67 protein-coding genes and 5 tRNA genes (1 of these 72 running past the window's edge) are annotated in these 57,671 nt (G+C 26.0%); 23 read left to right on the forward strand and 49 right to left on the reverse strand.

Annotation, left to right across the window (positions count from 1 at the left end):
- The first annotated feature begins 305 nt into the window (after positions 1-305).
- Positions 306-1,088, forward strand: a complete 783-nt coding sequence (locus AS160_RS03315) for an alpha/beta fold hydrolase (protein ID WP_165144887.1) — start codon at positions 306-308, stop codon at positions 1,086-1,088.
- Between the two features lie 2 nt (positions 1,089-1,090).
- On the opposite strand, the gene AS160_RS03320 is transcribed toward AS160_RS03315, so the two are convergent.
- Together AS160_RS03320 and AS160_RS03325 are read right to left on the reverse strand one after the other, a co-directional pair.
- Complete coding sequence (locus tag AS160_RS03320; RefSeq protein ID WP_165144890.1) at positions 1,091-1,957, reverse strand: hypothetical protein; 867 nt, start codon at positions 1,955-1,957, stop codon at positions 1,091-1,093.
- A gap of 4 nt (positions 1,958-1,961) precedes the next feature.
- On the reverse strand, positions 1,962-3,374 hold the full coding sequence (locus AS160_RS03325; protein ID WP_165144893.1) for an Rne/Rng family ribonuclease: 1,413 nt from the start codon (positions 3,372-3,374) through the stop codon (positions 1,962-1,964).
- Between the two features lie 115 nt (positions 3,375-3,489).
- On the opposite strand from AS160_RS03325, the gene AS160_RS03330 reads away from it, so the two are divergent.
- The 13 genes from AS160_RS03330 to csrA all read left to right on the forward strand — a co-directional run bounded on the left by AS160_RS03330 (position 3,490) and on the right by csrA (position 16,654).
- Complete coding sequence (locus AS160_RS03330) at positions 3,490-4,311, forward strand: hypothetical protein (RefSeq protein WP_165144896.1); 822 nt, start codon at positions 3,490-3,492, stop codon at positions 4,309-4,311.
- Positions 4,312-4,383: 72 nt separating this feature from the next.
- Positions 4,384-5,043 (forward strand): fructose-6-phosphate aldolase, encoded by a 660-nt coding sequence (gene fsa / locus AS160_RS03335; RefSeq protein WP_165144899.1) that lies wholly within the window; start codon positions 4,384-4,386, stop codon positions 5,041-5,043.
- Positions 5,044-5,064: 21 nt separating this feature from the next.
- The gene (locus AS160_RS03340) at positions 5,065-5,997 is read left to right on the forward strand and encodes a hypothetical protein (RefSeq protein ID WP_165144902.1); all 933 of its coding nucleotides are present in this window, start codon (positions 5,065-5,067) and stop codon (positions 5,995-5,997) included.
- A gap of 5 nt (positions 5,998-6,002) precedes the next feature.
- Complete coding sequence (locus AS160_RS03345) at positions 6,003-6,566, forward strand: hypothetical protein (RefSeq protein ID WP_165144905.1); 564 nt, start codon at positions 6,003-6,005, stop codon at positions 6,564-6,566.
- Positions 6,563-7,327 (forward strand): hypothetical protein, encoded by a 765-nt coding sequence (locus AS160_RS03350; RefSeq protein WP_165144908.1) that lies wholly within the window; start codon positions 6,563-6,565, stop codon positions 7,325-7,327. The genes AS160_RS03345 and AS160_RS03350 overlap by 4 nt, the downstream gene beginning before the upstream one ends.
- A gap of 1 nt (position 7,328) precedes the next feature.
- On the forward strand, positions 7,329-8,345 hold the full coding sequence (gene pheS, locus AS160_RS03355; protein WP_165144911.1) for a phenylalanine--tRNA ligase subunit alpha: 1,017 nt from the start codon (positions 7,329-7,331) through the stop codon (positions 8,343-8,345).
- A gap of 13 nt (positions 8,346-8,358) precedes the next feature.
- Entirely contained in the window at positions 8,359-10,719 is a 2,361-nt protein-coding gene (pheT, locus tag AS160_RS03360) for a phenylalanine--tRNA ligase subunit beta (RefSeq protein ID WP_165144914.1), read from the forward strand.
- Between the two features lie 113 nt (positions 10,720-10,832).
- Positions 10,833-11,120 (forward strand): flagellar biosynthesis anti-sigma factor FlgM, encoded by a 288-nt coding sequence (gene flgM / locus AS160_RS03365; protein WP_165144917.1) that lies wholly within the window; start codon positions 10,833-10,835, stop codon positions 11,118-11,120.
- A gap of 1 nt (position 11,121) precedes the next feature.
- A complete protein-coding gene (locus AS160_RS03370; protein WP_165144920.1) occupies positions 11,122-11,604 on the forward strand; it encodes a hypothetical protein in 483 nt (160 codons plus the stop codon).
- A gap of 9 nt (positions 11,605-11,613) precedes the next feature.
- Positions 11,614-14,526: a flagellar hook-associated protein FlgK gene (gene flgK, locus AS160_RS03375; protein ID WP_165144923.1), complete on the forward strand. Its 2,913-nt coding sequence runs from the start codon at positions 11,614-11,616 to the stop codon at positions 14,524-14,526.
- Between the two features lie 5 nt (positions 14,527-14,531).
- Positions 14,532-15,428 carry a flagellar hook-associated protein FlgL gene (flgL, locus tag AS160_RS03380; protein ID WP_165144926.1) on the forward strand — a complete coding sequence of 299 codons (897 nt, stop codon included), beginning with the start codon at positions 14,532-14,534 and terminating at the stop codon, positions 15,426-15,428.
- Between the two features lie 13 nt (positions 15,429-15,441).
- Entirely contained in the window at positions 15,442-16,419 is a 978-nt protein-coding gene (gene fliW / locus AS160_RS11215) for a flagellar assembly protein FliW (protein ID WP_206528058.1), read from the forward strand.
- A 1-nt stretch (position 16,420) separates the two neighbouring features.
- Positions 16,421-16,654 (forward strand): carbon storage regulator CsrA, encoded by a 234-nt coding sequence (gene csrA / locus AS160_RS03395; protein ID WP_165144929.1) that lies wholly within the window; start codon positions 16,421-16,423, stop codon positions 16,652-16,654.
- Positions 16,655-16,669: 15 nt separating this feature from the next.
- Here the strand turns inward: csrA and tsaB are convergent, their stop codons facing one another.
- A complete protein-coding gene (gene tsaB, locus AS160_RS03400) occupies positions 16,670-17,344 on the reverse strand; it encodes a tRNA (adenosine(37)-N6)-threonylcarbamoyltransferase complex dimerization subunit type 1 TsaB (RefSeq protein WP_165144932.1) in 675 nt (224 codons plus the stop codon).
- Positions 17,345-17,371: 27 nt separating this feature from the next.
- On the opposite strand from tsaB, the gene AS160_RS03405 reads away from it, so the two are divergent.
- The gene (locus tag AS160_RS03405) at positions 17,372-17,911 is read left to right on the forward strand and encodes a metal-dependent hydrolase (protein WP_165144934.1); all 540 of its coding nucleotides are present in this window, start codon (positions 17,372-17,374) and stop codon (positions 17,909-17,911) included.
- Here AS160_RS03405 and AS160_RS03410 read toward each other — a convergent pair.
- The 7 genes from AS160_RS03410 to rsmG all read right to left on the reverse strand — a co-directional run bounded on the left by AS160_RS03410 (position 17,893) and on the right by rsmG (position 25,369).
- Positions 17,893-19,260 (reverse strand): hypothetical protein, encoded by a 1,368-nt coding sequence (locus AS160_RS03410; protein ID WP_165144936.1) that lies wholly within the window; start codon positions 19,258-19,260, stop codon positions 17,893-17,895. The genes AS160_RS03405 and AS160_RS03410 overlap by 19 nt on opposite strands.
- 1 nt (position 19,261) lies before the next feature.
- The gene (locus tag AS160_RS03415; RefSeq protein WP_165144938.1) at positions 19,262-20,275 is read right to left on the reverse strand and encodes an AI-2E family transporter; all 1,014 of its coding nucleotides are present in this window, start codon (positions 20,273-20,275) and stop codon (positions 19,262-19,264) included.
- Between the two features lies 1 nt (position 20,276).
- A complete protein-coding gene (locus AS160_RS03420) occupies positions 20,277-21,263 on the reverse strand; it encodes an asparaginase (protein ID WP_165144940.1) in 987 nt (328 codons plus the stop codon).
- 19 nt (positions 21,264-21,282) lie between these two features.
- Positions 21,283-22,551, reverse strand: a complete 1,269-nt coding sequence (locus AS160_RS03425) for a transcription antitermination factor NusB (protein ID WP_165144942.1) — start codon at positions 22,549-22,551, stop codon at positions 21,283-21,285.
- 69 nt (positions 22,552-22,620) lie between these two features.
- On the reverse strand, positions 22,621-23,769 hold the full coding sequence (locus AS160_RS03430; protein ID WP_165144944.1) for a type III PLP-dependent enzyme: 1,149 nt from the start codon (positions 23,767-23,769) through the stop codon (positions 22,621-22,623).
- Between the two features lie 107 nt (positions 23,770-23,876).
- Positions 23,877-24,668 (reverse strand): biotin/lipoate A/B protein ligase family protein, encoded by a 792-nt coding sequence (locus AS160_RS03435; RefSeq protein WP_165144946.1) that lies wholly within the window; start codon positions 24,666-24,668, stop codon positions 23,877-23,879.
- Positions 24,665-25,369, reverse strand: a complete 705-nt coding sequence (gene rsmG, locus AS160_RS03440; protein ID WP_165144948.1) for a 16S rRNA (guanine(527)-N(7))-methyltransferase RsmG — start codon at positions 25,367-25,369, stop codon at positions 24,665-24,667. Before rsmG ends, AS160_RS03435 begins: the two co-directional genes overlap by 4 nt.
- 35 nt (positions 25,370-25,404) lie before the next feature.
- Here rsmG and AS160_RS03445 point away from each other — a divergent pair.
- Positions 25,405-25,493, forward strand: a tRNA-Ser gene (locus AS160_RS03445).
- A 34-nt stretch (positions 25,494-25,527) separates the two neighbouring features.
- Here the strand turns inward: AS160_RS03445 and lepB are convergent.
- Genes lepB through ffh form a run of 8 tightly spaced genes read right to left on the reverse strand, consistent with a single transcriptional unit; the run spans position 25,528 to position 30,611 of the window.
- Positions 25,528-26,460, reverse strand: a complete 933-nt coding sequence (lepB, locus tag AS160_RS11450) for a signal peptidase I (protein ID WP_206528059.1) — start codon at positions 26,458-26,460, stop codon at positions 25,528-25,530.
- A 6-nt stretch (positions 26,461-26,466) separates the two neighbouring features.
- A complete protein-coding gene (gene rplS / locus AS160_RS03455) occupies positions 26,467-26,814 on the reverse strand; it encodes a 50S ribosomal protein L19 (protein WP_165144951.1) in 348 nt (115 codons plus the stop codon).
- A gap of 29 nt (positions 26,815-26,843) precedes the next feature.
- The gene (locus tag AS160_RS03460; RefSeq protein WP_165144954.1) at positions 26,844-27,407 is read right to left on the reverse strand and encodes an RNA methyltransferase; all 564 of its coding nucleotides are present in this window, start codon (positions 27,405-27,407) and stop codon (positions 26,844-26,846) included.
- Complete coding sequence (gene trmD, locus AS160_RS03465) at positions 27,397-28,161, reverse strand: tRNA (guanosine(37)-N1)-methyltransferase TrmD (RefSeq protein WP_206528060.1); 765 nt, start codon at positions 28,159-28,161, stop codon at positions 27,397-27,399. The genes AS160_RS03460 and trmD overlap by 11 nt, the downstream gene beginning before the upstream one ends.
- Positions 28,133-28,669: a ribosome maturation factor RimM gene (gene rimM, locus AS160_RS03470; RefSeq protein ID WP_206528061.1), complete on the reverse strand. Its 537-nt coding sequence runs from the start codon at positions 28,667-28,669 to the stop codon at positions 28,133-28,135. Before rimM ends, trmD begins: the two co-directional genes overlap by 29 nt.
- A 37-nt stretch (positions 28,670-28,706) precedes the next feature.
- On the reverse strand, positions 28,707-28,937 hold the full coding sequence (locus AS160_RS03475) for a KH domain-containing protein (RefSeq protein ID WP_165144960.1): 231 nt from the start codon (positions 28,935-28,937) through the stop codon (positions 28,707-28,709).
- Positions 28,938-28,953: 16 nt separating this feature from the next.
- Positions 28,954-29,229, reverse strand: a complete 276-nt coding sequence (rpsP, locus tag AS160_RS03480; protein WP_165144963.1) for a 30S ribosomal protein S16 — start codon at positions 29,227-29,229, stop codon at positions 28,954-28,956.
- Between the two features lie 53 nt (positions 29,230-29,282).
- Positions 29,283-30,611, reverse strand: coding sequence for a signal recognition particle protein (gene ffh / locus AS160_RS03485; RefSeq protein ID WP_165144966.1), 1,329 nt, complete (start codon positions 30,609-30,611; stop codon positions 29,283-29,285).
- 316 nt (positions 30,612-30,927) lie between these two features.
- Between ffh and AS160_RS11455 the strand changes: the two genes are divergently transcribed.
- Positions 30,928-31,059 (forward strand): hypothetical protein, encoded by a 132-nt coding sequence (locus tag AS160_RS11455; protein ID WP_277601272.1) that lies wholly within the window; start codon positions 30,928-30,930, stop codon positions 31,057-31,059.
- 9 nt (positions 31,060-31,068) lie between these two features.
- Positions 31,069-31,359 (forward strand): hypothetical protein, encoded by a 291-nt coding sequence (locus tag AS160_RS03490; protein ID WP_206528062.1) that lies wholly within the window; start codon positions 31,069-31,071, stop codon positions 31,357-31,359.
- On the opposite strand, the gene AS160_RS03495 is transcribed toward AS160_RS03490, so the two are convergent.
- Positions 31,339-32,487, reverse strand: coding sequence for a hypothetical protein (locus tag AS160_RS03495; protein WP_165144969.1), 1,149 nt, complete (start codon positions 32,485-32,487; stop codon positions 31,339-31,341). The genes AS160_RS03490 and AS160_RS03495 overlap by 21 nt on opposite strands.
- A 190-nt stretch (positions 32,488-32,677) precedes the next feature.
- Here AS160_RS03495 and AS160_RS03500 point away from each other — a divergent pair.
- Positions 32,678-32,767, forward strand: a tRNA-Ser gene (locus tag AS160_RS03500).
- Between the two features lie 30 nt (positions 32,768-32,797).
- A complete protein-coding gene (locus AS160_RS03505; RefSeq protein ID WP_165144972.1) occupies positions 32,798-34,828 on the forward strand; it encodes an alpha-amylase family glycosyl hydrolase in 2,031 nt (676 codons plus the stop codon).
- A gap of 125 nt (positions 34,829-34,953) precedes the next feature.
- On the opposite strand, the gene AS160_RS03510 is transcribed toward AS160_RS03505, so the two are convergent.
- From AS160_RS03510 to flgB, 29 genes are all read right to left on the reverse strand, one after another.
- Positions 34,954-35,029: transfer RNA gene (locus AS160_RS03510), tRNA-Phe, on the reverse strand.
- 10 nt (positions 35,030-35,039) lie between these two features.
- Positions 35,040-35,115, reverse strand: a tRNA-Val gene (locus tag AS160_RS03515).
- Positions 35,116-35,122: 7 nt separating this feature from the next.
- A tRNA-Glu gene (locus AS160_RS03520) sits at positions 35,123-35,198 on the reverse strand.
- Between the two features lie 72 nt (positions 35,199-35,270).
- Positions 35,271-35,876, reverse strand: a complete 606-nt coding sequence (rdgB, locus tag AS160_RS03525; protein WP_165144975.1) for an RdgB/HAM1 family non-canonical purine NTP pyrophosphatase — start codon at positions 35,874-35,876, stop codon at positions 35,271-35,273.
- Positions 35,873-36,526 carry a ribulose-phosphate 3-epimerase gene (gene rpe / locus AS160_RS03530; RefSeq protein ID WP_165144978.1) on the reverse strand — a complete coding sequence of 218 codons (654 nt, stop codon included), beginning with the start codon at positions 36,524-36,526 and terminating at the stop codon, positions 35,873-35,875. The genes rdgB and rpe overlap by 4 nt, the downstream gene beginning before the upstream one ends.
- Positions 36,517-37,410: a ribosome small subunit-dependent GTPase A gene (rsgA, locus tag AS160_RS03535; RefSeq protein WP_165144981.1), complete on the reverse strand. Its 894-nt coding sequence runs from the start codon at positions 37,408-37,410 to the stop codon at positions 36,517-36,519. The genes rpe and rsgA overlap by 10 nt, the downstream gene beginning before the upstream one ends.
- A complete protein-coding gene (locus AS160_RS03540; protein WP_165144984.1) occupies positions 37,407-37,982 on the reverse strand; it encodes a PASTA domain-containing protein in 576 nt (191 codons plus the stop codon). Before AS160_RS03540 ends, rsgA begins: the two co-directional genes overlap by 4 nt.
- The gene (rlmN, locus tag AS160_RS03545; RefSeq protein ID WP_165144987.1) at positions 37,979-39,013 is read right to left on the reverse strand and encodes a 23S rRNA (adenine(2503)-C(2))-methyltransferase RlmN; all 1,035 of its coding nucleotides are present in this window, start codon (positions 39,011-39,013) and stop codon (positions 37,979-37,981) included. Before rlmN ends, AS160_RS03540 begins: the two co-directional genes overlap by 4 nt.
- 12 nt (positions 39,014-39,025) lie before the next feature.
- Positions 39,026-39,832: a radical SAM protein gene (locus tag AS160_RS03550; RefSeq protein WP_165144990.1), complete on the reverse strand. Its 807-nt coding sequence runs from the start codon at positions 39,830-39,832 to the stop codon at positions 39,026-39,028.
- Positions 39,822-40,544 carry a ribonuclease III gene (gene rnc / locus AS160_RS03555; RefSeq protein ID WP_165144993.1) on the reverse strand — a complete coding sequence of 241 codons (723 nt, stop codon included), beginning with the start codon at positions 40,542-40,544 and terminating at the stop codon, positions 39,822-39,824. Before rnc ends, AS160_RS03550 begins: the two co-directional genes overlap by 11 nt.
- Positions 40,537-42,423: a transketolase gene (locus tag AS160_RS03560; protein ID WP_165144996.1), complete on the reverse strand. Its 1,887-nt coding sequence runs from the start codon at positions 42,421-42,423 to the stop codon at positions 40,537-40,539. The genes rnc and AS160_RS03560 overlap by 8 nt, the downstream gene beginning before the upstream one ends.
- Positions 42,424-42,439: 16 nt before the next feature.
- Complete coding sequence (locus AS160_RS03565; RefSeq protein WP_165145069.1) at positions 42,440-42,661, reverse strand: DUF2905 domain-containing protein; 222 nt, start codon at positions 42,659-42,661, stop codon at positions 42,440-42,442.
- Between the two features lies 1 nt (position 42,662).
- Complete coding sequence (gene ricT / locus AS160_RS03570) at positions 42,663-43,496, reverse strand: regulatory iron-sulfur-containing complex subunit RicT (protein WP_165144999.1); 834 nt, start codon at positions 43,494-43,496, stop codon at positions 42,663-42,665.
- Positions 43,497-43,498: 2 nt separating this feature from the next.
- Positions 43,499-44,500: a hypothetical protein gene (locus AS160_RS03575; protein WP_165145002.1), complete on the reverse strand. Its 1,002-nt coding sequence runs from the start codon at positions 44,498-44,500 to the stop codon at positions 43,499-43,501.
- 4 nt (positions 44,501-44,504) lie between these two features.
- Complete coding sequence (locus AS160_RS03580; protein ID WP_165145005.1) at positions 44,505-44,954, reverse strand: YaaR family protein; 450 nt, start codon at positions 44,952-44,954, stop codon at positions 44,505-44,507.
- A gap of 74 nt (positions 44,955-45,028) precedes the next feature.
- Positions 45,029-45,679 (reverse strand): RNA-binding cell elongation regulator Jag/EloR, encoded by a 651-nt coding sequence (gene jag, locus AS160_RS03585; protein ID WP_165145008.1) that lies wholly within the window; start codon positions 45,677-45,679, stop codon positions 45,029-45,031.
- A 21-nt stretch (positions 45,680-45,700) separates the two neighbouring features.
- Positions 45,701-47,044: a membrane protein insertase YidC gene (yidC, locus tag AS160_RS03590; RefSeq protein ID WP_165145011.1), complete on the reverse strand. Its 1,344-nt coding sequence runs from the start codon at positions 47,042-47,044 to the stop codon at positions 45,701-45,703.
- The gene (gene yidD / locus AS160_RS03595; protein WP_165145014.1) at positions 47,041-47,298 is read right to left on the reverse strand and encodes a membrane protein insertion efficiency factor YidD; all 258 of its coding nucleotides are present in this window, start codon (positions 47,296-47,298) and stop codon (positions 47,041-47,043) included. The genes yidC and yidD overlap by 4 nt, the downstream gene beginning before the upstream one ends.
- Positions 47,295-47,645 carry a ribonuclease P protein component gene (gene rnpA, locus AS160_RS03600; RefSeq protein ID WP_165145017.1) on the reverse strand — a complete coding sequence of 117 codons (351 nt, stop codon included), beginning with the start codon at positions 47,643-47,645 and terminating at the stop codon, positions 47,295-47,297. The genes yidD and rnpA overlap by 4 nt, the downstream gene beginning before the upstream one ends.
- Before the next feature lies 1 nt (position 47,646).
- A complete protein-coding gene (gene rpmH, locus AS160_RS03605; protein WP_165145019.1) occupies positions 47,647-47,781 on the reverse strand; it encodes a 50S ribosomal protein L34 in 135 nt (44 codons plus the stop codon).
- A 127-nt stretch (positions 47,782-47,908) separates the two neighbouring features.
- Positions 47,909-49,579 (reverse strand): HD domain-containing phosphohydrolase, encoded by a 1,671-nt coding sequence (locus AS160_RS03610; protein ID WP_165145021.1) that lies wholly within the window; start codon positions 49,577-49,579, stop codon positions 47,909-47,911.
- 1 nt (position 49,580) lies between these two features.
- Positions 49,581-50,285 (reverse strand): LysM domain-containing protein, encoded by a 705-nt coding sequence (locus AS160_RS03615; RefSeq protein ID WP_165145023.1) that lies wholly within the window; start codon positions 50,283-50,285, stop codon positions 49,581-49,583.
- A gap of 34 nt (positions 50,286-50,319) precedes the next feature.
- Entirely contained in the window at positions 50,320-51,054 is a 735-nt protein-coding gene (locus tag AS160_RS03620) for a Nif3-like dinuclear metal center hexameric protein (RefSeq protein WP_165145025.1), read from the reverse strand.
- Positions 51,055-51,120: 66 nt separating this feature from the next.
- Positions 51,121-52,221 (reverse strand): sn-glycerol-3-phosphate ABC transporter ATP-binding protein UgpC, encoded by a 1,101-nt coding sequence (gene ugpC / locus AS160_RS03625; RefSeq protein ID WP_165145027.1) that lies wholly within the window; start codon positions 52,219-52,221, stop codon positions 51,121-51,123.
- A 16-nt stretch (positions 52,222-52,237) separates the two neighbouring features.
- The gene (locus tag AS160_RS03630) at positions 52,238-52,498 is read right to left on the reverse strand and encodes a type II toxin-antitoxin system Phd/YefM family antitoxin (protein ID WP_165145029.1); all 261 of its coding nucleotides are present in this window, start codon (positions 52,496-52,498) and stop codon (positions 52,238-52,240) included.
- Positions 52,499-52,657: 159 nt separating this feature from the next.
- Positions 52,658-52,960, reverse strand: coding sequence for a cupin domain-containing protein (locus AS160_RS11580; RefSeq protein WP_346774417.1), 303 nt, complete (start codon positions 52,958-52,960; stop codon positions 52,658-52,660).
- A 185-nt stretch (positions 52,961-53,145) separates the two neighbouring features.
- A complete protein-coding gene (fliE, locus tag AS160_RS03640) occupies positions 53,146-53,454 on the reverse strand; it encodes a flagellar hook-basal body complex protein FliE (RefSeq protein WP_165145031.1) in 309 nt (102 codons plus the stop codon).
- Between the two features lie 12 nt (positions 53,455-53,466).
- Positions 53,467-53,898 carry a flagellar basal body rod protein FlgC gene (gene flgC / locus AS160_RS03645; protein WP_206528064.1) on the reverse strand — a complete coding sequence of 144 codons (432 nt, stop codon included), beginning with the start codon at positions 53,896-53,898 and terminating at the stop codon, positions 53,467-53,469.
- Complete coding sequence (flgB, locus tag AS160_RS03650) at positions 53,898-54,302, reverse strand: flagellar basal body rod protein FlgB (RefSeq protein ID WP_206528065.1); 405 nt, start codon at positions 54,300-54,302, stop codon at positions 53,898-53,900. Before flgB ends, flgC begins: the two co-directional genes overlap by 1 nt.
- 63 nt (positions 54,303-54,365) lie before the next feature.
- Here flgB and AS160_RS03655 point away from each other — a divergent pair, with 63 nt between their 5' ends.
- Positions 54,366-55,385, forward strand: coding sequence for a polysaccharide pyruvyl transferase family protein (locus tag AS160_RS03655; RefSeq protein ID WP_165145033.1), 1,020 nt, complete (start codon positions 54,366-54,368; stop codon positions 55,383-55,385).
- Here the strand turns inward: AS160_RS03655 and AS160_RS03660 are convergent.
- A complete protein-coding gene (locus AS160_RS03660; protein ID WP_165145036.1) occupies positions 55,369-56,415 on the reverse strand; it encodes a hypothetical protein in 1,047 nt (348 codons plus the stop codon). The genes AS160_RS03655 and AS160_RS03660 overlap by 17 nt on opposite strands.
- Before the next feature lie 161 nt (positions 56,416-56,576).
- Here AS160_RS03660 and AS160_RS03665 point away from each other — a divergent pair, with 161 nt between their 5' ends.
- Positions 56,577-56,993 (forward strand): OsmC family protein, encoded by a 417-nt coding sequence (locus AS160_RS03665; protein ID WP_165145039.1) that lies wholly within the window; start codon positions 56,577-56,579, stop codon positions 56,991-56,993.
- A gap of 1 nt (position 56,994) precedes the next feature.
- A protein-coding gene (locus tag AS160_RS03670; RefSeq protein WP_165145042.1) for an Mrp/NBP35 family ATP-binding protein crosses the window boundary here: on the forward strand, positions 56,995-57,671 show its 5' portion. 145 nt of this gene lie beyond the right edge of the window; the window shows 677 of its 822 coding nt (coding positions 1-677); it begins with the start codon at positions 56,995-56,997; its stop codon lies off the right edge, out of view.

Genomic DNA, 57,671 nt, shown 5'->3' on the forward strand with positions numbered 1-57,671 from the left:
ATAATCAAGTTTATCTTTAGAAACATCGATACCAACAAACAACATAGAAACACAACCTTTCAGAATTAGATTCTAACTCTGGGTATATAAGAAAAGAGCCTCGTTATATGTAAGAGCTATAGCTCATTCTCCGGTAGCAATTCAACTTATATACCAAAGTTAGTCAGACTATTCAAGGCACTTAAGTGCAGGAGGTGACAGAATTACTTTAGTTATATAATAACTCAGAGTTAGAATTATTTTTTTAAAAATAAATATCAGATTTATTAATTATATGAAAACATTATACACGAGGAGGTGATTGAATGTTTTTAGATAATATACCTAAAGATTCAAAAATTATATATGAGTATTCACATCCATTATTTCTAGAAGGTGGGAAGGATGCTGTATTATTAATACATGGTTATACAGGGACACCACATGATATGTATTATTTAGGTAAGAGATTAAATAAAGAAGGTTTCACTGTTTATATTCCAAGATTACCCGGTCATGGAACAAACTCAATTGATTTTTTAAATACGAACTGGAAAGATTGGTTAAGAAGAGTAGTAGATTCATATATTGAATTAAATTCAAAATATGAAAATGTATATGTTTCAGGATTGTCAATGGGAGGAGTTTTAACATTATTAATAGCTGCACAATTTAATCCGAAGAAAATTGCATTAGCAGCACCAGCATTAGAAGCAAGAAATAAATTATTGAAATTAACTCCAATACTAAAATATTTTTCTAAAAGAGTTGAAAGAAAAGAAAAAGATAATTATAATGAAGAAGGGTTAAATAGATTAGCAAGAGAATATTGGGATTATGACTGGCCTTCAGGGGGGGCAAATTTATATAAGTTACAAAGATTAGCGAAAAAAAGGCTTAATATGGTAAAAAGCGATACATTAATAATTGTATCAAAAAGAGATGGAGCAGTTCCATTAAGTGTAGCTAATACCATAAAAAATAATATTAGTTCTAAAAAAATCGAAACTATAGTATTAGAAAAAAGTCCACATGTTGTAGTAAATGATATAGAAAAAGAAAAAGTAGCAGATGAAATAATAAAATTTTTCAAAGGAAATGAGATTTAATCTCATTTCCTTTTATAATATTCTTCAAATAATTGATTTTTAGAAATCATTTTGCCTTTATTATCCAATGCATACGAGTATGCAATGTTGGCTAGTAATAAAGAATCTTTAATGTTTTTTCCATCAAAAAGAGAATTTATAATGGTACTTTTAAAAGCGCATTTTGCTTCAAATAAAAAATCTTTTTTATTTGAAAAAGGATCAATTAACCAACTATCATTAGGTAATTCGAATTTAATTTTCCCATTATTTAAAAATCTTACATTGTATAAATATTTAATGTTATCTCCTAATTCTATGTTATCATTTGTAAATATAAAATCTCCATATATATCTCTATTTATAGGAATGTATATACTTTCTTCAAAATCCAAAAATAGAAATTTTCCTAATAATTTAATGTTTTTTGTTAAGGATGTATCCCAATTGTGTAGTATTAAGTATACACTTTTTACTTGATTATATATTTCAGATAAGTTATTAATTGTAAAATTGTAATCAAGTTTTTCTATTGACCTATAATCTTTAAAAACATTGATATTATTATCTTTAAATGTTTTTAAAACTCTTTTTGTGCCATATGGTTGTCTAGAAAAGAAAAGCATAATTTCTTTTTTTTCGAATTGTTTAGTTATCAAATCTAAAAATTCATCATCACCTAAAAAATCAAAAATGACAGGGGATAAACCAAATTTTTTTAAATGAAAAGCTAATTTTGTACCTATTCCATTTAATTCTAAAGAAATTTGAGGAATATCTAAAATAGATTTTATAAGAACTTCAATTCCTCCGATTATTAAAATATCTTGCTTTTTTTCTATTTCATATATAGGAAGTAATTTTTCTTTTATTTGAAATTGAATTCTCATGACATCACTTCCTATACCTTATATTATATGAATTAGGATCAGGCCAATTAAAATCAATATCAAGTTTTACGTTATATTTATTTTCTATATATTTCTTTTTTTCTTTAGTAAAATAACCCGATAAATTATGATAAACACTAGTATATACTTCTTTTATATCATGATTTTTCTTCAAATCTTCCAAAGATTCTTCTAAATCTTTAAAGGCACGTCTAAAAACTATTTTTGGTGAAGCAATTTTTCCAGTCCCTTGGCATATTGGACATTGTGTGAAAAGCAAAGCATCTATTGATGGGGCAGTTCTTTTCCTTGATAATTCCAATAATCCTAATTTAGTAAAACCAGAAATAGAAATTTTAGCCTTATCTTTTAATGATTCTTCCTTAATAATATTTATAATTTCTTCTTTATGATAATTTTCTTTCATATCAATAAAATCTATAAGTATAATGCCAGCAATATTTCTTAATCTTAATTGTCTGCAAATTTCTTTAGCGGCCTCTAAATTAGTTTTAAATGATGTTGTTTCTACATTATCCTCTAGTACATTACTAGCGGAATCAACATCAAAAACAGTTAATGCTTCAGTTTTATCTATTGTTATTATACCGCCGCTTGGCAATTCAACCTTTCGTGAAAAGACATCATCTAATTGTTCATATATATTAGACCATGAAAAGGCATCAATATCTACTTTTCGAATAATTAAATTAGGATATTTTTCCTTTAAAATACTAAAATCTTTAAATAACATAGTATCATCTGTAATAATTTCATAAGTTTCATTATCTAATTTTTCCCTTAATATATACTGAATAAAATTTTCATCTTCATATAATAATGTAGGCTTATTATTTTTTTTTGAGTTTTCTATTATATTTTTCCATATATTTTTTAAATCGTTGAATTCATTTTTTAATGTATGAAAATCTACATTTTCACTATTTGTTCTAAAAATAATTCCCTCTTCCTCAGTTTCTATTAAAATCTCTCCTATTTCTCGCAGTCTATCCTTTTCGTTTGAGGAAAATATTTTTTTAGAAATCCCAATACTATTTTCTCCAAATGGCATATATACCATGTATCTGCCAGGAATATTAATTCTCATTGTTAACTGAGGTCCTTTTCTTGTATTTCCATCTTTTTTTACTTGTACAATAATTAAAGAACCTCTGTGTAATGAATTTGGATCAATAGTGGTATCTTTAAATCTAAGAAAACCATTCTTTTTTGTTCCAATGTTTACAAAGAAAGATTCTAATGCAGGAACAACATTTTCGATTCTACCTAAAAATATTTTACCTGCTAATTTTCCAGATTCTAAATCTTCAAAATAAATTTCCATTAATTTTTTATTTTCTAATATAGCAACTCTAATCTCATCCTCGTGATTACTAAAAACAATGGATTTTTTCACAATATCACCTACACTATTATTTTTCATTTTATTATATCATAAAAGGTTATGAAAATTAAAGATTTTAAAAAAAGCGTCGATTAAAATAAAGAAAAATAGCCAAGGAGGGGATAAAATGAAAAAAGGAATTTTCATTTTATTATTAATAATTATTCCATATTTATTATTCGCAGAAACTTATTATGTAATAGGAAATAAGGTATATGCAGGTTCATTAAATTCGAATAATGAATCATATCAAAAAGAATTAAATGATAAAAAGATAATTGAAATAAAAGATGGAACAATAAATAATGAAATTTATGAGGAGAATGGGAATTTAAATGAAGATTTATATATGGTAGGTAATCTTATGTCGCAAAATAATTCAATAAATCTATATAAAAAATCACATATATTTGAGTATTTTATACCCAAAGACTATATATATTGGAAGGAGGGCGGAAGAAGAGAAGGAATAAATAAAATGGAATTAGATACCTTAGATAATACAATATGGTACAGAATTCATAAAGAGGGTAATACAGAAAATAATTTATATAAAGATTTTGAATTGCCTTTTGGAGTAGATACATTTGTTAGTTTTTCAACAGAAATAGCAGGATTAGCAAGTAAAAGCAAGTTGTTACCAGAAAATGTGTATAGTGCATCTGGAATAATATTTTCCTTTTTAAATGAAAATAAGGAAACTATAGATAAACTTGCATTTGCTTGGAGTTCATCAGAATATCCATTTAAGGAGTATTTTTGGATTAATCCTATGCCCTTAAATAGTTCAAGAGAATTTAATATATCTTTTAATGTTAGTGATATAACTCATAATGAAGATGTAAGATATATAAGAATAATTTTTTGGACGTTTGGAAGTCATGAATACAAGACATTATCTGCCGATTTATGGTTAAGAAATGTAAAAATTGAAATATCTAAAAAATAAGGCTTTAACGCCTTATTTTTTTATTTTGTGATATAATTATACTGAAGGAATAATGAAAAAGGAGGCGGTATAATGAAAATATTTTTGGATACAGCGAATATAGAAGAAATTAAAATTGCAAAAGATTGGGGAATAATTGATGGTGTTACGACAAACCCTACTTTAGTAGCAAGAGAAGGAAATATAGATTTTGAAACAAGAGTAAAAGAAATATGCGAAGTTGTAAAAGGACCTGTTAGTGCTGAAGTAACCTCAATGGATTATGAAAATATGGTAAAAGAAGCTATTCATTTAGCTTCATTAAGTGAACATGTTGTAGTTAAGATACCAATGACACAAGATGGAATAAAAGCCGTAAAAACATTATCTTCTAAAGGAATTAAAACAAATGTAACTTTAATATTTAGTCCATTGCAAGCTTTATTAGCTGCAAAGGCAGGCGCTACATATGTTAGTCCATTTATTGGAAGAATTGATGATGTTGGTAATCAAGGATTAGATTTAATAGAAGAAATTTTACAAATATATTATAATTATGAATTTGACACACAAATAATAGCGGCTAGTGTTAGACACCCATATCATGTTGTTGAAGTGGCAAAAATGGGTTGTGATGTAGCAACAATACCATTTGGTGTTCTACAAAAATTATTTTTCCATCCATTAACTGATAAAGGGATAGAAAACTTTAATAATGATTGGAAAAAATATTTGGAATTAAAAAATAAATAATTTAGAATTAAAATAAACATTATGGATTATGGTGAAAATTTTGTTAATGAAATAAAACATAAAGTAATGGTTAGTGAAGATATAATAAAAGCTTTTAGGGAAATTCCACGAGAAAATTTTGTATGTAGTGGAACCCCTAAAAGTCTAATATATTCTGATCAGGCTATACCAACTTATTATAAAGAAAATGTTTTGTCGACATCTAGTCAACCCTCATTGATGGCAATTTTTTTTAAATCATTAAATATAAAAAAAGGAGATAAAATATTTGAAATAGGTACAGGAACAGGTTATAATGCAGCATTAATATCTCACATTGTTGGCAATAAAGGTCTTATAGTTACAACGGAACCTGAATATGAAATATTCGATATTGCAAGGAATAATTTAAAGAAATTTAACAATATTATAACTTTGAATACAGATGGTTATTATGGGTATGATATGGAAAAATTCGACGGAATAATATCAACAATAGCAGTTGATGGAATTCCTGTAAAATGGGTAAAAATGTTAAAAGAAGATGGGAAAATTATAGCTCCAATTGTTTTGGGGAATGATATGACAGATTATACATTTTTACTTGAAAAAAAAGGTAATGATATATTTGCTAAATTTTTAGTTAGTACATCATTTTTAAGAGCTACAGGGAAATTATCCTTTAAAAAAAATATTAATTGTGAAAATATTAAATATGAAAATAATGAATTCGATTTATATAGAAGAATTAATATATCAGAAAAAGTATTTGAATTTTGTATAACATATTTTAATGTATATAATAAATATATAAATTCAGGTGATGAATATGGAGTTTATAAAAATAAAATTCTAAAATTTAAAGGTAAAAAACTTATAAAAATAATAAATGAATTAAAGGATGTTAATATATATAATGCTAAGTTTAAGGGGATTGAGATATATGATTTTTTAAATTTTATACCTTTGGAGTGATTTAAATGGTCATGCTTAAAATACGTGATTCTAATATTCCTATTCCTGATTTAGAAATTAATTCAGAAGAAATATTAGGTATATATACAAACGATCCTGAAAAAATTTTTGATAATATAATTAAAATAGTACTTAGACCAAAAAAATATGTTAAAGAATTTATTTTAGAAGGTATAGATGTTGAAAATTTATCTTTTTTTAGTAGAAGAATAATACATTTTGTATCTTCAGAATTATGGAATGGGAAAAAAGTAATAGATATATTGAAGAGTAAATCAAAAAATAGGAAATTAATAATTATAAGTGTAAAAAATACAGAGGATGTTTTTGAAATTTCTGAGTATATAGAAAAAAATCTAAAAAAAGAAAGTATATTGTTAATTACAAATTCAAGGGAATTAATAGAGTCTGTTTGTGATAAGGTTTTAGATGAAGATAGTAATCAATTAGAATTTGAAGAAAAAACCATTTTTTTGGATTCATATAATAATGAGGAATTTGATAACATAGAAGAAATTAATAAAAAATGCCATCCTTTTATTATAAAAAAAAGGATGTTGATAATATGAGAAAATATATATTAAGCATAATATTTTTAATAATATATTTGTTATCTTCACAAATAATTTTTAATTATATATTTCAAAATGAACCATATTTTTATTATGGTTCTTTTCCAATAGAAAGTAAAAATTTGAAATTTTCAAAAGAATTTCCACAACAAGCAAAAGCTGTATTATCCTTGGAAGATAATATTTTGAAAATATATTTACCTAAAGATAGCGATTATTTTGATTTGATTTTTAAAGATATAAAAGTAATTTTATACGATATATCTATAAAACTAAATAAAATAGTAAAACCGTATTTTATTGAGGTTAGTAATTTAAAATCGCCTGATATATATCTGCTATTTTTAAAAATATCTGGATTAATAGTATATACAATTATTTTTTTCAATGGATTATTTTTTTCAGTATTTGATAAAAATAATTTAAAATTATTATTTCTACATTATTATAAAACTATATCATTAAGGATTTTTTCTTTTTTGTTTGTAATTTTATCTTTTTTTCTAATAATATACTTTTTTAATTCAAATTTAATAATTTATATTTTAAGTGCTTTAAGTATGGTATTTTTATCTTCAGTATCAAAAAATTTTTATATTTATTTATTGATGTATATCATAGGATTAATTTTATCGCTAAACTTATATAATATCAAATATTTTATTATTATATTATTTTTATCATTTGTTATAAATATAATTATAAATACAATAATAATTTATTTTACAAAGACAAATAAAGTTAAGGAGGAAAATTAAATTGAAAGAAATAAAAGATAGAATTTTAAATGATTTGAATGAAAATATTAAAAAAGTAGCGAATATACAAGAATTTCAAGTTTTAAAATCTAAATTTTTAGGAAAAAAAGGGGAAATATCAAATTTAATGAAAGAGATTTCTAAAATTGATAAAGATAAAAGAAAAGAATTTGGTGCTTTTGTAAATAGTATAAAAAAAGAAGCCGAAGAAATTTTAGAAGAAGCATTTTTAAATTTAAAGAAAAAACTAAAAGAAGAAGAAGAAAAGAAAAATTGGGTTGATATTACATTACCAGGAGCTAAAAGAAGAATAGGATATGAACATATATTGAAACAAACAATAAGGGAAATATACGATATTTTTTCTAGTATGGGGTATAAAATTGTAGAAGGTCCAGAAATTGAAACAACTTGGCATAATTTTGATGCTTTAAATACACCTGATTGGCATCCTGCAAGGGATATGCAAGATACATTTTATATTAAAGATAATATCATATTAAGAACACATACATCACCTGTTCAAGTAAGAACAATGTTGAATAATGAACCGCCCCTTGCAATAATTTCTCCTGGAAGGGTGTATAGAAAAGACGAGCCTGATGCAACACATTCACCCGCTTTTAATCAAGTTGAAGGTTTATATATTGATAAGAATGTGACAGTAGGTCATTTAAAAGCAACGCTTGAAAGATTTTTAACTATGTATTTTGGGGGATCCAGAAAAGTATTGTTAAGACCTAGTTATTTCCCTTTTGTTGAACCTGGTTATGAAGTAGATGTGGATTGTATGTTTTGTGGAGGAAAGGGTTGTAATGTATGTAAAGGTACAGGTTGGATAGAAATTTTAGGGGCAGGTTTAGTGCATCCAAACGTATTAAAAAATGTTGGATATGATCCTGATGAATGGCAAGGTTTTGCTTTTGGAACAGGTGTTGAGAGAATAGCTATGTTAAAGCATGGGATTTCTGACATGAGAGAATTTTATAAAAATGATATGAGATTTTTAGGGTTATAAAGGAGGAATTGTAGTGAATATATCAAAAAATTGGATATCAGATTATATAGATTTTAAAGTAGATACAAAAAAATTAGTTGACATGATAAAATTGCATTCTACAAATGTTGAGGGCGTGGAAGAATTAGGGAAAGGCATTAAAGGTGTAGTTGTAGGAAAAATTATTGATATTAAAGATCATCCTGATGCAGATAAAATAGTTATTTGTACTGTAGATGTAGGGAATAAAAAATTGCAAATTTTAACTGCTGATAAAACTGTAAAAGTAAATGATTTAGTACCTGTAGCAGTAGATGGGGCTGTATTATCAGGTAATTTTAAAATTAAATCTAGACCTATGAGAGGAATTATGTCAGAAGGTATGTTTTGTTCATTAGAAGAATTAGGCTTAGAAGAGAAATCGGAATTTGTATATAGAATACCGGAAGATATAGAATTGGGAACAGATTATATAGAATATTTGAAATTAAAAGATGATATTATTGATATAGAAATTTTTCCAAATAGACCAGATTTATTGTCTTATTTAGGAGTTGCCAAAGAATTTATAGCAATTGATGCAGCGGAGAATTTAAGATATCCAGAAATAAAAGAATTAAAAAAAGGAAATGGTTTTCCGGTGAAAATTGAATATGAAGGATGTAAAAGATATGCTGCATTAGTTATTGAAAATGTTGAAGTTAAACCATCACCTTCATGGTTAGTTAAAAGGTTGGCTACAGCCGGTATTAGAAGTATTAATAATATAGTAGATATTACAAATTATGTATTATTGGAAACAGGTCATCCTGTACATGCTTTTGATCTTGATTTAATCGGAAATGAAATAATAGTTAGAAAAGCAAATAAAGGTGAAAAAGTTGAATTATTAGATGAAAAAGAATATGAAATGAATGGAACTGAAACATTAATTACAGATGGTGAGAAAATACTTGCTTTAGGTGGAATAATGGGAGGACAAAATTCTGGAATTAATAATGATACAAAAAGGGTATTGTTAGAAGTAGCTTATTTTGATCCTGTGAATATTAGAAAGAGTGCTAGATACCATAAAATATCTTCAGATTCTTCATATAGATTTGAACGTGGAGTTGATCCAAATGATGTTGAATTTGTAATGGGAAGACTTGCTTATTTAATAGAAAAATTAGCAAATGGAAAAGTAACTTCTTTAATGACAGATGTATATCCTGAAAAAGTTAATCCTAAAAAGGTATTTATTAGAAATAATTATCTAAATGAAAGATTAGGAATTTCAATTGAAGAAAATAAAACAGAAGAAATTTTAAATAAATTAGACTTTTCATATGAAAAGAAAGAAAGTGGATTTGAGGTAATCGTTCCAACTAGAAGACCAGATATTGCTGAAGAAATAGATCTCGTTGAAGAAATTGGAAGAATATATGGTTATCACAATATACCTTCAGTACTGCCAAAAAATAATTTAATAGGCGGGGTATCTGATTATATTAAATTTAGAGAAAAAATATCAGAAGTAATGAGATTAAATGGATATAATGAAGCATTTACATTTTCATTTATGGATAACTCTAAGATGTGGATGAAAAAAGGAGAAGTTTTTTTAGAAAATCCAATTTCATCTGAACTAGGTACTATGAGACCATTATTAGTATATGGAATATTAGAATCAGCATCATATAATTTTAGAAATCAAAGTAGAGATATAAAATTATTTGAAATAGGTAAGAGTTTCATAAGTGATGAAAGTTCTGAAACAAAAGTAAAAGAGATAGAAAAATTAGCTTTTGTTTCCATAGGTGAGGAGAATCCATTAGATTATACAGATAAAAGAATGGTTAATTTTTATACATTTAAGGGATCTCTGGAAAATTTATTTAATTATTTTGGAATAGAAGCAGATTATAAGAGAGATAATATTGAAGGTATGTCTTATTCTCAAAGCGCTAAAATATATGTAAATAATCAGGAATTAGGATTTATGGGTAAAGTTGATATTGATATAGCAAAAGATATTTATGATATAAATCAACCAGTATTTATTGCGGAAATAAATTTAGAAAAAATGTATGAATTAAAAAGAGATAATAAGAAAAATGTATTATCTTTAGAATATCCGTCAATGAGAAGAGATTACTCTATGATAGTTGATGAAAAAATTACATTTTTTGATATTAAAAACATTATATTAAAAGTTGGAAAGAAATTAGTGGAGGATATTAAAATATTTGATGTTTATAAAGGTAAAAATATAGGAGATGGAAAAACTAGCTTAACAATAACTGTAATCTATAGAGCTAAAGATAGGACATTAACAGATGATGAAATAAATAGAATAGCAGAAAAAACAATAGATAGATTAAAAATGGAATTAGATATAAACGTTAGAACATGAATAAAATGTTAAAAAAATACAAAAATTAAAATTTTATATTAATATCTGGCAGTTTTAAGACGATATATATTTTGTTAAGGATAATTTATTGGTATTTTCTCGGAGGTGTAATTATGGATATAAATAAATTAAATGGTGCATATCAACAATATATAAACGAAACGTTAAAAAAAGAAAATAAAATAGGGAAAACCTCTAATGGGGATAGAATAATAAAACAGGATAACGTTCCTGTAAAAGTTTCAGTTGACGGTTCTTCAAAAAAATACATAGAGATGGCCAGGAAAGAAATCCCTGATACTAGGGACAACCTCGTGGAAGAGTTGCGCCAGGCCATTGAACAAGGTATATATAAAATAGATCCGGAAAAAATAGCAGAGAAAATACTTGGAGGTTTCTAATATGTCGGATATTAATATAAAACAAATAATCCACGAGGAGTTAAATATCCTTGTGGATCTTTTTTATTATATGGAAAAATTAAAAGATGGAATTGTAAATAATGAAAAAGTAAATACTTTAAATATTTATGTATCCAAAATAAGCGAGAATGCATTGGTTTTATCAAAAACAGAAAAACAAAGAATAGACTTATTTGAAAAATTTTCTATGGAAAATAATATAAAGAATAATTTTAATAGTTTTATTGAATATTTTTCTGATAAAGATATTGAAGTAGTAAATAGTTTAAAATTATTATCTGAAAAGCTAATAGACATTTCTACAATAAATAACACTTTGAAGGAATTATTAAAGGCGAGAATAGAATACAACGATATATTAATAAAATTATATATGGAACCCAAAAATAATTTGCCAGTATATAATAAAAATGGAGTATATAATAATTCATTAAATCAAAGCAAAACAAACTGGCAGGGTTGAGGTGATAAAATGTCATTATTTAATACATTAAATGTTGGAGTTTCTGGGTTATTTGCCAGTAAAACAGCAATGAATGCTACTTCTCAAAATATAGCTAATGTTAATAATCCGAATTATTCTAGAAGAGAAGTTAATATGACAACAAATCTTCCTCTAAATTATGGAGGATTAGAACTTGGAACTGGAACAAAGATAGAATCCCTGCAAAGAATTAGAGATCAGTTTTTAGATATACAATATAGAAAATATAACAGTGAATACGGATATTGGAAAACTATAAATTCTAATTTAAATTATGTTCAATCATTATATGGCGAACCATCAGAAGAAGGGTTTAGAAAATCAATAGATGAATTTTGGGGTTCTATTCATAAAATATTATCTGAACCAACAGTTCCTGAAAATAAAAGAGAATTGGTATATAAAGCTAATGAACTTGCAAATAATTTAAGTTCATTATATTCTAATATAGAAAATGTTAAAGAAGGCTTAAACAATGATATACAATCTAGTATAGATGAAATTAATTCTAAATTAGAGGATTTAGCAAATTTAAATAAGCAAATTAAAGATTTAAAAAATCAAAATATTAGTCCAAATGATTTATTAGATAAAAGAGATGTTCTTTTAGACGAATTATCAGAAAAATTTAGTTTTACAGTCAAAGAAAAAAATGATGGGCAAATAAGTATTATTTTAAAAAATCATGAAATATTGAATGGAGAAATATATAAAAAAATAAGTTTAAAAGAAATCAATGGAAATAAATATTTACATATAGACAATGGAATATTGTCATTAAAAGAAGGTTCTTTAGGTGCAATGTTTGAATTAAGAGATAATTTATTAAATGAGCAAATGAATAGAATAAATGAATTTGCTACAACATTTTATGACACATTAAATTTGATTCATGAAGAGGGTTTTGATTTAACTGGAACTATAAGAGGTATGAATTTTTTTGATGAAATACAATCTGGTAATTTAGCAACTGATAAGTTAAGAAGAATTGCCGGAAATAAATTATTAAGTGGTCAGCCCAAAAATTATGTAGATAGTTATATTAATTTTAATCAAAATACTATCAGTGATATAAAATTAAACTTTGATATAGGTTCTGGAGAATTAATTAATTTAGAAAGTGGATTTGAAGATAACGGAGATTATATCGCTACATTAAATTCTGGGGATTCGTTAGATAATTTGTTATCCGGTAATAAATTTAGAGGTAATTTTAATTATAACTATAGTACTAATGGAGGATTATTAACTTTTTCAAATGAAGGTGGAGTTTCTTTAGATAATAGATTAATTATTGATTTCAATAGAAATATTTTTAAGCAATTAGGATTGCCTTCAAAAGATATTCAAGCATTAAAATGGACTAATATTCCAACTACTCAAGGGATAATGACATTTAAAGGCCCGGAAAATTATTCTGAAACTCTTAATTTGCAAGGTATTACTTCATTAAATGAAATTGCTCAAAGAATTAATGCGGATGCTGACGGTGATGGGAATACAGATGGTGGATTAAAATTAGTTAGAGCATTTGTTAGAAATAATGAATTATATATTGCTCCAACTGATTCTGCATATAATGATATGAAAAATGTTATAATAGATGATCCCAATGGGATGCTACATGAAATGAATTCTTCTTCAGTTGATTTATCTGTTTTAGATTCATCACAGAATTCTTTAAAAAACGCATTTGGATTATATGCATATATGACTAAATCAGTTGATTTATCTTCTTATCAGTCAACTGATAATGTTGATATTACAATAAATTATAAAGATGGAACGCAATATATTAATTCAATTCAAAAGTCGTTATTAAATGGTAGCTTAATAGGAACATCTGGAGAATTTCAGATTTCTCAAAATGGTGAAGAATTTGAGATATTACCTGGAGCCGATGGAACTACATATAGTTGGGATAAAGTTGACAGTATAGAAATAAAAATAAATGGAAGTCCTATAAAAATTGAGAACTTCTACTATGATAAATCATCAGCAGCAAATAAACTTGTTTCTCAAGGATGGGTGTTAGATAATCAAACAGCATCATTAAACTTAAAATCTGATTTGGATTTGAAATGGCGAATGGATTTTATGGACTTTGGATCATTTATTTCTATTCAAGGTAAAAAAATAGAAATAGATTTTAATAGAGATACTCTACAAAGTTTATCTGAAAAAATAAATAATTCTAATACAGGAGTTTTATCTTTTTATACACCTGGCGGAAGATTTGTATTAAAAGCAGATAAAACTTTAAATTATGATTTGAAAAACGCAGAAATAAAAGGACCTGAAAGATTATTTGAAGTATTAGGATTATGGAAACATGAAGATATGTCTCAACAATATTCAGAAAATTTTACTTTTTTAAATCCTACATACGATTCAACAACATTTGAAAATAAGTTAAAATATGTGTCTAAATTTGCGCTAAATGATGATGTTCAAATAGCAAAAAATTTAAAAGTTAAAGATTATCTTTTAAGTAATCCAGATATGTTAGCTATGGATTTAGGTAAAATGATAGATTCTGATAATGATGGAGATATAGATACTTTAATTCCATCAGGAGAACATTCTTCAACATTATGGGAAGAAGGGTATATGTTAAAAAATTCAAAATTGTTTTCTGATGGAAGACATGATTTTGAAGACTATATATCTGATATGATAACAGAAGTTGGTCTTACAGGAGAAAAAGCAAAAAGAATGGAAATTAATAGTGATAGTTTAAGAACTGAGTATTTAAATCAAAGAGAAAGTGTTAAAGGAGTTTCTTTAGATGAAGAAATGGCTAATATGATTAAGTATCAACAAGCATTTAACGCAGCAGCAAAAGTAATTAATGTTGTTGATGGAATGCTTGATAGAATAATTAATGGATTGATGAGGTGATTAATATGAGAATTACCCAAGGAATGATAGCAAATAACGCTTTAAAAAATATTAGGAATTCTATGCTAAAAAGAGAAGAATTAAGTGAACAAATTACTACTGGTAAAAAAATAAATAGACCATCAGATGATCCATCAAAAGCTGGAAAAAGCAGCTATTTAATGAGTAGAAATAGGATTTTAAATGAATATATTGAAAATATTAAAGGTACAAGATCAGTATTAAAATACTATGATACAGCATTACAAGAAATGCAAACTATTAATCATAGAATAAAAGAATTAACCGTACAGGCAGCTGATGATACTAAAACAGTTGAAGATAGACATCATATAGCTTTAGAATTAGAGCAATTAAAAGAACATTTGTATAAAATAGCGAATACACAAATAGGGGGAAAATATATTTTTGGTGGTGCAAAAACAAATGTTTCACCAGTAACTAAAGAAAATGAAGCTATAATTATTAATACTCCTCAAGAAGCCAATATAAGAGCGAAAATTCCTTTAGAGAATATTGAGGTAGAGTATGGAGTAACAGTATATGACGTTTTTAAAACGGATTCTGGAGAAACAGCTTTTGGAATTTTAGAAAGATTAATAAATTCTGTAGAAAGTGGAGATAATAATAGTATAGAAAAAGATTTAGGAGCTCTTGATAATATTTTGAACAACGTAAATGCAAATTTAGCTAGAGTAGGAAGCATAGATAATATGTTAGAGTCAATGGAAAAAAGATTTGAAAATATAGTAGACAATAATACAGAAATTATAAATGATTTAGTAGGAGCAGATCTAACAAAAGCAATAAGTGATTTAACACTTGAACAAACAGCATTACAAGCAGCATTGAAAACTACTGCACAAATATTACCACAATCCCTTGTGGATTTTATTAAGTAGGGAGGAGATTTGAGTGAGAAAATATCAAACTCGTATAGGTGAAATTGAAGTTGAAGATGATGAAATAATAATATTTGAAGAAGGATTGCCTGGTTTTGAAAATTTAAAAAAATTTGTTATTCTTACATTAAAAGAAACATATCCAATAATGTGGTTGGTTTCTTTAGAAGACAATTTAGTATCTTTTCCAATAATGGAACCGAAATTAGTAAAAATAGATTATGAGGTCAAGATACCTAGTGAAATAGGGAAAAAAATAGGTATTAATACAGAAGATGAAGCAGCTGTTTTTGCCATTATGACAATTCCTCACGATAACCCAGATGATGCAACAATAAATTTAAAAGCTCCTATTATTATATCTAAAACAACTAATAAGGGAATTCAATATATATTAGATAATTATGAATTAAAACATAGCATTAAGGATGAAATAATTATTAGTCAAAAATTACTAGAAAATCAAATAAAAGAAATTTCTAAATTTTCTAAAAATAAAAATAAATACAATACAAAATTTGGAGAGCTAGAATTAACTGATAATGAAATTATTTTCTTTGAAAATGGGATTCCGGGATTTGAAAATTTGAAAAAATTTTATATTTATTTTTCTAAAGACACATTTCCAATACAGTGGTTATTATCTTTAGAAAATTCAGATATTTCTTTTCCTATAATAGACCCGTTATTGGTAAGAGTGGATTATTCATTTGACTTACCTAAAGATTTAGTAAATTATTTATCAATAGAAAAGCCCGAAGATGTTTCTATTTTTGTAATAATGACAATTCCACATGGTGATCCAGAAAATATTACTGTTAATTTAAAGGCTCCTTTGGTTATTTCTAAAAATAATAATAAAGGGATTCAATTTATTTTAGACAGCGATGAATATCATTTAAAACATAATGTAAAAGATGAAATTAAAAGAAGTGAAAAAATAATAGAAGAGCAAACTTTGCAAGCACCTAAAAGCGAAAGGGGTGCATGATATGTTAGTTTTATCTAGAAAGCTAAATGAAGGAATAACAATAATGATCGAAGATAAAATATTAAAATTAAAAATTTTATCAATTGAAGGAAATGCTATCAAATTAGGTTTTGATGGTCCTAAGAATTTTAAAATATATAGAGAAGAAGTATATGAAAGTATAATGGAAGAGAATTTATCAGCAACAAAAGTTAAAGATATTTCGGAAGTTAAAAAATTATTTGAAAAAAAATAGCCCAATGGGCTATTTTTAATTATATGTATTCTCATCTATTTTAGTATTATTTTTCTTTTCAAAGTTTTCAACAGCTAAAGGTTTTTGAAGATAAAGAACTTTTAAATCTTTAGGGGAAACAGCTTTATAATAATTATTTTCAATATATTCTATTATACTATTAGGAGATAATACGTATTGTATAGTTTCATTGTTTAATTTAAGCTTTTCCTTGAAAAATAAACTTTCTTCTCCTAATAAAATAGAGTCTTGGATAATATTTTTAAGATTGTTAATGGATATTAGATTTGGTTCAAAAATTGTTTTCCCGTTTTCAAAAATATGAACATATGCAGCGTCAACTCTGGCTTTTTTTAAAATAGCAATTTTTTTGTTTTTATCACCATTATAATTATTATATATTAATTCGGTTGAAATTATAGGGACAACTTTTTTATTTGTATTAAATAATAATCCTTGTATAGAAGCAATAGAAATTCGTATACCTGTAAATGAGCCAGGTCCTATTGTGCATCCAAATAAATCAATGTTTTCTAAATTTAAATTATTTTTTTTTAATAGTGAATCTATCATAGAGATAATGTAATTGCCAGAATTCTTTTCTTTATTTTCCATATAATAAATGTCGTTGTTACTTTTTAAAGATATTAGTAATCCATTATTTGATGCATCTATGCCTAAAATATTCAAAATATCACCACCTGAAAGGAGAATAATATGCCAAATTTTAAAACACATATAATAACAGGTATTTTATTTTATCCAACATATTTTTTGTTATATTCATTTATAATGGATATATTAAATATAGAATTTTATCCAAATGAATCATTGATTTTAGTATCTTTTTTCTTTTTTGTTTTAGGATCAGATTTACCAGACGTGGATCATAATTTTTCATTGATAAATAAAATTTTTCGAATACTATTAGTTGGTTTAAGTATTTCTATAATATATAAAATTTCGAGATATTATGATTTTATATCTTTTTTGACAACTAGAAGGTATATTTTAAATACATTCTATATAATATTAGGAATAGTATTGGGAGGAATACTCGGATTGTTCTTTAATAAAATCACAAAGCATAGAGGGAAATGGCATAATCCTATTACGGGAATACTTATAGGTATCATAACCTATATATTAATTACAAATAATTATTATTTTATCGACTTTAATGCATTATTTATATCACTATCAATAGTATTTGGTTTTTTTATACATATATTATTAGATTATAAATTTAAATCTTGATTTTGTTTCTTTTTATGAGCCATTTTATATGCCATCATAGCCTGTTCAACTTCGTTTAATTCTTCGAGTATTCGAGCCATTAATATATATGTTTTATAATCATTTGGATTTTTAAGTAATAATTTTTCTGATACTTTTAAGGCAATTTTATGTAGTTTTAATTTCATATAAAATTCAATGCTTTTATGTGATGGGAAAAAATAAGGAATAAAAAATATGAAAATTAGAAAAAATATAAATATTCCAAAAAGAAAATAATAAAAATTATTTAAAGTATTTACATTTTCAACTTCTGATGAATTTTTTGTTGTTTCTGTACTTTTAATGGTTTCATTTTTTAATGAGGAGTTGTCTATAATATTTTTCAGCTCAATTAGTTCACTTTTTAAAGGATCTTTTGATTTATCTATTAAAAAAGATATTTTTTCAGGAATATCTTTAAATATAATTTTATTTGAACTTTCAATTCTAATTCTAACGGTTTTTATAATTCCGGTTAATAATGTATACAATGTATTCTTTTCAATACTTAAATTTAAAACTTCATCAGTAATGTCTAAAATATTTAGGGTAAAAATTTCTAATTCATCAGGATTTATTATATAAATATTTGAAGAAAGTTGCCCTATTTTAGATTTAAGATCAAAATATTTATTTAATAGCGAATATGTTTGTAACTCTTCAGGAGTTATAATTCCTTGATTTTTTAAGAAATCAAGTAATTTAAAGGCCCCCAAATAATTATTTTCATCTAAGAAATAAGTTGAATTATTTAGAATGTAATTAATATCTTTTAATTTAGATTTAGGAATAAATTTTATAACAAATTTTTCCATATCCTTATCTAAAAAAACAGGAGATTTAATAGATTTGTCTATAAAAATTTGTAGAAATCCTTGATATGTAAATGGCGATATATATTTTTCAATACCTTCCAATTTATATAAATATTTATATGAACTTAATTCCATAATGCCTGTTTCAATAATTCTTTTTAAAGTAACAGGGATTTGAGGGAAAATTTTTAATAATAGTTGTGTTTCTTCAAAATTTAGTGAATTATTATATAAACCTAATGAGCTACAAAATTTATTAAAATTTTCCTGAATTAAAGGTTCTAAAAAAGGAGCATTTCTATAATTTTCAAAAAAATATTTTTTCGATGATAATACTTCTCCTAAAATACCAATTGAAGGGTCAGTTGGGTTTTCTGCTATATATTTAACAAATTCACCCCAAGCATTTTCTAAAGTATCTGGCATTTTAGATAGATTTTTTATATCATCAATAGTAATAGAGAGTATAATAACTGAAAATAATAAAAATGAAAATGTTATTAACTTTTTCATCTTAGCTCCTTTCTAATTCAGGTTTTATATAAGTATTCCAAAAAACTTTTATTATCATAGCAATAGGTACAGCAATTAAAGCTCCAGTAAGGTTTATTAAAGACCCTAAAATTAATAATGAGAATATTGTAACTACAGGATTTACTCTTCCATAATCTTTCATTATAGATATAAAAATTATGAAAGCTATTCCATGTATAATAGACATTATTATTAAAAAAATCAGCATGGTCGTAATCCCGCTAGATACACCTACTATAATCATAGGTATAAATTCTAATACTACACCTATAACAGGAATGAAATTAGTAACAGCTGCCCAGAAACTCAGCAATAATTGATATTTAATTCCCAAAAAAGACATTACAAAGAAAGCAGAAACTCCTACAAAAGCTGATGCAAATAGAGTAGCTACCACATAATGTTCTATTTGATTAAATGTTTCATTATAGAATGCTTTAGCAGAATTTCGTAATGATTTTGGGTATAAATATTGTAATTTTTGTTTAAAAGAGTCAAAATAAAAGCTAAAATATATAGTGCCTATAGTTAAGAAAAATAAAAAAGTAAATGCTTTTTGACCATATGTGGGAATTAATTCTATTATATTTGATAATAGTTCAATAATTTTTGGTTGAAGACCATTCATAAAATTTTCAATATTATTTATAATATTTTCTGGCTGATTTTGTAATAGTATTTTCCATTGAGCCTTTTGAAAGAAATCATTGAGAAAAATAATAAAATTACTTATTTCTTTTATTACTGTAGGTATTAATAATACTAATAATAAGTATAAGAAAAATAATGAGGATATTAATGATATTACTGTAGCGATTTTCATAGGGATTTTAAAATAATTTAATCCTTTAGCTATTAAGTTTATAGCTAAAACAAAACCTAAAGTAAATATAATAATAGTAAATACATCCGTTGAAATGAAGGATATACTTATAAATAATAAAAGATATATAACTGTAAATAAAGCACCTCTAAGGTTAGTGCTTAGTTTCATTTTAATCAACTCCATTAAATTCAAAGTATTTTCTTAATTCTTCAATATTATTTGTTACACCTAATGCTACTGTTAATTTAATTCTAGCTTTTTGACCTGATACTTCATTGCCTAAAATAGCCCCTTTATTTTTTAAATCTGCACCGCCACCATGATATCCATACACACCTAATACTCTTCCTTTAAAGCATCTTGATACGACAATAACAGGTATATTTTTTTCTTTTACTAACCATTCTATTTTATCGGCAACTTTTGGTGGAACATTACCTCTTCCAAACCCTTCAACAACAACTCCTTTAAATCCTAGTTCTGGTAAAATGCTTAATATAGACCCGTCATCGCCTGTATATGTTTTAATTAATGCAACCTTATCTTCTACGTCAATAGCATCAATATGCATACGTAATAATGACTCTCTATAAAATATTATAGCATCTTCATCAACTATTCCAAGTGGTCCATAACCTGGGGAATCAAATGTAGCTACATTACTAGTATAAGTTTTTGTAACTTCTCTTGCAGAATGTATTTCATCATTTAAACATACAAGAACACCTTTATTATAAGCCTTGTTTGATGAAGCGACTCTAACAGATGAAATTAAGTTTGCAGGGCCATCTGTGCTAGGTTCATTCCAATTTCTCATAGCTGCAGTTAATACTATGGGTTTTTTTTCGTTTAAAACTAAATCTAAAAAGTATGCAGTTTCTTCTAAGGTATCAGTTCCATGGGTTATTACAACACCATCTATTTCATCTTTAGAAAGAATATTTTTTACAAATTTTGATAATTCAAACATAATTTTTGGAGTCATATGAGGACTTGGTATATTAGAAAATTCGATTAATTCTGTTTCTGCAATTTTCTTTAATTCGGGTATTTCATTTAAATGTTTATTTCTTTCTTCTGAAGGTATTACACCTAAAAGTGGATTATGTTCCATTGCTATTGTACCGCCAGTAGTAATTATAGCTATTTTTCCCATAAATATCTCCTTTCATTTATTATGTAACTTTTATTTTTGATACATAAAAAGGTATTAAAGTATTATTTGGATAGAAATAATAACCATAACCATCAAAAAAATATTTTATATTAAATTTTTCAAGATCAATTTTTTCAAATTTAATATTATCATATTTATTTTTTATATATTCCATATTTAAAGTATTTTCTTCCTTAGAAATAGTGCATGTAGAGTATACTATAGTTCCTTCGCTTTTTATTAAATTTTCTATAGCATTCTCAATTAAGTCTCTTTGTGTCTTTGAATATAAATTAAATTCTTTTTTTGTTATTCTATGTATAACTTCAGGGTGTATTGAAGTAGTTCCTAATGAAGAACATGGTGCATCAATAAGTATTTTATCATATTTTTCTTCAGAATACTCTATTCCGGAAATTAATTTAGTATTTATTATATCTATACCAAGTCTTTTACTATTTGAATTAACTAATTCAAGTCTATCAATATCAATGTCTAATGCTAATATAGTTCCAGTATTATTCATCAATTGAGCTAATTCTGTGGTTTTTCCTCCTGGTGCGGAACACATATCAAGAACTTTTTCTCCTGCCTTTGGATCTAAAATTAAAGGTATTATTTGAGAACTTTCATGTTGAATATAAAAATATCCGTTTTTATAATATTCGGTATTTTCCAAAGGAAATTTTGGATTTTTTATAATAATTCCAAAAGGGGAATGTATTGTTAATTCGGCATCATAATCATTTAAAATATTAAATAATTCTTCTCTAGAAATTTTTAAAGTATTTGTTCTTAAAGTAAGTGGATTAATAGAATAGCTTTTTTTCATAAATTCTTCTACAAAATCTTTTGGAAAATTCTCATTTAAATAATCATATAACCATTTTGGGATTGAATATTGTATCCATTTAGGCAACTTAATTTCATCTTTTCTACTCAATAAATTTTTTAATGTAGCATTTACAAAACCTCTAACTTTTTTGTTTTTAGCAATTTTTACCGTTTCATTTACTGCTACATATGGTTTGAAATTATTTAAAATTTGATAAGCGCCTAACCTTAAAATCCATTTTGATGCAGGAGGAATATTTTTATAATTTTTTATAAGTTTTTTTAAATAAAAGTCTATTTTAACAAGATTTCTAATAGTGCCCCATACGAGATTTTTTAATAAAGCCATATCTTGATTTGAATAAATATTTGTAAAATAATCAAAAGATTTTTGTGGAATATAATGTTTTTTATCAAATTCTCTTAGTAAAAGATAAGCATCTTTTCTAACCATAATAATCACCTCTTTTGATTATTATACCAAAGGTATATTACAGAAAAAAATAATCCAGCCAAAGCTGGATTATTCTGTGTAATTTAAAATTTCTTTTAATTCATCAATTGTATACACTTTTGGTGGTTCAATACCATTAAAATGAGCAGCATATTCAACAGTATATGCACCAGTATTAATAAAATAAACAATATCTTCGTATTCTATATTAGCAGGTAATTCAATATCTTCATATATAGTATCAACACTATCGCAAGTAGGACCAGCTAATGTATATACATCAGTTTCAGTATAATCCTTTCCTTCTACTTGTATTTCATATTGGAAGTTTTCAATTGTTTCCATTAGTCCATGGAAAACACCGGCATCTAAATATAACCATTTTTTAGATCCTTTCCTACTCTTTAAAATAACTCTTGTAACCATTATACCTGCATCTCCAACCATTGATCTACCTGGTTCTGTAATTATCATTAAATTTTTATGTTTCCATAAATATTCGTTAATAGAATCATCAACAACTTTTCCTATTTCTTCAACAGATGGTATAGGTTTTGTATGTTGTACAGGTATTCCACCACCTAAATTGAGCATTTTTAATTCAATACCTTCTTTTAATAATTTATTAAATACAACGCTTGATTCAAGAATGGCTTCTTGCCATTTGTATTTATTATATGATTGTGATCCAACATGGAAACTAACACCAAAAGGCTTTAAACCATGTTTATTTGCCCATCTTAGGATATTTATAACATGATCAATATCTGTACCAAACTTTCCTGATAAAGGCCAATCGCTGTCAGAAGAACTAGTTGCAATTCTTGCGTATACTTTCGATCCTGGAGCATTTCTAGCAACCTTTTCTACTTCTAATTCGCTATCTACAGAAAAATATTCTATCCCTATTTCCCAAGCATATGCAATATCTTTTTCTTTTTTTATTGGATTTCCAAAACTCATCTTTTTAGGACTTACCCCTAAAGATAATAACTTATTTATTTCACCAACAGAAGCTACATCAAATGAAGATCCCATATCTCTTAATGCTTTTAAAATTTCAATATGAGAATTTGCTTTTACTGCATAAAAAATATCAACATTTTTCATCGATTCTTTTAATCTCATATAATTTTTTTTAACTTGATCAACATCAATTACTAAAAATGGCGTTTCCAATTTTTTAGCAGCTTCTCTTATTAAATTTGTGACTTCCATGGTTTCCCTCCCACTTTATAAAGATGGGAATATGATAAACCAATTATGTTACTAATACTAACATAATTGTTTAACAAAAAGCGCATTTTATATTAAATAATAATTTTTTATGAAATCGAATCTATATCTATTTCAAATTTTTCCAATAATTTTTTTGTTAATTCATATTCTGATTCAGATAATTCGCCAATAAATACTTCTTCATTAAAAACTTCAGAAAAACCTGAAATAAAAGCATCAGCCATTTCATCTATACTTATATTTCTTTTTAGTATGGATTTTATATCAATTACTTTATTTTTTAAATGATTATATAATTTTTCTTTTTTATCATTTTTCATTTTAAAAGAATTTACATAATTTTCTAATGGAAATTCTATAGGTATAGAACCATGTTGTAAAATATATTGATCATTTCTATATTGAGCGCTACCAATAAATTTTTTCTTATCAATGGTTATTTCATATATAGATGGAGCATCATAACAAGCTGGTGTGTTTAAATGTTTATTTTTATTTTTTTCAACATCACAATTAATATTTAGTTTTTTTAAACTTTTTATTAATGCCTCTGCTATTATCTTATAACTACCTATAACATTATTAGGTAATAATGGATGATTAGTATTAGAAGAAAAAAGATAAGTTAATTCTTTATGGTGTAAAACAGCTCTTCCACCTGTTGGACGTCTTACAATATCAATATTATTATTCTTTAAATAGGTAATATCTATATCTTCTAATTTTTGGAATCTTCCTAATGATAATGTGGGTAATGTCCATTCATACAATCTAATAGTTGTAGGTTGTAAATTTTTACCAACATGTTTAGCTATTGATAAATCACAAGCCATATTCCATGATCCCATATGATAAGTATCTATAATGAGACGAATCATTGTATACCTCCTAATGGTTTTTTAATAGCCATACCTATTTTTCTTGGAAATGATGAAGGTGTTTCTTTAATTTTTTTTAGAATTATAAAATATCTATCCTTTTCGAATAAAGTATAATTAAATTCATCTAAAATCTCAAAATATATTTTCTTTGCTGCGATTTTTAAATATTTCCTTTCTTCTTTATATGATGGCCCTTTGTATAAGAATAATGTTCCGTTTATTTTTAATAATGGAGCTGCATATTCTAATAGTACATCACTTCTTGAAACGGCTTTTGCAGTTGCATAATCAAAAGAATTTAAATGATTTTTCGAAAAATTCTCTACACGATCACATACAGGATTAACATTATATAATTTAATATTATTTGTAAAGTAAGAAACAGCTTTTATTTTTTTCTCTATACTATCCAAAAGTGTAAAATTAATATTTGGAAAAAGTATAGACAGAGGAATTCCCGGAATTCCACCGCCAGTTCCAATATCAATAAAATTTGAATTAGAATCAAGAGAAGTAAATTTTATAAATGGGTAAATACTATCAACAATAAGTGATTTTGTAGCTTCTTCTACATCTTTTATTGCAGTAAGGTTAACAGGGTAATTTATTATTAATTCAATAAACTTATTCAAGTTATTATATGAATTTTCGTTCAAAAAAATTTCATATTTTTCAAGAATTCTCAATAAAAAATTCATTGACAAGTACCTCCTAATGTGGTATAATAATCCTTGGAGACGTAGCCTAATTGGCTAAGGCGTCGGTCTTGAAAACCGATGGGGTTGACGCCCCGTGTGGGTTCGAGTCCCACCGTCTCCGCCAATATTAAACCGCCCAATTTTTGGGCGGTTTTTGGTTATTTTACAGAGCCAAATCTATTATATGGCCAAATCCTTAAAAACGGTCTTCCAATAATATTTTTTTCTGGAACAATTCCAAAATATCTACTATCAAAACTCTCTGTTGTATTGTCACCCATAAAGAAATAAAATCCTTCAGGTAAAATAATTTTTACTCTATTATTTTCTTCAATAAAAACATTATCTAAGTCTAAATTAGCTAAATATTTTTCATAATAATTAGTGTATTCCAAACTTTTATTATAATATCTAAAAGCACCTAAATCAAACATGGGTTTTCTTATTTCGTTATATATTCTATATATATCGCTACTATATTTTTCAGGGTATGCCATAAACTTATAATAATTTTTAGAAGCAAAAATACCATCAATATAGTAGTATCTGTTTTCAAATCCTTCAGGTATTTTGCCATTCACATACAATTGTCCAACAGAATCTTTTACGCTTTGAGGAATCTTATCAATATCACCATAATAATCTATAATTTTACTTAACCAATATGGTATTTCAAAATTATCTTCATATTTTATTCTTTCCCAAATTTTAGTATCTGGAATTAATTCTAATGTATCTCCAGGTGTTCCTACTAATCTCTTTACATATTTTACATGTCCATCAAATTCTTTTGGAGCAAACATATCCATAAATTTATCAAATACACCTAATTGTTTTTGAGCATTAGTATCTATAAATGGAGTCCAAAAAACAATTATATCTCCTAATTTTGGTTTTGTATAATCATATGTAACTTTTTCAATAAATAAACGGTCCAACACCTGTATGGTTGGTACCATAGAAGGTGTTGGAACCATCATTGTTTCAAAAACAAAAAGCCTTATAATGGTACCAAAAATAACTGCATATACTAGGGCGTTGATCCATTCAAATGTCTCTTTTTTAATTTTAGATTTAATATTATTAGACAAAAAGGATCAGTCCCTTCTCTCCTTGATCTTAATTTTACCGTTAACGTTTCTTAAATAATATAATTTTGCTCTTCTTACTTTACCTTTTCTTACTACTTGGATCTTTTCAATTGATGGAGAGTGTATAGGGAAAATTCTTTCTACACCAACACCATTAGCACCAATTCTTCTAACAGTAAATGTTTTTCCTAAACCTCCACCTCTGATTTTTATTACTATACCTTCATATGCTTGAACTCTTTCTCTTCCACCTTCTACAACTTTTACATATACTCTTACTGTATCACCAGGTCTGAATTCTGGAATATCTTCTCTCATATATTCTTTTTCAATGGCTCTAATATATTGATCCATGTTAAACCCTCCTTGAGAATATTTTATTATTAATTTTCACCAAATAACCTATCTAATGCAATTGCAACTGCCGCTCTAACAGATAAATGATTAAATTCAGCATTGCCTCTAATAGGCTCTAAGTCATAGTCACAAATTAATCTTATTTCCTCAGGCATTCCCCAACCCGTACCAAATAAAATTAAATGTGGTTCATCATTATTTAAAATAATATTACTCATTTCTTTAAAAGTTAAGGTTGTTTCTCTTCTTTTAGCAGAAGTAAATATTAATTTTGGTTTTTTCCCTTCAATTTTTTCTATTTCTTCAATAACATCTTCTAAATAAGGTTTTAATCTAGCAATAGATAATGCATCATGCCTATTAGGATTATATTCTTTACCAAACCCTTCAGTCCAATATTTTAATACATTCTTAACTATCTGTTGTTGAGCAGGGAGATTAGATACAATATAATAATTCTTAATATTATATGTTCTAGCTGATCTAGAAATATCATGAATATCTAAGTTGGTTATAGCTGTAGATATTATTTGACCTTCCCTACCTAAAATTGGATAATGAATTAAAGCAATATAAACATTATTTCTCATTAAGTATCAGCTCCCTGATAATATTAACAATAACCTTTTTTTCAAAATCATTTAATTCATGTTTTATAAATAAATCTGGACGCTTTATTATAGTTCTGATAATACTTTCTCTTTTTCTATATTCTTCTATTTTTTCATGATTTCCACTTAAAAGAACTTCAGGGACCCTTAAACCTCTATATTCCCTTGGTTTTGTATAATGTGGATGATCTAATAATGAATTATAGAAAGAATCGTTTTTTACACTTTCAACATCTCCAACAACTCCAGGAACAAATCTACAAATAGCATCAATCATTATCATTGAAGGTAGTTCCCCACCAGTAACTACAAAATCTCCAATAGAAAATTCTTCATCAACTAAAGTCATAACTCTTTCATCTATACCCTCATATCTTCCACAAAAAAATACCAAATTTTTTTGTTTTGATAATCTTTCTGCCTCATTAGAATCAAAGGTTTTTCCTTGAGGAGATGTTAAGATAACATATGGTTTTTTGTTTCTTGTTTTAATATAATTATCATAAAATTCGAAAAAAGGCTCTGGTTTCATTACCATGCCAGGTCCGCCGCCATATGCATATAAATCAGTAATTTTATGTTTGTCTTTAGTATAATCTCTCAAATTATGAGCATGAAATGATATAATGTCATTTTTTATAGCTCTAGATAAAACTCCATATTTCGTTATAGCTTCAAACATTTCTGGAAAGATTGTAACAACGTCAATCTCTATCTTCTGTGTCATCTTCATACCATTCCAATCTTTTTACAACAATATTATCGTCTTCTTTAACAAATTTAATAATATTATCTTTTATTAATGGATATAATATTTCCTCTTTATTAAATCTATCAATTTGCTTTTCTATTATCAAAACTTCGTTTGCACCTGTTTCTAATATATCAACTATTTTTCCAACAAAATTTCCATCTTCATAATATACTTCTTTATCTAATAATTCAAAATAATAAAATTCATATTTATTTTTTAATGTTGGTAAATTCTCTTTTGATATATAAACAATAAAATCTTTGTAACGTTGGGCAGATGAAATATTCTCAACCCCAGATATGCTAATAATATAGTTTTTATCAGCTTTTCTGATAGTTTCAAATTTTGCATATAAAAATCTTTTAGTTTTTGGATTATATAATAATACATCTTTTAGATTATTAAAAATTTCCCTTTCGTTGCTATATGGGAATAATTTTAATTCCCCATTTAATCCATGAGTATTAGAAATTTTCCCAATAGCCACTCTATCTTTTAAGAGGTCATCTAACCTCTTCATCTTATCACCTAATTACCTTTAAAAGAAATTTAGTATTTTCATCTTTTTTAGCTGCAGTTAATAATGTATTTATTGATTTGATAGTTCTTCCGTCTTTTCCTATAATTTGTCCAACGTCTTGAGGATCTACATGAATTTCAAAAATAACTTCATCTCCATTTTCTTCCTCTAATATTTTAACCTTTTCAGGATTTTTTACAATTCCTTTTATAATATTTTCCAATAGTTCTTTCATTTTATGCCTCCTGGCATTAGTCTTTCTTTTCAAATTTTATTTCGTGAACTTTTTTCATAACACCAGCTTTTGATAAAATACTTCTAGCAGTATCTGTTGGTTGAGCTCCTTTTAAAATCCATTCTACAGCTTTTTCAACATTAACATTAAATGTATCATTTTCTTTTAGTGGATCATAGAAACCTAATGATTCTATATATTTTCCACTTCTTTTTTCTCTTGAATCAACAACTACAATCCTATAAAAAGGTCTGTGTCTTCTTCCCATTCTGTTTAATCTTATTTTTACCATGCTGATAATACACCTCCTGAGAATTTTAGTTTATTTGAAATTTTTAATTATTATCAAAATCCAAACGGCATTTTTCCAAACAAAGATTTTTTATTTTTCATTTTTTTAACTTGTTTCATCATTTTTTTCATTTGTTCGTATGACTTAATCAATTTATTAATATCTTGAAGAGTTGTTCCACTACCTTTTGCAATTCTTTGCTTTCTTGAATAATTTAATATTCTAGGTTTTTTTCTTTCCTCTTTGGTCATAGAATTAATTATAGCTTCAATTTTTTTCAATTCTGCTTCACTTTTGTTTAAATCAATACCTTCTTTTGGAACTCCAGGTATCATTTCTAAAATTTTAGATAATGGACCTAATTTTCTTAGTTGTTTTATTTGCTCTAAAAAGTCATTAAAATCAAACTTACCTTCAAGGAATTTATTAGCAGCTTCTTCAGCTTTTTCTTTATCAATTTCGCTTTCAACTTTTTCAATTAAAGATAATACATCACCCATTCCTAAAATTCTACTTGCATATCTTTCTGGGTAAAATAATTCCAAATCATCTGTCTTTTCACCTATACCAACAAATTTTATAGGTTTTTGTGTTATTTGTCTAATAGAAATAATTACACCACCACGGGCATCGCCGTCTAATTTTGTAACAATAAATCCGTTTAATTCTAATCTGTTATTAAATTCTTGCGCTGAATTAACGGCATCTTGACCAATCATAGCGTCTACAACCATTAATATTTCTTCGGGTTGAGCAATATTTTTAATTTCTTCTAACTCTTGCATCATTTGTTCATCAATATGCAATCTTCCTGCGGTATCTAATATTACTATATCATGAAGCAGTTTTTCTGCATACTCCATAGCATCTTTCACTATTTTAACTGCATTTTTTCTATCTCCAGTGAAAACTGGGACTTCGATTTGCTCACCTAATTGAACAAGTTGATCAATAGCAGCAGGTCTGTAAGTATCTGCAGCTACAAGTAGAGGAGATTTTCCTTGCTTTTTAAAATACTTAGCTAACTTTGCAGCGTGAGTAGTTTTACCACTACCTTGCAAACCAACTAACATTATATAACCAGGTCTTTTTGAAATATTTAATTTAGGTTTTTCATTTCCTCCCATTAATTCAATTAATTCATTCTTAACAATTCTAATAAATTCTTGGTCAGGAGTTAAGCTTTCTAAAACCTCTTTTCCCAAAGCTTTTTCTTTTACTTTTTCTACAAATTCCTTTACCACTTTATAGTTTACATCAGCTTCTAATAATGACATCTTTACAGCTTTAACAGCGTCTTTTATATTTTTTTCAGATAATTTTCCTTGACCTTTTAATGTCTTAAAAGCATTAGATAATTTTTTTTGCAAATTCTCAAACATCAATACACCCCCGGTGAGGATTATATAAAAAACAATCCAACAGATTATAGATACAAAATTTTGCTATAATCTGTACTTATATACATATTTGATAATATTTTAATGAATTAACATAAAAATACATTTCTAGTATACTATAAAATTTATTATTTTTCATGAAATCTATTGAACAAAATGTGAGAAGGTGGAAAATTTGAAGTTACAATTTAATTACGATAATAGAAAGAAAAATTTAATTCATTCTCAATGAATAATTTACATAAATAACACATAAGAAAAATCATAAAGAAGAGTATAATTAAATGGGGGTGATATTATGTCATTTGGATTATTATTTTCTGTATTTGCAGTATCTATTTTTGTTTCTTATATAGTTTCTAAGGTTTTTGATAAGCCTATAGAAAAAATATTAGATAGAATTATAGATGATTCTATAAGTTATGCTTGAAAAAAATATATGATTTTTGCGATTTATATTATGGGTATATCTTCAGGAGTAAGAATTTGGGAATTAGAAAAATACTTTGGTTATCAATATATGGGTGAAAATGGAATATTGTTAAATAATGCCATCTCCCTTACAACAGAGAGATGGATATTAGAAATATTTAGGACTATTATAGAAGCTTTACAAGGAGTTGCAATTATTTTATTAATATTTTTTATTTTTGCATTAATAGCATTTGTGTTGATGCGAGCTTTTGAAACCAAGAATGAAAAATTCAAATTAGAAAAAAAAGACATATAATATATGAGTTATAAACCCTGCTAATAATCCAGCAATAGTATGAGATATAATAGCTTTACTTGCTAATTTTCGAGCTTTTAATGAATCCATCATAGCAATATGGGTAGACAAATAACCGCTCCAAGTCATACCTATTGCAGTTAATACTGCAATATCATTTGAAGTTATTGAATTTGATTCTATAAATTTTGGTATTAAAGCTAATGCAGCACCAGTTGAACCTAGTGAGGTTAATGGAAATGCAATTAATTTTGGAGATTTAAAACCAAAGAGAAAATTTAATATAAAATTTAATTTATCGCCTATCCATTGTAGTATAGGTACTCCTTCATAAGGGAGTCCTTGATACCCTATTGATGGATCCTTAGGGCCATTAGTAAACATCATAACAATAGTGCTTATAATTAACACACCAGGAATTATTGAAAGTCCCAAATCAACACCGTTTTTTCCGCCCTCTAGTAATCCATCAATTAATCTAGAAATTGAGCTCCCTTTTGTTGCATTCCAAGATTTAACATCTTCGGGACGTTCAATAGATACAGCATTTTTATAATATTTTTTTGTATAAATGGAGAATATTCTTACGCTTATTATACTACCAATAATAGCACCTAAGTTACCTAGTAATACAGGAAATAATAAATTTTCTCCTATAGAAGAAGATTGTGCTATCATAAATGTAGATACAATTAATCCCATTCCAAATGAAGTTCCTAAGTTGCATAATAAAGGTATTTGCCATTTTTCAAAAAATTTTGTAAATTGTTTGTCTTGGGCTAATGATAAAATAGCTGGGTTATCAGATAAGTAAGTAGTTAATACACCTATAGCAGCTGCTCCAGGTAGGTTATATAAAGGTTTCATAAGTTTTGATAAAATTTTGTTTAGCAAATAGACAACTCCAAATTCTGATAATACATTACCAAACGCGCTTGTTAAAACCGCTACAGCCATTATAAAAAATACGGTATTAAGTAGTAAATCATGAGCTGTTGACATTAATGTTTTAAAAAAATTACTAAAACCCATATAATTCATAACGGGTAAGAATATCAAAGAGGAAATAATAATAAATAATATAGGTTCTTTAATATTGTTTTTTTGTACAATTTCTTTTTCTTCCATATATATCCTCCATATCCATCTTGAATTATTAAACAAGATATATTATAATATACATGAAAAAATTTTCAAAGTTTAAAAATTTCTTTTATCAGTTATTGTATATAATTAAATCTATTTTAAGGGATATATCTTTTTAAATTTAAATTAAACTTCAAATATAAATAATGTGTATTTGATAGAATAAATTTATGGAGGCGTGTCCGAATTGGCTAAGGAGCCGGTCTCGAAAACCGGTAAGGATAAAATCCTTATGTGGGTTCGAATCCCACCGCCTCCGCCATTTTATATTGTATCCTTGGGAGGGAATATGATGAAAAATTTAAAGAATGTATATGATTTTTTAAAAGTAAATATTGATAAAGGAAAAACAAATTATGCAATACCAAAAAGATGGATGCCAAATGATTATGAAGGGAATGTTGTCTTAAAAGGGAGAACATTTGTAGTTAACCCTTATGAATATTTTTCAAATATTATTGATAATATTATAAAAAAATCTAAAGAAGAAAATGATTACTCTAAACCATTATCATTTACGACAAATGAAAAAACGACAGATTGGTTAAAAAAATCTATAATATATAGTGCTCATGTAAGAATGACAGCAGCGTACAAACATGATGCAAATGCAGTTTATTTTAAACCTGATGATGATTTAGGATATAGAGAGAGTGGAACGTTTTTAAAAATGATAGCTTTATTACCCTATTTAAAACAATTTAATGTTGACGCTATCTATTTATTACCTATTACTAAGTCAAGTAATAAGTTTAAAAAAGGTGAAGTTGGCTCTCCTTATGCTGTAAAAAGTTTTCATCATGTAGAAGACGATTATCATGATCCGTTATTAGAAGGATTTAATGCTGATCAAGAATTTTCAGCATTTGTTGAAGCGGCGCATATGTTAGGAATAAGAGTTATTCTTGATTTTATTCCAAGAACGGCCGCTAGAGACAATAATTTAATCTTAGAACATCCTGATTGGTTCTACTGGATAGATATAAATGAGTTATCATCATATAAACCACCAATGATAGAATCTTTAGATTTTGAACAACCATCATCTGAAAATTTACCTATATTGTATAATCATCCTGAAGTAAAAAAACATTTGAAAAAATTTAGATGGGCACCAAATATTACAAATCCTCAAAAATGGGATAATTTTGTAAAGAGAAATAAAAATAATCCAGATTTCTTAGAAGAAATAGTAAAAGAATTTAAAATAATTACAGTTCCTGGTTTTTCTGATTGGATAAACGATCCTCAACCTACTTGGGATGATGTTACATTTTTAAGATTATTTATGAGTCATCCTTTAGAATCTGAAAAATATTTAGAAAATCCTAATGAACAACCTCCATATGTTTTATTTGATGTGGTAAAATCAAGTAATTTTCCTGGAAAAGAAAAAAATGAAGAATTATGGAATATGTTATCTGACTTAATGCCATATTTCCAAAAAAATTATGGAATTGATGGAGCAAGACTTGATATGGGACATGCTTTGCCAAAAGAATTAGAACATAGAATTATATCAAGTGCAAAAAATTACGATCCTTCCTTTGGAATAATTGCTGAAGAATTATCCATGGATAATCATATTAAGGCTAAATTGAGTGGATATGATGCTATACTTGGTAATACATGGTGGAGCGAACCTAGACATAAAGAAGGTTGGTTTATTAAAACAATAAGAGATATAATGCCAAAGTTAGAAGTACCATCATTTGCTACAGCTGAAACACCGGATTCTCCTAGGGCAGTTACTAGAGATGGTGAAGAAAATTTTGCTAAATTATCTGCGGTAGTAAATACATTTATGCCAAATGGAATAACTGTAATTAATTCAGGAAGCGAAATTTTTGAAAAACAACCGATGAATTTAGGGCTTGATTTTGAAAAACCGGAAGAAGAAAGATATAAATATTTAAAGCCTACAGATCAATTTTATGGTAAATTAGCTTTTTTTGATTATTATGCGTTACATTGGGATGTTGATAAACATATGGTTAATCTTTTAAAGGTTTTAGGAGAAATAAAAAAAGACCATGTTGATTTAATAACAAAAATAAGTAATTATAGATTTACCGAACATATGGAGAATGTTATTTCTATTTTCTATTGGAATGGAAATAAAGGTTTATTAATACCAATTAATTTGAATTTTGATAAAACTGTTAATTTCGGATTTGATTTAGGATATCATACATGGAGAGGTAATCATAAGATTAGTTTATTATTAGAAAATTATAGAAGATGTGATTTCAAATGGGATGAAGGAGCATGGTTAAATATTAATTTAAACCCTGGAGAAACAAAAATTTATCTTGTTGAATAAAAAAATACCTGGCTAAAAAAGTCAGGTATTTTTTATAATTAAAAAATAAAGATTAATCTATTCAAATATAGATAATGCATAAATTAATATTAAACAAAAAACTCCCTAAAATTAGGGAGTTTTTGTGGTGGCCAGGGACAGAATCGAACTGTCGACACCTGGATTTTCAGTCCAGTGCTCTACCAACTGAGCTACCTGGCCTCTAATAAAATGGTGGGTGCTGCAGGGATCGAACCTACGACCTTCTGCTTGTAAGGCAGACGCTCTCCCAGCTGAGCTAAGCACCCACTTCTCTGGCGCCCCCAACGGGATTTGAACCCGTGCCTTTGGCGTGAAAGGCCAATGTCCTAGGCCGCTAGACGATGGGGGCATCTCTTTCACAACCGTAGTATATAATACCAGAAAACAAATAAAAAGTCAAGAAAACAATAGGTAAATTTTTTTAAGAAATTATTTCTAATTTAGGAATATTGAGCAATAATGAAAATAATTTATTGAAAGCATGTTTTCTATGGCTAATTTTATTTTTTGCATCTTGTCCCAATTGACCAAAAGTTAGAGTTTCTCCTTCTGGAATAAAAATAGGATCATATCCAAAACCTTGTTTTCCTAGTATAGAATATGAAATATATCCTTTTATCTCACCTTCAACAGAAAATAATGTGTTATTTTTAGGATTATAGTAGGTTGCAGAACAAACAAACCTTGCAGATCTTTTTTCATAAGGTACATTTTCTAATTTCTTTAGAATATATTTCATTTTCTCTATATAGGTTTTATTTTCCATAAATCTGGCAGAATAAACACCCGGGAAACCATTTAAAATGTCAATCTCTAAACCAGAATCATCAGCAATTACAGGTGCTCTTAAAACTCGTCCTGTTTCTATAGCTTTTTTTATTGAATTTTCAATAAATGTTTTCCCATCTTCGTTAACTTCAAAATTTTTAAGTATTTCAAACATACCTTTTATTTGAAAGCCTTTTGGTTTTATTTCATTAATTTCTTCTAATTTATGTTTATTATTAGTAGCAAGATAAATAATCATTTTACAACCTCTTTCAATTTTTTTGCCGCATTAGATGGATTTTCCTGATGAAATATACCAGCACCTACAACAAATTCTCTAGCTCCAGACATATATAATTCTTTAATGTTTTTTAATCCGACTCCGCCATCAACTTCTATAACAACATTTAAATTTCTATCATCAATTATTTTTTTCAATTTCATTATTTTATTCAATATTTCAGGAATAAACTTTTGGCCTGTAAATCCAGGATTTACACTCATAATTAATACTCTATCAACAAAAGGAAGGATTTCTTCCAATAAAAAAACAGGAGTATGTGGATTTAAAGAAATTCCAGCGTCACAGCCTAATTCTTTAATTTTATTTATAGTTCTATGAAGATGGGTAACAGCTTCATAATGTACAGTAATACCATTTACTCCCATCCTAGCATAATCTTCCAAATATCTATCTGGATCAACAATCATTAAATGGGCGTCTAAGTATTTGTTAGTAATTTTTCTAACAGATTCTATTATAGGAGTGCCAAAGGAAATATTAGGAACAAAAAGGCCATCCATAATATCAAGATGTATGCCATCAATATTATTTTCTACATTTTTAATATCATTTCCTAAATTTGAAAAGTCTGCAGCTAATATAGAAGGGTAAATTTTCATTTCCATTTTTTCCTCCTTAATATTTTATTATATTCTTCCACTTCGTTGTATATTTTTAAATAATTGTTATATCTTGATAATGAAATTTCATTATTATCTAAGGCTTCTTTAACTGCACAATGAGGTTCATTTATATGAACACAATCATTAAAGCCACAATACATAGAATGTTCTGTAAATTCTATAAAAAAGTCCTGTAATTGTTCAGGTTCAAAATTGTATACATCAAAAGCTGCAAATCCTGGTGTATCAGCAACAAATCCGCCAAAATCAAATTTTAATAATTCGGTATAAGTAGTTGTATGTTTGCCTCTTTGTAATCTCTCTGATATTTCACCAACTCTTAATTTAAGGCCAGGATTAATTGCATTTAACAATGAAGATTTTCCAACTCCAGACATTCCAGCAAATGTGGAAATTTTATTTTTTAAATATGGTTTAATTTCTTCTATGCCAATATTATTTTTAGCACTTGCTAAAATTACTGGATATAAAGGAGAGTATATTTTTAAAAATTCATCAATTTCACTTTTTTCAAGTAAATCAACTTTATTTAATACTATTATACAATCTAAATTGTTTTTTTCTACTTGGACTAAAAATTTATCTATTATTAAATAATCAACTTTTGGACTTTTTAAACAAGTTACTAATATTGTCTGATCAACATTTGCGATTTTAGGTCTATATAATAAATTTTTTCTAGGTAATATATTTTCAATTTTTGCTGAATCTCTTTCAATTGTATATTCTACATAATCTCCCACAACAGGAGTAGTTTTTTGTAATTTAAATTTACCTCTTAAAAAAGCTGTAAGTTTTTTATTTGTTTCTAAATCAATTAATTCTAAAGTATTAGAATGAAAACGAGTCACTAATCCTGTATTCACTTATTCACCTCCGAAGAAGAAACTTTTAGTAATATTGTATCTCCTTCATTAATAGGGGTATTGGGTTGTGGTTCCATATCTATTATTGTTTCAATTTCTTCATTTGGGAAATATATTTTAATAATTTTATATTTTAAATTATATGATGTAAGAAATTGTTCAGCAATTTCTAAAGGTACACCTATTAAATCAGGAACAGTTAGTTGATCTATTTTTCCAAGTTGTATAAAAACATGTCTTCCTTTTTTTACTCTTTCTCCTACATTAGGGTCTGTATATAAAACTTTATCTCCAATGCCTTTGGTTAAAGGTATTAAACCAATCTCTTTTAAAGATTTTATAGCAGTATCTTTATCTTCTCCTTTTATATCGGGTATAGTTACATATGAAGAACTATTTACGAAAATAAAAATAAACAGAAGTAAAATTAGACCTCCTGTAATTGCGCCTATTATAAATAATATAATATTATATAATATACTACCTAGTAAATTAAATTTACTAGGATTATCATTATTATTTATTTTTGTTGAATGAAAAATTTTAAAATAATGCTTCTTTATTTTTTTCATTTTACACCCTTTTTCCTCATTTTTAATTGTCCACAAGCAGCATCAATATCTGTTCCTTTTTCAATTCTTAATGTAGCTTCAATATTATTTTCCTTTAATTTATTTAAAAAACTATTTAGGAATTTTTTTGATGGTCTTTCATAATTTGCTGGATTTGGGTTTACGGGAATGATATTAACCATTACTTTCAATCCTTTTAATAAATCAGCTAATTCTTGTGCGTGTTTTTCTTCATCATTTAGTCCTTTTATAGCAATATATTCTATAGTTACTCTATTTTTAGTTTTTTCTTGATATATTTTGCATGATTGAACAACCTCTTCTATAGGATATTTTGCATTAATAGGCATTATTTGATCTCTAATATAATTATTTGGGGCATGTAAAGATACAGATAGTCTAATATCTAATTCAAAATCAGCTAATTCTTCAATTTTATCAGCAATACCCGAAGTTGAAATGGTTATTCTTCGAGCACCAAGATTTTTCATTTTTTTATTATTCCAATTTCTAATAGCTTTTAAAACATTGTCGTAATTTAATAATGGTTCTCCCATTCCCATTAAAACAATGTTATTTATATTAACGTCTTTAAGTTTTTCTATAGCCAATACTTGAGCAACTATTTCTCCTGGTGTTAAATTTCTTTCAAATCCACTAGCTCCAGTTGAACAGAATTTGCATTTTAATGGACATCCAACTTGTGAAGAAATACATGCTGAAATTCTATTTGGATAAAACAATAACACAGATTCAATGGTTCTCCCATCTTCTAATTTCCATAGGAATTTTGTTGTTCCATCTATTTTTGATTCTTGAATATCAATAGGCTCTGGAATGCTAATATAAAAATATTCATCTAAAAATTCTCTTTCGTTTTTTGATATATTTGTCATTTCAAAAAAATCAAATATATGCTTTTTAAATATCCAGTCAAGCACCTGATCTACTCTAAACTTTTTTAAATTTAAATTTGTAAATTCTTTTACTAACTCATCATAACTAAAATCTAAGATATTTTTTTTAATCATATCAATGCCCTCCTAAAATACGCAACATTCATAACTCCAAGTTATATTAAAATTCATTTTTTTTGCTAATTCAATAGTATTTTGAACAGGTTGAACTATTTTATCAGCAATATATAATAAATTTTCTTGTAGCTCTTTTCTATACTTTCCTTTTGGGTGCATACATCCTAAAGTTAATTTTATATTTTCAATTTTCTCTTTTGCATATTCAAATATTTCTACAACTTCTTCTATTTTTGGGGGATTTTCATTTTCAAATGCCGAACCTTTTGTAGGAATAAAAACTAAAAATATTATTTCATCTATATCATATTTTTTTAACCTATTAATGGCATCTTTTTCATGAGTTAATTTTCCTCCATTAAGTCCTATTGTAATATGTGGTTTTACTTTAAAATCTAATTTAATTAAATTGTCAAAAGTGCTCCACATATTCTCGAATTTATCTATACCATATACATTGATCATAGTCTCTTTATTTCCAACTAAATCGAAAGAAATAGCATCGCTTATAGCTTTTATTTTCTCAAGCTCATTATAATTCATAAATCCAGTATGCAAATTATACTTAAAATTATATTTATTCTTATATTCTTGTAATATTTCAACAAAATTATATACGGGTACTTTTATTTCATCATTCATACCGCCACTAAGTAATATAGAACTCATATTTGAAATCTTGTCAATATCTTTTATAGTTATCATATTGTTTAAATAATGTTTATTACAATGTTTGCAATTTAAATAACAATAGTTTCCGGTTAAAGATAATGATTTAGTATTTTCCATTTTAACAAAATGAATGCTATTTTTCATTTATATCACCACTAAATTTTTCGCAGGCTTCTCTTGCAGCGAGTTGTTCTGCTACTTTTTTTGATTTTCCAATGCCTCTACCATATTTTTTTCCATTAATAATAACATCAATTACAAATGTTCTATTATGCGGAGGTCCATCTTGCCTAATAAGTTTGTATTCAGGTCTAATTTTTAGATCTTTTTGAGTCAATTCTTGTAATCTAGTTTTATAGTCTAAAAAAAGTTTTCCTTTTATAGATAAATCTATATATTCATTTAAATGCTTTAAAGCAAACTCTTTAGCTTTTTCAAAGCCTAAAGATAAATAAATTGCGCCTAAAATTGCTTCAAAAAGATCAGATATAATTGAATGTTTTTCTCTACCACCATAACGTTCTTCGTTTTTGCTTAAAAGTATATAATCTCCAAGTCCAAGTTTTTTTGCAGCATCAAATAAAATTAATTCACTTCCAACAGTAGCTCTAACTCGTGCCATATCTCCTTCGTCGAGATTATAGTTTTTGTATAAATGTTCTGCAATAATTAAATTTAAAACAGAATCCCCTAAAAATTCTAATCGCTCATTAGATTTTATTTTCCTACCTTTTGAATTGTAATCGTTTGAATAAGATGAATGACAAAGAGCCTCGAAAAGAAGCTCTTCGTCAATATTTTCAATACCTATTATCTTTTTTATTTTGTTAATGTTATATTTTTCAAAATCATTCATTTATTTTCTCCTTAATAATTTTTAATAGAGAATCTTCATCTAATTTAAATATTTTAAATAATGATTCATTATTACCAGATGGCGAATAATTATCTACACCTAATGTTTCAATGCTTAATGGAGAAAGTTTGTTTTCAACTACAGATTTTGAAAATTCTACAAATAATCCATTATATTTATTATGGTCTTCATAAATAATGATATGTGAATCATTTATATATTCAGCAATTTTAGAACCATCAAATTCTAGTGGTGCAGAAACATTAATAACGGTAATATTTATACCTTCTTCTTTTAATTTATCGGCAACTTTTACAGCTTTATAAGCTACGCTACCATGAGTTAATATTGTAACTTTTTCTCCTTTTCTCAAAATATCCATTTTTCCGTATTCAAATACATAATTTTCTCCAAAGAAAGGATTTCCATTTTCATCTAAAATCACAGGTATTTTTGATCTACCCATAGCTATTACTACATTTCCTAATGTAGAAGCTGCAAATCTTACAGCTTTATCAGTTTGATTTGGATCTGCAGGAATAATTAATTTAGTATCAAAGAAACTTCTTACTATACCAATATAATTAATTTCATGATGTGTTTTTCCATCTTCACCAATATCTATACCACAATGTGTAACGGCAGTTTTTAAATTAGTATGGTTAATATCATTTAATCTTTGTTGATTAAATGTTTCGTCTAAACCAAATACACCAAAATCAGCAAAGAAAGGAATAACTCCACATACTGACATTGCTCCGGCTATTGTAGCTGCATTATGTTCTTGAATACCAATTTGAATATATGTTTCAGGACTTACTTTTTCAAATTTTTCTAATTTTACTGAAGGTTTTAAATCGCAATCTACAGCAACAATTTTTCCTTTATTTACTTTCGCTAAATCTGCTATTGCATTACCAAAAGCTCCTCTATTATCAATTTTATCTTCTTTTTTATATACAATAGGAGTTCCAGGATCTGCGGTTATAACATTATCTTTAAATTCTAATTTTTTTCTTAATAATGGTAATTCTTTCCTCATTTCTTTATATTTTTCAATATCATTTTCTACACCCAATTCTTTTAAAGCCTTTTCAGCTTCAGCTTCGCTTAAAGGGGAACCATGATATTCATGTCTGTTTTCCATGAAAGATACACCTTTACCTATAATTGTTTTTGCGATAATTACTGTTGGACCTAATTTATAGCTCTTTGCTTCCTCAATTGCGTTAAATAATTGTTCAAAATTATGTCCATCAACTTCTATTATATTCCAACCTGCAGATTCATATTCTTTAACTAAGTCTACATACAATACATCTCTAGCTCTTCCGGATATTTGAATATCATTATAATCAATTAGAACAGTCAAATTATTTAAATTTTCTTTTTTTGCTGTTCTTCTGGCTTCAGCAATTTGACCTTTAGGTGCTTCACCATCGCTATGTAATACAAATACATGATAATTTTTTCTTGTTATTTTTGAAGCTAAAGCCATACCAACACCAGCAGATAAACCTTGACCTAAATTACCTGTTGTCCATTCAACACCTGGTATTCCTCTTGTGATATGTCCTTCAAAAATAGAACCTGAATTTCTAAATCCAGCAATAGCATCATCAATATTAAAAAAACCTAATCTTCCTAATGCGGAATACACTCCAGGTGAAGTGTGTCCATGACTGATAACTACTCTATCTCTATTTTGATCATATGGATTTTTTGGATCAATGTTAGCTATATTAAACACACTTAAATACATATCAATAGAAGACATTGAACCTCCAGGATGACCGGATTTTGCAACAGTTGTCATTTTTATAATATCGCCTCTACATATGTTAGCTAAAGCTTTTAACTCACTTAAAGATTTTTTCATTTTATTCCTCCTTGTCTTATAATATTCTTTTTATTATAGCAATAATTATATTAAATATTATACTAATTAGTATAGTTGTTGTTAATGGAAAATAAAAAGTAAATCCATCCTTTTTAATTAATATATCTCCTGGTAATTGACCTATTTTAAAAGGAATTTTATTAGAAAAATAAAAAATAATTCCAATAATAGTTAAAATAATTCCAATTGAAATAAATGATTTACCAATGAATTGCATTTCAATCACCTATAGGGCAATTTTTTTTAAAATAATCAAATGGTAATTTAACTATTACAGGTTGATTATTTTCAATAATTTGTAGTGTAACTTGTTTTAAAAATACATTTACCGTAATAACCTTAGCAGGAACATTTTCGTATTCAATAGTACTACCTTCATTTGGAATACAATGTAATGATTTTTCATAAAATTCATTTTCATATGCTAAACAACACATTAATCTTCCACATCTTCCGGAAATTTTTGCTGTATTAATTAGCATTTGTTGTGTTTTTGCCATTTCCATTTTTATAGAGTCAAAATTTCTTAAAAATCTAGAGCAACAAGTTTGCTGTCCACATAATCCTAATGCGCCTATTAGTTTAACTTCATCTCTAATACCTATTTGTCTTAATTCTATTCTTGCTTTAAATTCTTTTGCTAGTTCTTTAACGAGATCTCTAAAATCAACTCTCGTATCAGAACCAAAGAAAACTATTATTTTGGACCTATCAAAAACAACTCTAGAAGATAATATTCTCATAGGTAAATTAAGTTCTTTAGCTTTTTTTTCAGTTATATTTTTTGCTTTTTGAGCCAATTCTATATTTTCTTTATAAGTTATCATATCATCTTCATTTAATTTCCTTAAAATAGAAGTAACCTCATATCCTATTTCTTCGAAGGTCATTTCTTTTGGTCCAATTCGAACTTTTCCGACATCTAGCCCCATATCAGTATTTACTAAAACAAGATCACCAATTTTTATATCTTCATCATTTCCTGCATAATATACTAATGGAGAAAGATTTGATATTTCAACTCCGTATACTAAAGCATTTAAATTTATCATATTTATTCCTCCTTATTTTTAAAAAAAGCAAGTATAAATCTAAAAAACATAGTTTGAATAGTAAGATCAAAATTAAAATTAGAAACTTTACTTTTATATATATTTTCGCACCATATTACATTTTCATTTATTTTTTTAAAATCCAATTCAAAATCAGATAATCCAAAAAAATAAACCATTTTTAGTGAGTAAAATTCTTTCCAATGACTGGTTAAACCAAAAATATATGCATCATGGTATAGAGAAAGAAATAATTTAGAAAAAGTTTTTAATGTGTTTAATTTATCATTTATTTTATTTTTATACGATATTATTTTATCAATTATTTTTTGAATTTCTATTAAATCTAGTTTTTCAAAACGTTTTATTATTTCAAAAAATGATTCATATTTTAATATTCTTTCCTCAATAGTACCATTTTCTACCATTAAATATGTTATTAATTTTTCTATTTCTGCTGAAGAAAAATTTTTAATTTCTTCTAATATTTTTAAAGATCTATCGTGATTATATAAAATATAATCTGCACACTCTAAGTCAGTTTTTATAGAAAAAGACATATTTAAATACAAATCCGGATAATTATCTTTTATCTTTTCTATAATTTTATTATTAGGAATTAAAATTTTATATAATCTACTTCTAATAGTAGATAATAAATTGTACCACCTAGAAGTTGTTGCTACAATAATTGAATATTGAGGTGGTTCTTCCAATAATTTTAGTATAGCATTTGAAGCTTGTTCAGTCATTTTGTCAATTTCATGTATAAATACTAATTTATAATCAGAAAAATTAGGTTTATACATCAAAAATTCTTGTATATTTCTAATATCATCGATTTTTATATTTCCACCAGTTGGAGAAACTTCATAAATATCATTAATATTAATACTTTTTTTTATTGTTTCTGCAGTATTGTATAATATAAATTTATCATGATTAACCAGGCATATAGAAGAACCTTTAAAATTATTTATTTTGTCTAAAATAATTTTAATCACCCCATTATTTATATAAATCAAGAAGTAATCCGTTAATTGCATCTACTTTTTTCGCATATAGAAATGCGCCGCTTTCATTTTTTATTAAACTGTCAGTTAAATCCTTTAATTCTTTATTTATTTTTTCAGCTACAACAAAAAAGTTTTTTTCTTTAAAATTCATTTTAGAATTCAACTTATACAAATTTTTTTCAATTTTCTTTAAGAAATCTTTAACGCTTTTTTTGTATTTTTCAAGATTTTTTTCTATAGGTGAGCGTTTGAATTGTGAACCATATTCTTCTATTTGTTCTAATAATTTATTTAAATCTTTTTTAATAATATCTATTTCATTCAATTCCATAATTTCTGTAAAAGAATTTTTTCTTTTTACAGTTTTTTCATTAGAGTTCTTTTTAATTTTCTTTTCACTAGATTTTTGTGCAGAATTTCCAGATAATGGATTAATAAACATAAAATCCCTCCTATGAGGATATTATATATTATTATTATACTACAAAAAAAGAAAAAGGGATAATCCCTTTTTCTTTAAGCTTTTATATGAGATTTTGATAATTTTATTACTACTTTTCTATAAGGTTCTAATCCAACCGATTCAGTTTCAAGATGTGGATATTCTCTTCTAACATATTCATGAACAATTCTTCTTTCATATGAAAACATCGGAGCTAATTCTATTCTATCATTATTTTCACTTAATCTATTAATAGCATTTTCCACTATTTCATATATTTTCTCTTTTTTCTTTCGTCTATATTCTCCAACATCTAAGTTTACGTCAATTTTAGTACTAGATAATCTATTAATATAAATAGATAATATATGTTGCATAGCACCAATAGTTCTACCATATTTTCCTATTAATTTTCCAAGTCCATCTCCGTCCATTCTTACTAAAATATTTTTCCCTTGAAAAATTATAGAATATTCGAAATCTCCATCAAAGTGTTTTAATATAGAACTTAAAAATTCATTCATCTTATTTTTTAAATAATTTTCATTTAAAAAAGCTTTAATTACCGCATTTTTATTACCAATGCCTAAAAACCCTTTTTTAGGTTGTTGAATAACTTCAAAGCTAATTTCTTCTGGAGAAACTCCATAATATTGTATAGCTTCATCAAATGCCAAGTCAATACTTTTACCTTCAAATTCGTTTTCTCGAATCTTTATATTCATTATTGCACCTCCTAAATGTGACTATTTTGATGATTTATATGGTTTTGGACCTAATCCTAAAAATTCTCTTATTGTCAATCCTTTAATGTGATTCTTTTTATTTACATATGCGGTTATGAAAATTTGTAAAACAGCATTTGTTACCCAATAGATAAATATACCAGTTGGTAAATTAATAAATAAGAATGGGAAAATAATCATCATTATAGAAGTATTCCAAGCTGTTTTTCTATCAGATGCTGATTGTAATGAATTAAATAGATAAGCGATAACACTTAATAACACTAACAAAATATTTTGTTTGAAGCCGCCTTGAGATAAATCTGACCAAATTAAAAATTGTGGATTATATGCAAATGTTCCTTGATAATAATTTATAGCACCATATAAAATCCAAAAAATTGGTAATTGAATGAAAGCTGTAAGACAACCACCAGCTGGATTAATTTTGTGTTTGCTATACAATTCCATTAATGCTTGTTGTTGTCTTTGAGGATCTTTATATTTTTTCTTAATCTTTTCTATTTCGGGTTGTAGTTTTCTCATTTCAATCATAGATTTTGTTTGTTTATGGTATAGAGGATAAAGTATTAATCTTATTACTAAAGTAAATATCATTATAGCCCAACCAAAATTTCCTGTAAATCTATATAGCCACCATAAAAATGAAACAAAAGCATAATTTATATACCATAACCAATTTATAGCTCCAACATTTTTAGCTAAAGATATAATTCTTTCGTATTTTTCAGGGAATACTTGTTTAATAAAAATAAATTTTGAAGGTCCCATATACGCTTTAAATGTTTTATTTTGATTAATTATAATGCTTTGATCTTCTATATTTAAATCATCAGCATCAAAAATAAAAATTGATTTAATTGGTTTATTTAAATATGAAATTAATATTTCATTATCTACATCTACTGTATTAGGGTAAGAAATTGTTGGGATAATAACTTTTCCATATATATTTTCAAAAGAAATATCAAAGTTATAATAAGGATCATTATAAAATTTATAGCTTTTTATTCCGCCATTTTCAAAATAATATTTTATCTCAATATAATTGTCAAAATTGTTCTCAGAAATATTGTAATATAAAGGTAATAATTCTTTTCCGTTTTCATCATAAATATTGAAACTATCATTGTAGTAACTATAAATATTTACAAATAATGTATTACTTCTATCTTGTAAGATTTTAAAATTTTTCATATGACCTAAATTATCTAATGTTACGTTATATAATCTCATTTGCAAATTAATTTCAGTTGAAGAAGATGTAATATTATATTCAGGATTTTGAGAAAAAACAAAAACCCCTAGGACTAAAAGTCCTATAATTAAAAGTAACTTTTTCACTTTTTAACACCCCGCTTATTATTTTTTGGAATGATGAAAAACTTTTCTGGGACCGGATCAATTCCACCTTGATGAAAAGGATTACATCTAATTATTCTTAAAAATCCCAAATAAATACCTTTTAAAGCACCAAATTTCTCAATTGCTTCATATGTGTATGTTGAACAAGTTGGATAATATATGCATTTTGAAGGTTTATAAGGTGAAATATATTTTTTATAAAATTTAATTAGTCCCAAAAATATTTTTTTCATTTTAAGCGCTCCGATATGTTTAAAATAATATTTTCAATATCTTGAAAGGATAAATTTTCAAATTCTTTAGAGAGATCTTTTCTTGGCAAAAATACTATATCATAACCTTGTGGAAAGAGACTTTTATTTCTACGATATATCTCTCTAATATATCTTTTCAATTTGTTTCTTTTATGAGCTTTTCCAAATTTTCTTTTAATAGTTATACCTATTCTAGTATAACCTAAAAAGTTTTTGTTATAAACAATTACAAAATAATTATTTATATGTCTCTTTCCACAAGAAAAAGTTTTATCAAAATCATTTTTTAAATGAAGTCTCTCATGTTTTCTAAAAGTTTCACTCATATTAAACTGCTAATCTTTTTCTTCCTTTTGCTCTTCTTCTTCTTAAAACAGCTCTTCCTCCAGGAGTTTTTGTTCTAGCTAAAAATCCATGTGTTCTTGCTCTTTTTCTTCTGGAAGGTTGGTATGTTCTTTTCATTAGAATTCCTCCTTTTTATAATTTATATATTTACCTTCACCTATTATACCTTTAAAATATTTTTTATGTCAATATAAAAAGTTACAATTATTTTTTTTTTAAGAAAAAATTCGGGACATCCCGAATTTTATTTTAATTTTTTTAATTGTTCTTTTCTTAAATGAATAATTTGCATTAACTTTTTATATTCCTCATCATTTAAATCTCCTATTTTAAAATCGCAATGATAATAACCTACAAAAATTTCATTTTTATAGGTTAGATCACCTATTAAATTAACTTTTATATTATATGCTTCAAAAGATATAACCATTTTATTATCATTCATACTATTTATTTTATCTTTTGATGCAAAGAATATAATATTATTATTAGATATGCTTTCAATATTTACTTTAAAGGCTTTTTCATTATCTAATCTCCATACAAATTTATTGACAAATATCACTTTTTTTAAAGGGACTCCAACCCCATTTAAATTCCATTTTATATAAAAAATATCATTTCCTTTTAAATTTTTATTGATTTTTAATAAGTGACCTAATTTGTTTTTAGCAACTATTGTACATTCTTTAGTAAATGAATAATTATCTAAATAATATTTTATTGTTAAATTATCACCTATATTAAAATATTCCTTTTCAATATTAACTTTTTTATTTTCAAATTCTACAGTATTTTTTTGTATATATACATTTATATAGTCGTTTTTTGAGTCGATAACTTTACTTTCAATGGAAACAGGTGTTCCGTTGATATTTAAGTTAATAAATATATCATTGTACTTTAAAAATCTATTAGTATATAGGCCACCGTAGTATTCTGGAATTAATTCGTTTGCTATATTTACAATCTTATTATCTAGTTTATTTGATTCTGCCATTTTTTTTAAAATTACCATTGCTTCTTCGATTTTTAAAGCTTTTCTCCAAGGTCTATTTGATAATAAAGCATCAACTACTTCTGAAACAGAAAGTATTCTTGAAAGGAAAGGGATATCTGTTTTTTTAAAATATCCACTACCATCTAAATATTCATGATGATATTTTGCTATTTCAACATATTCTGAAAAGTAATCATTACCTGCAAATAATAATTCTAGTTTATTTGTATGTTGTTTTATTATATCAATTTCAATAGGGGTTAATTTTTCAGGTTTTTGTAAAATATCTTTGGGAATCCAAATTTCCCCTAAATCGTGAATCAAAGAAGCAAAATACAATTTTTCAACATCATGCTGATCAAGATTTAATTTTTCAGCCATTAATATAGAAAAATCAGCAATTCTTAAAGAATGATGATATGTATAAGGGTCATGAGCTTTTAATATATGAAATAATGAATTTATAGTTTGTTCAATATTATAATCTTTTAATAAATCATCTTTTAAATCTAATATTACACCTAAAAAATTTTTAAGATGTTCATAGAATAAGTCTTTTAATTCTTGAATTTCATTGTATTTAGTATTATTATCCAATAATAAATAAATAAAACCTACTACGTTGTTTCTAAAGATTAAATTTTGACCAATTGCAAAATAATCTTCTTTGTTTTCAAAAAAGTGTCTATTTATAGATTCTTCGTATAATACAATATCAAAATTATTATATTTAAACTTATCTTCTACAGAGAAATACATATTGTTTATGGAATTATTAAAATCCATAACATTTGAGTCAAAATATGAGATTACTCTAAAAAGATTATCTGATATTTTTGAACCCAATATTAATCTAAAATTTTTGATAGGGATTCTGGAAATAATATCTTTTACACCATCAGTTAAGTTGTTCACATTATTCACCCTTAGAAGTATAATTTTCAGAAGTTCCAATAATCAAATACATATCATCTTTTAATAATTCTGGAGATTTAATATTATTAATATTTAATAAATAATCAATAGAGACACCAAATTTTCTTGAAATGCTGTATAATGTATCTCCATTTTTTACTTTATAATAAATATAATTATCATTGTTTTTTTCTTCTTTGTAATATTTTTCAAAAACAGAATCATTTATTGCGTATATTTCTCTAGGATAATTATCGTTTATAACAAAAGTAAAGTTATCAAAAATAAAATTTGTACTATCCTGAGTAATTCTTTCTCCATGAATAGATACATTTTTATATAGAATCAATATTGAAATATTAGATTCTTTAATTTCTTTTTCGTACTTTTTTATTGTATCATTTACGCTATAAACCTTGAAATTTTTATTTGAATAATCAGCATTTCTTTCAATAATCCCTAAAATAAATACTTCATTTTTATTGTATAAAAATTTTTTATATGGTATAAAGGGAATTTCGCTGTTATATTCTAAATTTCCAATTAACAAAGGAAGTGAAGAATGAAAAATCTCTTTGTTTATATTGAACCCTATATATGATTTATATGCGGGTGTTTCATAATACCCCTTGTTACTTTTTGAAAAATCAATTGAAAATGTTAAAGTATATAAGAATAAAATAAATATTATAAAATATTTTCTCATATATAAACCTCCAATTTATTATAACATATGTTCATTAAATTTCGTTATACAAATCAATAAATATAGTTTCCAAATTAAATTGTTTTTCTAATAATTTAGCAATGGCTTTTACTCCAAAAGTTTCTGTAGAATAATGACCAGCGTTAATGAAGTTTATTCCAATTTCATTAGCAATATCTCTAATTTGCTCTTTAACTTCTCCGGTAATAAAAGTGTCAACTTTACCTTCTAATTCTTCTAATACTGAAGAGGCTCCGCCGGAAATAATAGCTATCTTTTTTACATATGTATTATTTTTATACACTAACAAGTCATCTCTTTTAAAAAGTTCTTTAAGTTGGTTAATAAATATTTCGAAGCTAATTTTTTCTTCAAATTCACCTATAATTCCAACATCAAAAGAAAAAAAGTTTTTTATTCCAAGTTTTTTAGCAATTTGAGCATTGTTCCCATATTCTAAATGAGCGTCTAAAGGTAAATGGTATGCCATTAAAGTTAAATCATTTTTTATTACTTTTTCTATTCTGTTTTTAAAATAGCCTCTAATTTTAAAAAAATCTTTTCCAAAAATTCCGTGATGAACTAGCATCATATCAGCATTTATCTTTAAAGCTTCTTCTATAAATTTATTATTAAAAGATACTCCCACTGCAATTTTATTAACATCCTTTTTGCCTTCTATCTGAATTCCATTAAAACAATAATCATTAAATTTTTCAACTTCTAACACGTTATTTAAAAAATTTTCTATTTCAAATATATTAGCCATACTAGCACCTCCGGAATAATTATAACACAAAAGAGGTCCCGTTTAGGACCTCTTTAAATAAATTTATTAAATTATTGCTAATTCTGTTTTTTTATCAAAAATATGCATTGTTTCCATTTCAAGTATTAATTCAACATCCATATCTTCTTTTGCTGTAGTTGTTGGATCAACTTTAGCAACTAAATATTGACCGCCAATAGTAACATGTAATAATGTTTCACTACCTAATGGTTCGGCAACATCAACGGTTCCTTTAACTACATCATCAGTATGTTCGCCTTTGTAAATAGATTTGTCATGAATATTTTCTGGTCTAATACCAAAAATAACCTCTTTATCTATATATGATTCTAATTTTTCTTCGTATTTTTTAGGAACTTTTACTTTTAAATCTTTTGCAACAACCCATAAACCATTTTCTTTAATAATTTTAGCATCTAAGAAATTCATTGGAGGAGTTCCGATGAAACCAGCAACAAATTTATTAGTTGGTTTAAAGTAAACTTCATGTGGAGTTCCAATTTGTTGAATAACTCCATCTTTCATGATAACAATTTTATCGGCCATAGTCATAGCTTCAACTTGGTCATGAGTAACATAAACGATTGTTGCATTTAATCTATGATGTAATTTTTTTAATTCTGATCTCATTTGAACTCTCAATTTTGCATCTAAGTTTGATAAAGGTTCATCAAATAAAAATACTTTAGGATCTCTAACTATAGCCCTTCCAACAGCAACCCTTTGTCTTTGACCACCTGATAATTGCTTTGGTTTTCTATCTAACAAATGTGCAATATCTAAAATTTGAGCAGCATTTTTAACTCTTTGATCAATTTCTTCTTTTGGAAACTTTCTTAATTTTAATCCAAAAGCCATGTTATCATACACTGTCATATGAGGATAAAGGGCATAATTTTGGAAAACAAATGCAATATCCCTATCTTTAGGTTCTACATCATTAACTACTTTTCCATCAATAAGTAATTTACCACTTGAAATTTCTTCTAATCCTGCAATCATTCTTAATGTTGTAGTTTTACCACATCCAGAAGGACCTAATAAAACACAAAATTCTTTATCTTCGATTGTAAAACTTGCATTTTTAACAGCGTGAAATCCATTTGGGTAAATTTTGTCGATATTTTCCAATACAACTTGTGCCATTATAACACCTCCAAAGCTATTCCAAATTTTCTATTTCTTTAAATATATCTTTTATTTCATTGTATTTGCTAGGGTCGCCAATTTCCATTAAATATAGATCTCTAATTTCATCTATAAACGACATTAATTTTTTAAATTTTTCAAAACCAATTAAAACAAATTCCGGCTTTCCGTTTTTTGTAATAATTACAAATTTTTCCTTAGATTCTTCAGTTACAAAAGAAAATTTTGATTTGGCTTCGGCAACACTATAAAATTTTAAATTTTCAATATCCATATAAATCCTCCTTGACTATAATTATAGTCACACAATAATAAAATTAAAAACTTAATTATTTGTTATTATTGATAATTATATCTTATTAACATTGAATATGTTGATAAATTTAACATTTTTTAAGGATTATTAAGTAAAAAAATTAGGGCGTTGCCCTAATTATATTTCAATATTAAAATTATAGTGTTTTTTAATATCTTTTAGAATTTCCCATTTACAAGACAAACCTTTTTTGAATTTTACTAGATCTCCTTTTTTAATTAGATATTCGCTATTTTTTGTATGAACAATTACTTCACCCTCTAAAATATAGCAAACCTCAGTTTCATCATAATACCAATCAAAAGTAGAAGATTCCTTTTCCCAAATAGGCCATTTTTTAATATTTAAATTATTTAATAAATCTTCGGTAGGATTATGAATTACTTTAACTTCTGGATCATTATCTAAAAAAGCGTTTATGGGGTCTCTAAAATTATTTTCTGCATTTAATATAGTCTCGCCCATTAATTCAAAATATTTTTCTACTTGTTCTTTTTCAAAATTATCATATAAAAAGATTTCTAAATCTTCAAAATCTGCCTCTGGATTTCTTTCAAAAAAATTATCTACAGCTTTAATTATATCTTCCATGTTTTTACCTCACTTTAGATTTGCATATTCATAATTTCTTTATAAGCTGATACAATCTTATTTGTTACTTCTGTAGTTAATTTTAAAGATAGCGACGCTTTTTCAGCAGAAATAATAACATTATGAATGTTATCAATTTTTCCAGCTGCGTAATCAGCGCTCATTTGTTCGGAAATCTTTTGTGTTTTATTAACATCATCCAAAGCATTTCTTAGAATGTCTGCGAAATTAAGGTTTTTAGATGATGTTTGGTTATTTTTTTGCGTCCTTGCTATATCATTAATTCCATTTATTCCTGATACTCCTGGTATTTTCTCTATCATGCATTACACCTCCTAAGCTCCACGGCCAATAGATAAGGCAGAATTAAACATTGTTTTTGCTGAATTTATAACAGCTACATTAGCTTCATATGCTCTTTGAGCACTAATTAAATCGACCATTTCTCTCAATACATTAACATTTGGATATTTTACATATCCTTCTTCATTTGCATCAGGGTGACTTGGATCATACACTAATTTAAAAGGACTGTTATCTTCTTCTATACTTGAGACTCTAACCCCTGATAATTGTTCATTTTTTGAAGAAACTGTATTATTTAAAACTTCTTTAAATGTAACAACTTTTCTTTTATATGGTTCTCCATTTTCTGTTCTTGTGGTATTTGCATTAGCTAAATTATTAGATATAACCTCAGATCTAAATCTTTCTGCGGTCATTCCGCTTGCTGCAATATCCATTATTCTAAAAGAATTAATATTCATTATTTAATTCCTCCTATAACAGTTTTATAATCTGATAATCTATAATTAATGAGTCTTGTTAAAGCGTTATATTGAAGAGTATTTTCCATCATTTTAACCATTTCAATATCTATATCAACGTTATTTCCATCTTCCCTAGTTGATCTTGAATCATCAATAATTATATCATAATTTACTTCATTTATAGAAGGTATATTATTTAAATGCTTTTCGTTAATTGTTTTAAGTTTAATTTCATTAGATTCTCCTAATGCTTTTTGTAATTCCTTTTCAAAAGAAACATCTTTCCTTTTATAACCTGGTGTGTTATAATTAGCTATATTATGAGAATATATTTTTTGTCTAGCTTCAATAGCATTTAATGCTTTTGGTATAATATTCATAGAAAGATCTTTCAAAAACAATTTAATCGCCTCCTGAGTAATAATTCTATATATAACTCAAAAAAACCTAAGGAGTTGGGAAAAATGAAAAAAATTTTTATTATAGGATATTATGGATATAATAATATAGGTGATGAAATCCTTTTTGAATCTATATTAGATATATTTGAAGAATTAAATTTTGTGGGTGATATTTATATAATTTCAGATAAAGTTAATCAAAAAGAAAAATATAGTTTTAATATAATTAACATAGAGAAATTTGATTTTCCTAAAATAGTAAATAAAATAAAAGAAAGCGATATTGTAATCTATGGTGGAGGTAATCTTTTTCAAACGGAAACATCATTAAGAAGTTTTCTATATTATGAATTATTATTTAATATAGCCAAGAAATATGAAAAAAATATATTATTTATTTCCCAAGGATTTGGGCATTTTAAGCATAATTATGCCATAAGAAAAATGAAAAAGATTTTAAAATATAACAAATTATATGGAATTTTAAGAGATAAAACTAGTTACTTATTTGCTAAAAGATTTACGAATAATTTTCAATTAGGTACAGATATAGGTGTTTTAAAGTATAGGAATAAAAAATTTGAAAAAAATACAAATCAAGGACAAATAGTTTTTGTGATTAAATCAAGGAAAAACTGGGATAATTTAGTTTACATATTAAAGCAAGCCGGAGTTTCTAAAATAGTTCCTGTTGTTTTAAATAAAGCGCAAGATTCAATATATGCATATGAATTTTATGAAAATTATAAAAATCAAATAGATATATCTTTTCCTATATATGACGAAGAAAATATAATTGATGAATATTTAAAATCGGAATATGTAATATCGGATAGATTACATGGAGGTATATTAGCTATGTATTTAAAAATTCCTGTGATAATGTACAGAAATCAAAAGAACTATCGCGTGTTTAATGCTATAGACGATAAATATAACTTATTTTATAGAGATGAAGAAGATCTTATATATAAAATAGCCAATTTATCAAGTTATTCTTTTGAAGTTATATTTGAAAATTATAAAAATAAGCTTAATGATACATATATTAAAACATTAAATTTAATTAAAACCTTCTTATAATATTTAAAACTCTGCCATCTGTGGACAATACTAAAATAATATTATCTGTTGGAACTTCTATATCTATAGGATAATCTTCTATTTTTAATGTTTCATATATATTAAAATCTTTATCTATAACGAAAAATTCTCCTGTAATATGAGATATTGCAAATAAAAAATCATTTGAAGAGTTATATGCAAAGTCGGTTATAGGAATATCTTTTAATATTATTTTTGTAGATTTATTTTCTAAAGAATAAACATATATACCTCCAAACAAAGAATTACCAATAATGTTATTATTGAAAATTCCAATATTTGTTAAATATTTTCCAAATTGTGCAACTTTCTTTTGATAGTTATCCCAGAACTCATAAATACCTCCATTAAAATATTCGCCTAAATAATATTTTCCATTATTTTCTTCTATATCAATGGGATAAGATATCCTTTTTAAATTCATAATAAAATCATTTGTGCTTAATCTATATAACAACTTATAAGTTGAAAAAATATTATCTTTTTCATTCTCATACATTGGAATAAAAATATCGTTTTTCATTACAGAAATAAAAGGTGCTTTTACAGGAAATTCGGTAAATGAATCTATTTTAAATAAATCTTTGTTTATAATATATAAACCATATGGGTTTGTTGTAGTAATATAAAATTTATTTTTAAGAACTTTCATATTTATGGGTTTTGCATTTAATTTTATTTTTCTGCTTAAACTTCCCCATTTGTTTATTACTTTCAAAGAAGGATCGCCATTATCAATTACATATAAATAGTTGTTTATAAAATATCCTGCCATAGGTCTTGTTATTATACCATCATCAACATATAAGATTACTTCGCCGTTTACATAATCTATAACTTTTACAGTTCCGCTATAATTACAAATTGTAGCAAAGTTACCATATATATCAATGTGAAAAGTTCTTTCTCCAACTTCTATTTTATTAACAACTTGAAAAGTATCTGGTGAAGAAAATAATATATTAAATAAGAGTAATATACCAAAAACTAATAATTTATTATATTTCATACGAACCTCCTAAATAAATAATATTTTTTATATATTATACATTAAAACATTAAAATCAAAAGAAACATTTTTTTAATTTTTAAAATTAATGTTATACATTATTATAAGTACAAGAGTATAATTAATTTGATATAAAATATTGTAATAAGGAGGTTTTTATAATGGAAATAGAATTAAAAAATACAACAGGAATGCAATTTGTTTCTAAAACACCATCAGGTCATGAAGTTATAATAGATGCTTCTCCAGACTTTGGAGGCGCAAATAGTGGACCTAGATCTTTGGAGTTATTTTTATTAGGAATTGGTGGATGTACAGGAATGGATGTTGTATCTATTTTAACAAAGATGAAAGTTAAATTTGATGATTTAAGTATAAAATTAGAAACAGAAAGAAATGAAGAACACCCTAAGTATTTTAAAAAAATACATGTTAAATACATTTTTAAAGGTAAAGATTTACCTATGGATAAATTAGAAAGAGCTGTAAAATTATCTCAAGAAAAATACTGTTCTGCTTCTGCGACTGTAAAAGGAATGGCAGAAGTTACATATGAGATTATAGTTGAGGAGGAATAATATGGCTGATAAAAAAGTACCATTTCATTTGCCAGATCAACCAAAATTAGATAACATAAAACATGTTATTATGGTAATGAGTGGAAAAGGTGGAGTTGGTAAATCAACAGTTGCAGTAAATTTAGCTGTAGCATTATCATTGGAAGGTAGAAAAGTAGGATTAATGGATATTGATATGCATGGACCAAACGTTATGAGAATGTTAGGTGGTACAGAAAAAGATCACCCATATCAAGTAGGGGAAAAAATATTACCTCCAGAAGTAAATGGAATTAAAGTGTTATCCGTATCTCAATTCGTTCCTGAAGGAGGTAAACCTATTGTTTGGAGAGGTGCTATTAAAACTGGAACAATTAAGCAATTTTTTAATGATATTGAATGGGAAGATTTAGATTATTTAATAATTGATGCACCTCCAGGTACAGGAGATGAGCCATTAACAGTTATGCAATTACTAAACAAATTTGATGGAGCTATAATTGTAACCACACCTTCAGAAGTTTCAAAAGATGATGTAGAAAGAGCAATTAATTTCTTTAAAATTATGAATAAAAAAGTTTTAGGTTTAGTAGAAAATATGGCATATTTCCTATGTCCTAACTGTAATACTAAACATTATATTTTCGGTAAAGATGGTGCAAAATCATTATCAGAAAAATATGATATTCCATTGTTAGC

Origin of the sequence: Marinitoga sp. 38H-ov, from assembly GCF_011057715.1 — a bacterium.
In the GTDB taxonomy this organism is placed as follows: Bacteria; Thermotogota; Thermotogae; order Petrotogales; family Petrotogaceae; genus Marinitoga.

Excerpts from the sequence above, each read along its gene's own strand:
- AS160_RS03315 (WP_165144887.1), top strand. The coding sequence starts at position 306 with ATGTTTTTAGATAATATACCTAAAGATTCAAAAATTATATATGAGTAT.
- AS160_RS03320 (WP_165144890.1), bottom strand. The coding sequence starts at position 1,957 with ATGAGAATTCAATTTCAAATAAAAGAAAAATTACTTCCTATATATGAA.
- AS160_RS03330 (WP_165144896.1), top strand. The coding sequence starts at position 3,490 with ATGAAAAAAGGAATTTTCATTTTATTATTAATAATTATTCCATATTTA.
- fsa (WP_165144899.1), top strand. The coding sequence starts at position 4,384 with ATGAAAATATTTTTGGATACAGCGAATATAGAAGAAATTAAAATTGCA.
- AS160_RS03340 (WP_165144902.1), top strand. The coding sequence starts at position 5,065 with ATGGATTATGGTGAAAATTTTGTTAATGAAATAAAACATAAAGTAATG.
- AS160_RS03345 (WP_165144905.1), top strand. The coding sequence starts at position 6,003 with ATGGTCATGCTTAAAATACGTGATTCTAATATTCCTATTCCTGATTTA.
- AS160_RS03350 (WP_165144908.1), top strand. The coding sequence starts at position 6,563 with ATGAGAAAATATATATTAAGCATAATATTTTTAATAATATATTTGTTA.
- flgM (WP_165144917.1), top strand. The coding sequence starts at position 10,833 with ATGGATATAAATAAATTAAATGGTGCATATCAACAATATATAAACGAA.
- AS160_RS03370 (WP_165144920.1), top strand. The coding sequence starts at position 11,122 with ATGTCGGATATTAATATAAAACAAATAATCCACGAGGAGTTAAATATC.
- flgK (WP_165144923.1), top strand. The coding sequence starts at position 11,614 with ATGTCATTATTTAATACATTAAATGTTGGAGTTTCTGGGTTATTTGCC.
- flgL (WP_165144926.1), top strand. The coding sequence starts at position 14,532 with ATGAGAATTACCCAAGGAATGATAGCAAATAACGCTTTAAAAAATATT.
- csrA (WP_165144929.1), top strand. The coding sequence starts at position 16,421 with ATGTTAGTTTTATCTAGAAAGCTAAATGAAGGAATAACAATAATGATC.
- AS160_RS03405 (WP_165144934.1), top strand. The coding sequence starts at position 17,372 with ATGCCAAATTTTAAAACACATATAATAACAGGTATTTTATTTTATCCA.
- AS160_RS03410 (WP_165144936.1), bottom strand. The coding sequence starts at position 19,260 with ATGAAAAAGTTAATAACATTTTCATTTTTATTATTTTCAGTTATTATA.
- AS160_RS03415 (WP_165144938.1), bottom strand. The coding sequence starts at position 20,275 with ATGAAACTAAGCACTAACCTTAGAGGTGCTTTATTTACAGTTATATAT.
- AS160_RS03420 (WP_165144940.1), bottom strand. The coding sequence starts at position 21,263 with ATGGGAAAAATAGCTATAATTACTACTGGCGGTACAATAGCAATGGAA.
- AS160_RS03425 (WP_165144942.1), bottom strand. The coding sequence starts at position 22,551 with ATGGTTAGAAAAGATGCTTATCTTTTACTAAGAGAATTTGATAAAAAA.
- AS160_RS03430 (WP_165144944.1), bottom strand. The coding sequence starts at position 23,769 with ATGGAAGTCACAAATTTAATAAGAGAAGCTGCTAAAAAATTGGAAACG.
- AS160_RS03435 (WP_165144946.1), bottom strand. The coding sequence starts at position 24,668 with ATGATTCGTCTCATTATAGATACTTATCATATGGGATCATGGAATATG.
- rsmG (WP_165144948.1), bottom strand. The coding sequence starts at position 25,369 with ATGAATTTTTTATTGAGAATTCTTGAAAAATATGAAATTTTTTTGAAC.
- rplS (WP_165144951.1), bottom strand. The coding sequence starts at position 26,814 with ATGGATCAATATATTAGAGCCATTGAAAAAGAATATATGAGAGAAGAT.
- AS160_RS03460 (WP_165144954.1), bottom strand. The coding sequence starts at position 27,407 with ATGAGAAATAATGTTTATATTGCTTTAATTCATTATCCAATTTTAGGT.
- trmD (WP_206528060.1), bottom strand. The coding sequence starts at position 28,161 with ATGAAGATGACACAGAAGATAGAGATTGACGTTGTTACAATCTTTCCA.
- AS160_RS03475 (WP_165144960.1), bottom strand. The coding sequence starts at position 28,937 with ATGAAAGAACTATTGGAAAATATTATAAAAGGAATTGTAAAAAATCCT.
- rpsP (WP_165144963.1), bottom strand. The coding sequence starts at position 29,229 with ATGGTAAAAATAAGATTAAACAGAATGGGAAGAAGACACAGACCTTTT.
- ffh (WP_165144966.1), bottom strand. The coding sequence starts at position 30,611 with ATGTTTGAGAATTTGCAAAAAAAATTATCTAATGCTTTTAAGACATTA.
- AS160_RS11455 (WP_277601272.1), top strand. The coding sequence starts at position 30,928 with ATGTCATTTGGATTATTATTTTCTGTATTTGCAGTATCTATTTTTGTT.
- AS160_RS03490 (WP_206528062.1), top strand. The coding sequence starts at position 31,069 with ATGATTTTTGCGATTTATATTATGGGTATATCTTCAGGAGTAAGAATT.
- AS160_RS03495 (WP_165144969.1), bottom strand. The coding sequence starts at position 32,487 with ATGGAAGAAAAAGAAATTGTACAAAAAAACAATATTAAAGAACCTATA.
- AS160_RS03505 (WP_165144972.1), top strand. The coding sequence starts at position 32,798 with ATGAAAAATTTAAAGAATGTATATGATTTTTTAAAAGTAAATATTGAT.
- rdgB (WP_165144975.1), bottom strand. The coding sequence starts at position 35,876 with ATGATTATTTATCTTGCTACTAATAATAAACATAAATTAGAAGAAATT.
- rpe (WP_165144978.1), bottom strand. The coding sequence starts at position 36,526 with ATGGAAATGAAAATTTACCCTTCTATATTAGCTGCAGACTTTTCAAAT.
- AS160_RS03540 (WP_165144984.1), bottom strand. The coding sequence starts at position 37,982 with ATGAAAAAAATAAAGAAGCATTATTTTAAAATTTTTCATTCAACAAAA.
- rlmN (WP_165144987.1), bottom strand. The coding sequence starts at position 39,013 with ATGATTAAAAAAAATATCTTAGATTTTAGTTATGATGAGTTAGTAAAA.
- AS160_RS03550 (WP_165144990.1), bottom strand. The coding sequence starts at position 39,832 with ATGAAAAATAGCATTCATTTTGTTAAAATGGAAAATACTAAATCATTA.
- rnc (WP_165144993.1), bottom strand. The coding sequence starts at position 40,544 with ATGAATGATTTTGAAAAATATAACATTAACAAAATAAAAAAGATAATA.
- AS160_RS03560 (WP_165144996.1), bottom strand. The coding sequence starts at position 42,423 with ATGAAAAAATCTTTAAGTGAGTTAAAAGCTTTAGCTAACATATGTAGA.
- AS160_RS03565 (WP_165145069.1), bottom strand. The coding sequence starts at position 42,661 with ATGCAATTCATTGGTAAATCATTTATTTCAATTGGAATTATTTTAACT.
- ricT (WP_165144999.1), bottom strand. The coding sequence starts at position 43,496 with ATGATAAATTTAAATGCTTTAGTATACGGAGTTGAAATATCAAATCTT.
- AS160_RS03580 (WP_165145005.1), bottom strand. The coding sequence starts at position 44,954 with ATGTTTATTAATCCATTATCTGGAAATTCTGCACAAAAATCTAGTGAA.
- jag (WP_165145008.1), bottom strand. The coding sequence starts at position 45,679 with ATGAATATAAAGATTCGAGAAAACGAATTTGAAGGTAAAAGTATTGAC.
- yidD (WP_165145014.1), bottom strand. The coding sequence starts at position 47,298 with ATGAAAAAAATATTTTTGGGACTAATTAAATTTTATAAAAAATATATT.
- rnpA (WP_165145017.1), bottom strand. The coding sequence starts at position 47,645 with ATGAGTGAAACTTTTAGAAAACATGAGAGACTTCATTTAAAAAATGAT.
- rpmH (WP_165145019.1), bottom strand. The coding sequence starts at position 47,781 with ATGAAAAGAACATACCAACCTTCCAGAAGAAAAAGAGCAAGAACACAT.
- AS160_RS03615 (WP_165145023.1), bottom strand. The coding sequence starts at position 50,285 with ATGAGAAAATATTTTATAATATTTATTTTATTCTTATATACTTTAACA.
- AS160_RS03620 (WP_165145025.1), bottom strand. The coding sequence starts at position 51,054 with ATGGCTAATATATTTGAAATAGAAAATTTTTTAAATAACGTGTTAGAA.
- ugpC (WP_165145027.1), bottom strand. The coding sequence starts at position 52,221 with ATGGCACAAGTTGTATTGGAAAATATCGACAAAATTTACCCAAATGGA.
- AS160_RS03630 (WP_165145029.1), bottom strand. The coding sequence starts at position 52,498 with ATGGATATTGAAAATTTAAAATTTTATAGTGTTGCCGAAGCCAAATCA.
- fliE (WP_165145031.1), bottom strand. The coding sequence starts at position 53,454 with ATGATAGAGAAAATACCAGGAGTATCAGGAATAAATGGAATTAATGAT.
- flgC (WP_206528064.1), bottom strand. The coding sequence starts at position 53,898 with ATGAATATTAATTCTTTTAGAATAATGGATATTGCAGCAAGCGGAATG.
- AS160_RS03655 (WP_165145033.1), top strand. The coding sequence starts at position 54,366 with ATGAAAAAAATTTTTATTATAGGATATTATGGATATAATAATATAGGT.
- AS160_RS03660 (WP_165145036.1), bottom strand. The coding sequence starts at position 56,415 with ATGAAATATAATAAATTATTAGTTTTTGGTATATTACTCTTATTTAAT.
- AS160_RS03665 (WP_165145039.1), top strand. The coding sequence starts at position 56,577 with ATGGAAATAGAATTAAAAAATACAACAGGAATGCAATTTGTTTCTAAA.